This is a genomic window from Streptomyces sp. SAI-170, from assembly GCF_049739565.1.
Lineage (GTDB): Bacteria > Actinomycetota > Actinomycetes > Streptomycetales > Streptomycetaceae > Streptomyces.
On record NZ_JBMGQD010000001.1, the window covers coordinates 8,389,077 to 8,446,747 of the forward strand.

Sequence of the window (57,671 nt, forward strand, 5' to 3'; positions counted from 1 at the left end):
CGCCGGGCAGCGCAGGTCGGGAAATGCAGGGAAATGGAGCCAGTTCCTGTCCTGGCTGAGGAAGTGACCACTCCCCGTGCGGTCTGCGCGACGGCCTGCACGTCGTAACCTGCGACCCGACGCACGACCGTCGCCCCGGACACCCGCCCCGGTCCCCCTGGACCGCGCCCCCAGGAGCAAGTAAGCAGTCATGGACGCCAACACCCCCGATGCGGTGCCCCCGCCCGGATGCCCCGCCCACGCCGCCGGGCGGATACCCCTGTACGGGCCGGATTTCGCGGCCGACCCGCACGCGTACTACAACTACGCGCGGCGATACGGCCCCACCGCGCCCGTCGAACTCGCCCCGGGCGTCGAAGCCACCCTCGTCACCGACTACGCGACAGCACTGCGCCTGCTCCAGGACAACGGCGCCTTTCGTAAGGACGCGCGCCGCTGGCGCGCCTTCAACGAGGGGCTGATCCCGCCGGACAGCCCCGTCGTCCCGCTGCTGGCGTACCGCCCCAACGCCATGTTCAGCGACGGCGCCGAGCACCTGCGCCTGCGCCAGGCCATCACCGACACCATGGCGCGCGTAGACACCCGCCGGCTGTCCCGCAGCACCGAACAGATCTCGGCATACCTGATCTCCCAGTTCGGCTCACGCGGCTCCGCCGACCTGATGGCCGACTACGCCAGGCAGCTTCCGCTGTTCGTGTTCAACGAACTCTTCGGCTGCCCCGCCGACATCGGCGACCGCATCCTGTTCGGCATCTCCGGAATGTTCGACGGCATCAACGCCGAAAGGGCCGCCGAGGTGCTGTTCGGCGCCGTCGGTGAACTCGTTGCTCTCAAACGCAGCCGCCCCGGCGACGACGTCACCTCATGGCTGATGCAGCACGAGGCCGACCTCGCCGACGAGGAGATGGTCTACCAGCTCTCACTGCTCCTTGGGGCGGGCGCCGATCCGCTGCGCAACCTGATCGGCAACACCCTGCACCGCATCCTCACCCACGATGAGTACGCCCACCAGGGCGGACTGATCGATGAGGCGATGGAGGACACCCTGTGGGAGAACCCCCCGGTGCCCAACCTCGCGCCGCACTACCCCGCCACGGACATGGAGTTCGCCGGGCAGAAGTTCCAGGCCGGCGACCTGATCATGGTCAGCTTCGCCGCGGCCAACAACAGCCCTGCACTGACCGCCGCACGGCAGTCCGGCAGCAACCGGTCACACTTGGCATGGAGCGCGGGCCCACATGCCTGCCCCTCGAAGGACCCTGCCCGGCAGATCACCGTTGCTGCCGTCGAGAACCTCCTCAACAGGCTCCCTGACATCGAACTCGCCGTTCCCGAGAACAGCCTGACGTGGCGCCCTGGCCCCTTCACTCGCGGCCTCACAGCGCTCCCGGCCCGCTTCACCCCACTCGCGCCCGTCGGCCGGGTGCACGCTCCGGGCCAGGCACCCGCAGGCGAGCGCACCGAGCAGCCCAGCGCCGTGCGCAAGTCCGAGGCCACAGGCCGGTGGAGCCAGTTCCTGAACTGGCTCATGAGGTGACGCGCGCAAGAAGCCGCCTGCACCCGCTGCCCGAGTAGCGGACCGAACCCGCCGGCGCGGCTGCGGGAAACGGACCGCGCGGCGCCGCCCCAGCGCAACCAATGTCACCGGACGCAAAGCTGCCCGCCCCCAAAGGCGGGCAGCTTCCTGCAGCATTCGGAGGTACACAATGATCCGCCAGGAAACAGCCTGGGTCCTCTTCGCCGCCGGCCTCCTCTTCATGGCAGCAATGATGCTCGGGGTATGGAGATGGCAGCAGTCGATATCGTCCCCGGACGGAACGGCACACCGCTACGTCGACGTCGCGCACAACGCCGGACTGATGTACTCCTTCGCGACGTCGGCCGTCGTCGCACCACTCGTCCAGTTCTCCGGCTGGCCGTCCGCGGTGAACATCACCGCCGCCGCAGCGATCATCGGCATGTTCACGGTGACGATCTCGAACTACGTGCGGCTTGGGATCCAGGCCCGCACCGACAATCAGATGCGCGATCTGAGGCCCGGCCGCGGTGCACGCAATGCACTGATCATCACTGAGATCGGCGGCACCGCTGTTCTTCTGGCCGGGTTCGCTTCGGCCCAGCTATAGGCAAAGGACACGCCCCGTCGAGAAGCGCCGGCCCGCTGCAGACCGGTATGGCTCAGCAATCGGCCACCACGGCGCCGGACTCGCTCCATGGTCTCTCCGTGATCCCTGCACGGTAGGGTCGTGGGCCTGATGAGGCACGCGCGTTCGCCCGGGGTGGCTGAGAGATGATGAGGTCTCTGATCGATGGGGGAGGGGCTCGGTGGGTTACGAGTTGCAAGCGGTGATCGCGGGAGACGAGCTGCTACGTGCCGCGTCACACGACGTTCCTGGCGCCCGAGTGGCGCCCCTCCGGCAGGGCCTGGCGCTGATGCCGATGACAGATGAGGTCTTCGACGCCTTCACGGACGGCAGCACTTCAGGCGTTCTGGGCTTTTGGCGGCTGCCAGGAGGCTTCGAGAGGGTGCTCACCCAGTGGTCCACTGCAGGGCCCGTCGCCTATGTCGAGGCCGAGTACTTCGGTGGCGTCGGCGAGCAACGGGCCGCCGTCTGGACTGACGGGGCGCTGGCAGTGGGGCCCCTGGATGTGCCGGCGAAGCAGTGGCTCTCGCGAGCAGTCAGCCCGATCTCGCAGGCTCTTCGCCAACTCGGCGCGAGGAGCAGCCTTGGCGAGGATGAGTTCGAGGCCGTGGGACTGGACCGTCATCGGAAGAACGACGACTGGATCGCTTCTGCCTCTTGAGCCCGCGCCAGGGGTCGGCGAAGGCCAACGCAGTGGGCTTTGAGTTGGGCAGATCGTCACCCCGCGTGTGGCGGGGGTGCCCCTCAGCCGCGTCATCGACGATCCGGCCGTGTGGTCGCCGATTCATCGAATCGCCGGGATCTTGGACAAGGGGCCTCCCGGGTTGCTCGCGGCGGACCATGGCATGGCTGCGACCGGCCGCCCGCCCATCAGCTCTGACGGCTGCGTGGACCGCATGGTGAAGGCAACGCCAGATCGCTGCGGATGCCCCCACCCCGAGGCGTGGTGGGCCGACTTACCGCGTACAGGAGTGAACCAGCCGCCGACCGCTTCCGCCGTCGGTGCAGTTTCGCTACGAAGACTCCGACTTCGGTGGCTCTTCGAATTCAGCTAAGTCCGATGGCTTTGTGCCATTCGTCGGCAACTCGCCTCCAGCACGGTGGCGTCGCCGAGGGCGCCTCCTGAACATTCTGGAACAGCTGTCGAGCGGCATCACGCAGGCCCAGCCGATGAGCCCCCGCGGACGCAAGGGGAGGGCTGCGACGTCCAGGCGCCCGTCGGCGCGGCGGCGTACCCGCCGGCCGGTCCGCCGACAGCGCGCGGATGACCGGCTGATCGGCAGCAGCAGGCGCGGTGGGAAGCGGCACGGGCGCAGGGGCGGCGGTATGCGCTGACTCAGCTGGACGCCCGGCACCACTCCCGGTTCGAACACGCGGTGGGAACCTGATGCGCAGTGACGGCTACCAGGACGCGGTCCGCGTCGGCGGTGGCGGGCATCTGGGTGCCGACGGAAAGGCCACCGACCCCTACGGACGGCGATGGGTGATCCAGTGCAAACACAGGCGCAAAGGCCTCGCCGGGTCTGCGGTCGGCACTCCTGACCTCCAGGTCCTCAACGGCACCGCCCGCCAAGTCCACGGCGCCGACGTCGCGGTCATGGTGACCAATGGACGGGTCACCGCGCCGTTTCCTTCGCCAGGCAGACCGCAACACCCTCGCAGTGTGGGCATCCGGCTCACGGCCTCTGTGGGAGCTGCTGCGCGCCGTCCCTCCACCCCGGAGTCAGCGATGTGCAACGTCGTCCGAGCCTTACTGGGCAGTCCCTTTCCCGCCTGTGCCCACACATCGTTCGGCAGGCCGGTCACGGCTGTTCGCCATCTCGAGGTCCGCAGCCGACCGCACATCGACCATCTCGGCCCGTCGCTCGCGCTTCGAAGAACTCGGCGATCCTGGCCGCGGCGGCGGCAAAGCGAGCCGCGCCGGCCAGGGTCAGGATCTCGGCCTCGGCGCCTCCGCACCGATCCCGCCCACGGGTACGCACGAGCATCTGACGACTCAGCACACCAGTATCTCCACCGACGACTTCCAGATGGTGCGCGCTCGGTGATGTCGGGCATGATGACGGTGCGCTGAACTCCCTTCCAGGGGCAGGAGGTTGACCGATGCACGGACAGGGCGGTGGCCGGTCCGCACGAGCTTCGGCGGTCGTCATCGGCGAGATCGACTGCGATGTTGCGACCGCATCGATGCTCGAAGAGGCAGGTATCACCGGGTCGGTGCGTGAGGCGTCGCGCTTCCTCGCCGTCTCTGTCCCCGTCACCGTACGGTCCGTGCACGCGAAGTCCGGACTCGACCTGGTGGTGTCCGCGCGGCTCCGTGCGCCTCGTGGCTGCCCGACTCCGGTGGCCTGTGCGCCGTCACCGTCTGTGGAGTACGTGGACACCCAGGCGACGACCGGCGCGAACGTCTCGGTCACCCCGGGCATCGGCACGATCGGTGGCGGCGTGAATCGGACCACGAGCCGTCAGGAACTGGTCAGCAACGTCGTCGGAATCGGGACGGACCACCTGGAGTGGACAATTCCTGGCAGGCGCAGTGCAGTTGTCGGCAGTCGGGAGTTCCGGTTCTTCGTCCGTCAGGACGAAGTCAGGTACGGCTGGTTGGAATTGACGGCAGAGGTGGGCGCCTCCCGCGGCTTCTTGCGGCGCACGTCCTCGGAGCCCGCAGAGCAGCGCGTGTGGGTACCGCTGGTCGCCGAGAGCTCCCCGCAAGCGGGTGCCACTCTTGTGCTTCTTGAGGGACAGCGTGAGGGGCGTGGTGGCGAGGCGGCGCAGTTCTACCTCGGGCGTCCGCTGGACCTGCCGCTCTTCATGACAGCGGACGGACCGGCCGTGGGAAGGCCGGATGACGGTGGCACCGTGGTCGGGGCCTTCCGCTGGTTCGACAGCGTCGACGGGCGGCCCGGCTTCCAATGGGTCCAGAAGTCTTCGGAGTGTGTCGTGTCGGTCGTGTCGGACGAAGACCAGGGGGTGCGTATCCGCCCTGGCACGACCGTGTTCGTTCCGGACGGAAGTGTCCTACGTTTCCCTGACACGCGCTCTCTGCGCGTTCGTTACGACGGCGAGCTGTCGGCGGGCGGTCCCACCCTCCAGGAGGTCCTCGATGTGTCGGTGGTCGTGGACGACGCCGTGGTGGCCACGCACCGTACCGAATCGAATTACGTGACGATCGGGCGCAGCCTCAAGGACATCAACATCAGTCGGCCCGACATCAGCCGCACGCACGGGGCCCTCGAACTCTCCGACGACGGCTGGTCGTACACCCACCTGAGTGGCGCCGGCAATGCCGTGCTGCTCCGCGGGGACGAGACTGTCGATGTGCGCCGAGACGCGGTCGTCCTTGTGCAGAGACACGACACCGTCGTGCTCAACGCTCACGTGTCCCTCTCCATCGGCTGAAGCGATCTCGTTTTCCCCCAGACCTGACAGCGCGGAGGAGACGAGGACATGAGTACGAATACGTCCGCGGAGCCGTCGACCGGGTGGAACACCGGTGATGTGATCGACGGGCTCTACCAGTTGACCCGCCTCGTAGGGCATGGAGGGATGGGTGTCGTCCACCGGGTGCGGCACCTGGGATGGGGCATCGACCTGGCGGTCAAGTCGCCGCTGCCGCAGCACGTGGCGCGCGCCACCGACGTGGAACGCTTCGTGGCCGAAGCGCAGACCTGGGTTTCCCTGGGGCTGCACCCGAATGTCTGCAGTTGCTACTACGTGCGCGTCCTCAACGGGGTCCCGCGGCTGTTCGCCGAGTACGTTCGCGGCGGCAGCCTGCACGAGTCCATCCACACCGGCGCCCTGTACGCCGGAGACCCCGAGACGGTCGTCACGCGCATCGTGCGGATCAGCTGCCAGATGGCGCGCGGACTCGAATTCGCCCACGACAGCGGCGTATTGCATCGTGATGTGAAACCGGCCAACGTGCTGCTCGACAGCGGCGTCGACGGGGTTGCGAAGATCACGGACTTCGGCCTCGCCCAGGCATTGAGCACGGCCCCAGGGGGTCCGTCCGTGGGCGGTCTGACTCCCGCGTACGCGTCGCCGGAGCAGCTGCAGGGCAGGCCGCTGGGCAGGGCGTCCGACGTCTACAGCTTCGCGGTGACCGTGCGGGAGATGTTCAGCGCGGCCGCGTCGGCGCAGTCCTCCACCACCGTCGGACCGCTGACCCGCGTGACGTACGACAGCCCTCCGCCCGCCGACGCCCCGACACGGCAGATGCCGGAATCCCTCGCTCTCCTGCTGGACCGCTGCCTCACGGAGGACCCGAGGTCCCGGCCCGACTCGATGGCGGAGATCGCGAGCGAACTGGAGGCGATCCATGCCCAGTTGGCCCCTGGGACTCCGCTCCTCGTACCGCCCACGCAGGCCGAACTGAGAGCGGCCGAGTACAACAACCGCGCCCTGTCCCTGCTCGACCTCGGGCAACAGGACCAGGCCGACTGCCAGTTGCGCAAGGCACTCGAAGCGGACCCCCAGCACCTCGACGCAACGTACAACGCAGGACTGTTGCGGTGGCGGCGCGGCGAGATCAGTGACGCCGCCATGCTCTCCGCCTTGCGCGTCGCCGGCCGCCATGCCGAAGACGCCTGGCACGCACATCTGTTGACGGCACAAGCGCATCTTGAGCGCGGCGCCGTGGACAGCGCGCGAGCGGTCCTGGAACTGGTCGAGCGTGACCATGCCGATGAACCGGAGACGCGCTCCGCGCGGCAGGCTCTGGACTCCCCGGACCTCGGTCACTTCTCCGCCGCCGGGACCACGTCCGTGCCCTGGTACCCGGACCAGGACCTCCCGCCCTTCGGCCAGGCCGGATTCACGCGGGACGGAACACGTGTGATCAGCGGAGACGCGAGCGGCGCGACCCGTCTGTGGGACGCGTCCACGGGGGAGTGTCTCCACAGCTGCCAGAACAGCGGGGTCTGGTCCGCCGACGTCAGCAGCATCGACGGCACATTCGGCCTCACGCTCGCCCGCGGTGAGTGCATCCGCCTGTGGAACTTCGCGACAGGGCGCTCGCTCCGTATGTACACCCCGGTCGGCAACGAGACCGTCCATGCCTTGCGCCTCTCCCCTGACCAGGCCACAGCGTATGCCGTGACGGGGGACGGCGAACTGCTCGGCTGGAATCTCCGACAGGGAACGACGGCGCCACGCGGCGGGCTGGTTCTGCGTGCGCCCTTGGACAAGCGCGCGGCCTTCTCGATGGCGGAGGTGAGCCCCGACGGGGCCATGCTCCTCGTCTACCACGGGGACACTGAAGGCCGCCTGCATCTCGTGTGCCCCGGCTCGGCGGATCTCTCCCGTGTGCTCACGGAATCGTGCGCGCGGGTGTCGGCCATGGCATGGACCGCGGACGGCGCGCGGGTGGTCGTCGCGAGTGACGACGCGATGGTGCGTGTCTGGAATGTGCGGACCGGCGAGTGCGAGCGTCGCATGACGACGCTCCCCGGCATCACGGCGCTCGCTCTCGACGAGCAGACCCGCTGGGCGTTGACAGGGAACGAGGACGGCACCGTCTGCCTGTGGGATCTCACCGAACTGCGCTGCCTTCGTACGCTGGACGGGCACACGGCGGGGGTGTGCGCGGTCTGGCTCTCCCCGGACGGCCGCCACGCGCGGTCGGTCGCCGCGGACAACACCGTTCGCTCATGGGAACTGTGCGCTCCGGTCGGGTACACGGCCCCCCTGCGCGTGAGCCGCCCCCGTCCAGCGGTCGACCTGACCCACTTCGGCGACCGGGCGCGCGAGCTGACGGCCCGGGCCGAGGCGGCCATCGACGCCACCCACTACCGCACCGCCCACCAACTCCTCGGCGAGGCACGCGCGTTACCGGGCTACGAGCGTGACGTGCGGCTCCTCCGTGCCTGGCGCGAACTCGCGGATCGGTTCCCCCGAACCGGACTGCGTACGGCGTGGATCAGACGGACGATGTCCGTCCCCGGCACCTCACTGCGCAGGGTGGGGACGAGTCTCTCCGACGACGGTCGATACGCGACGTGCGGGACTTTCTTCGGGGCGAGCGTGTGGGATCTGCACAGCGGTGCGCCACTGTTCGACCTCGACGACGGGGCGCTGGCGACGAGGTTCGACGCCGAAGGCCGCAGGGTCGCCGGAGTGATGTCCTCGGGAACCATGCGTGTCTGGTCGACATCAGAGGGGGCGGAGGTCGCTTCGCTCGTCCCGGACGACCCGTACATCCTCACGTCCGCAGCCATCTCAGCCGACCTCAGCCGGGTGGTCGCGGCCGACACCGCCCACGTGCTCCATCTCTGGGACCTGGCCGGTGGACGGCGCCTGCGCACGCTCACCGGACATACCTCGCGCGTCAACGCCGTCTGGATCAGCGCGGACCGGCGCACCGCGGTCTCTGGGGCGGACGACTCCCTGCGGCTGTGGGACCTGGCCGACGGCACCTGCCTGCTCGACATCCCGGTCGAAGACGCCTACGCCCCGCGCGACGTACGCGTGTCGGACGACGGCCGGCTCATCGTCGCGTGCGGGGACGAAGCGCCGTACCTGCGCATGTGGACCGGCACCGGAGAGCGCGTGCACGCGTTCGCCGAGCAGTCGGACCGGCTGGTGTGCCTGGCGCTGAGCCAGGACAGCCGGTTCGTCTTCGCGGGCGATCTGGCGGGCACCGTGACGGTCTGGTCCGTCCGAACCGGTGTCGTGGTGCACACCCTTGAGACAGGGCAGAGCGGGGTGCTCGACCTGCAGGTGACGCCGGACGGGCGGTACCTGCTCGTCGGCGGGCTCGACGGCACGGCGAGCCTGTGGGAACTGGACTGGGACTTCAGCGTGCCGCACTCCTGAATCCGACCATGAAGAACCTGGGGGAACCTCATGCGCAACGAACTCAAGGTCGCCGACGCCATCCGCGCGGAGCTCGGCACCGAGACGGTGGACAGACTGCGGAACAACCTGGTGCCCGTGGACTGCCTGACCTGCGGCGAAGAGATCACCGACGCGGATGTGCTCAACCTCGCGATCGACGACGTGAACGTCGGACTCTTCGCCACCCTCCACCATCAGGAATGCCGCCCGTCGGCGTGGGTGCACCACACGCCTGAGCAGGCCCAGAACCTCAAGGTCAACCTGACGTGGCGGGCGTGCGTGGTGGACTGGCAAGGGGGGACGCCCGTGCTGCTCGTGAACCCGTCGTGCGAGGCAGCGGTGCTGATCCGGACGAACGCGTTGGCGAACATGTTCGGCAAGGCCTGGAGCATCGGAACGTTGAACAGGTGCGCGAGTGTCGGATTCGTCCCGCCCGGGCAGGCCTCGTCGGCCCGCAGCGTGGAAGGGCTCAAGGCGCGTCTCGAACCGACGCGGCTGACCGTGCTGGCGGAGAGCGGACCCCTGGAAGGCACTTCGTGGCATGCGGAGATCTCCGCGGCCGGATTCTCCAAAGTACAGACAGCAGGGAAGGTCCTGGTCGGGGTGACCACGGCGATCGACCCGAAGGACGACGCCGCCACCGAAGCACGCATCAAGGAACTCTCGCGCAATGATGAGGTGTTGTTCTCACTGGTCCCGGTCGAACGTCCTGAGCCCAAGCTCGACCCGGAGGCCCTGATGGCAGTCATGGAACTGGTCCGAAGGGGCATGGGTTCCGTGCCCAGCGAGGAGCACATCGCCACGACGTTGATGCTCTACCAGCTCGGCGCCATCCCCCGGGCCCTGCCTCGTCCGACGGGGCGCGACCTGCTGGTGGTGGTGTCGATGGTGGCCGGGCTGTGCTGGGGAAGCGGGCCCGTGCACGTGATGACCCATGACGACGGCACGGCTCGGAGCATCATGGACAACTGCCGCACTGTCTTCGGCCACGGCGGGTTCGCCGTCAGCCGCGTCGGCGAGCCGAGTTTCACGTCGGAACGACGCATCACCATCGGCACCTACCAGGAGATCGCCGCGGCACGAGCGCGCTTCGACAGCGGCCCCCGCCCGTCCGCCGGCCTCCTGCCGATCGCCCTGGCGGTCGACCCTGTGCCCGACAGCGAGCGCGATGCCGTCCGCAGTCGCTACAGGCGGCTCATCGAACTGTGAAGCCGGGGCGTCCGCCACGGTATCCGTCTGCGGCCGGGAGTCACGTGGAGGAGTCGGGGTTTGGGACCCAGGACGAGGCGACCGAGTACGCCGCGAGCGGAAGGCCGGGCAGCGGGATCCGGGGCCGGTCGTGGTGGTGCGTCTGGAGTCGCTGCTGAACGTCCGTCTGCTGCCGTTGCTGGGCAGGCGGCTTCATCCGGAAGATGGAACGCAACGGGGTGGGCCCGGCGGTGCCGGCGATCGCCTTCGACAGGCTGAAGTCGATCCTGCTGGACGCGCACCGGCTGGGGCTGTTCGACGACAACCCGGTGGCCGGGGTGAAGCCGCCGCAGTACGACCCCCAGCGGGTCGTGGTCCCCTCACCCGGGCAGTTGCGTGAGATACGCACTGCTGGCGACGACAGCTTCCTGCTGGTCGCCGATCTGATGAGCGGCTGCTGCACGCGCACCGGTGAGGCGTTCACTACCGGACTACGTGCGTAGTGCAATCATGTAGGCCTCCGGCTCTCCGAAGCAGTGCCGCTCCACCGACCTGATCGGCTGCAGCGTCATGGGCTTTCTGGCTACCCCACAGCGTGGCCGATGAGTTTGTGGCTCCCGGCCGGTCCAAACTCGTGACACCCCAGGAAAGGACACAGCCATGTCGGAGCTTCTCGTCGACTTCATCACCTCCCTCGACGGCTACGCATCGGGAGAGGGGTGGCCCGGGTTCTGGGGCCTCGAGGGCCCGGAGTACCTCGCATGGCTCGGCGAGCAGCCCGAGGCCACCTACCTGATGGGAGCGAACACCTACCGCCTGATGTCGGGCTTCGCCGCAGGCGAGGTCCCGAATGGCCAGGAGGAGTTCAGGCCCGAAGAAGAGGCGTCCGTCGACGAGCTCACGCAAGCGTCCAAGGTGGTGTTCTCCTCCTCACTCGAGGAGCCACTGACGTGGGCCAACTGCACGCTCGTCCGCGACGACGCCGTCGAGGCGGTCCGCGCAATGAAGTCGAGTGGCTCGGGGCTCCTCAGCACGATCGGCAGCCTCAGCCTGTGCCGCTCCCTGCTGCGAGCCGGACTCGTCGACCGCTTCCGGGTCGTGATGTTCCCGGTGATCACCGGGGCCACGGGCGAAGAACGCATCTACGACGGCTATCCGGACGTTGCCCTCGAGATGATCGACCACCGCACGTTCGACGGCCGCATCCAGCTGGTCGAGTACAAGCCCCGCGTGCTCGAGCACCCTCCGCTCGGCGTCCCTGCGTGACGTCCCCCCCCGCCCACCGGTCTGGACGGCCGCCAGGCCGGCGCCGACGGGCCCGGAGCCGTCCGGAACTGCCCGCACCGCGATCAGCCGACCATCGTCGCCCTGCCGGCCACTCCGGAAGCGGCCCGTCCCACCATCGCCAGCAGAGTTCCCGAGAACACCTCCCTGTGGCGGACGCCGTGAGCACCGCGGGCAACGCCTGGTGCTCTCCGCGCGAGCGGGGCTGCCAGAGGAGCAGCACCCAGCCCAGCGCCGCCTGCAGCGAGGCACGGCCGGCGATCTTCGGACGGCGGACGGCCCAGATCGACAGCAGCCAGGCCGCGATCGGGATCGGACCCCTCCACGACCACCAGCTGATCGTGTTGATCAGAAGGAAGCCTCCCCCAACGGCGACCGCGATCTGCGCGGGCGTGGACGGGCCGAGCGGGATCTTCCAGTCCGCGACCTTCCCAGCACCCAGGGATTGCGACGGACGGCGGTGTAGAAGCACCCCCCGGCCCGCCGCCACTGCGGCGCTCACAGCCAGCCTCCGACGCCAGTCGAGTGCTCTCGGACGACGGGGTCACAACCGTGCACGATGCCGGGGACAGCGGGCGCTCCCTTGGCAGGGTTCTTGACCTCGTCCGAACATGGCCGGCGTCCCGGGCCTCCAGCCGCGTACGTCAGGTCGGACGACACGGGCCGGGTGTGCCCCGGTGCTGGGCGGACTGCGAGACGGAGAGGCGCTCAACTCGCTCAGCGACGTCGCCGCGTGCGCGGGCGGCGCGGAGACCAGGCCGGCCAACGCGACGAGCGACGCCATGAACGCCGTGACCAGCGAACGAGTGCGGCGGCCGCGCGGCCCGTCGGGTGCGAGATCGTTTCTCATGACTGCAGGATGCGAAGCCCAACGAACCTATCAGCGGGGGGAGTGGTCGGGCTCGACGCTCCCGGTCGCAGTCGGCGAAGTGCGCTATGGCTGTGTCGTCCTCCCCGTGCCCTCGCGACCGTGGGCTCCAGGCGGGCGGCGCGCGGGAGGCCGAAGTTGTTGTCGTTGGCTGACAAGCGCCCATGGGGCCACAGCCGCTGTGCATACTGACCGCTGTGGCCACCTATGACGCACTCGGCGTGTCGTACGCCCGGACGCGACGTCCTGATCCGCGGATCGCCGCCCAGATCGACGCTGCGGTGGGGGATGCGAGAGATGTGGTCAACGTCGGAGCGGGCACGGGTTCGTACGAACCGGTGCGGACGGTCCTCGCCGTCGAACCCAGCCGGGTCATGATCAGGCAGCGCCCGGCGGGAGCGGCTCCCGCGGTGCAGGCCGTCGCCGAGCACCTGCCGCTGGGTGACAACGCCGCCGACGCCGTCATGGCGTTGCTGACCGTGCATCACTGGACCGACCTGACGGCCGGCATCAGGGAACTGCGCAGGGTGGCCCGCCGCCGCGTTGTCATCCTGACGTGGGACCAGCGCGTCTTCCGTGAGCGGTTCTGGCTCGTACGGGACTATCTCGCGCACGCGGCCGCGTTCGACGACAGCCGGGCCGTCCCCATAGACCAGCTGATCGACCTGCTCGGCGGGGGACGCACGGAACCGGTCCACGTCCCCTACGACTGCGTCGACGGCTTCGGCGCCGCGTACTGGCGTCGCCCGCACGCCTACCTCGACCCTCAGGTCCGTGCGGGGATCTCGATGCTCGCCCAGACCGGGGACGACGCGCTCGCGCCGGGGCTGGCCCGGCTCGCGGACGACCTGGCGGCCGGCCGCTGGCACACGCGCTACGCCGACCTTCTCACGCTCGACTCCATCGATGTCGGTTATCGGCTCGTTGTGGCCGATCACTGACGTTTCAAGGGCGAGGAGTCGTCGAGTGGCGGCTTCCTCGCTGTTACGGTCGCTGGATGGCGAACTGGGACGAGGACGGCGTCCGCGCGCGGATTCGGGAGATGGCCGCACGGGATCCGGAGCGGGAGCGTTTCGGGGCGCGCACGCATCGGTACGCGCTGGCGCCGCGGCTGCCGGAGACGGAGATCCGGGCGTTCGAGGAATCCCACGCCATCGCTCTACCGGCGGAGTACCGGTCCTTCGTCGCGGAGGTGGGCAACGGCCCGGCCGGGCCCGGGCACGGCATGATGCCATTGACGGTCCCCCGCCCCGAGGCCGACGAGGAGTGGGCCGTGGACGACGAGTGGGAGGAGGACCGGCAGTCCGGCCGCCTCGCCGGGCCGTTCCCACTCACCGAACCCCTGCCCGGCCCGATCGGGGCACCCGCCGGTCTGACCCGGGGCACGCTCATGCTGTCCGAAGAGGGCTGCGGCGTCTACACCCGGCTCATCCTGAACGGCCCCCACACAGGAGAGATCTGGCAGATCGATCCGGACTGGGGCGGCTTCGTACCGGTGAGCCCCGGCTTCCGATCCTGGTACACCGATTGGATGACGAGCCCATGAACGCGCGTCAGGCCGGAGAACAAACCAGCGGGGCACCCCGTCGACCATCCAGAATGCTGGGATGGTCACCCTTGAGACTCCCCGTTTGATCCTGCGTCGCTGGCGCGAGGAAGACGTTGCGCCCATGGCTGCCGTCCACGCCGACCCCGAGGTCATGCGGTGGATCCGTGACGGCAGCGTGCGTGACGAACAGCAGACCCGCGACGGGATCCAGGCATGGGAGAGCGAGTGGGAGTCGCGGGGCTTCGGCCTGTTCGCCGTGGAGCTGCGATCGACTGGCGAGCTGGCCGGGTTCACCGGCCTTTCGGTGCCCTACTTCCTGCCGGAGATAATGCCGGCGGTTGAGGTCGGGTGGCGGCTGGGACGTTCCCACTGGGGGCAGGGGTTGGCCACCGAGGCCGCTGAGGCCGCTGTCCGGTTCGGATTCGAAGAGCGAGGGCTGGAACGGATCGTCAGCATCGCTCAGGTGGGCAACGACGCCTCCGAACGGATCATGACCAAACTGGGGATGCGTCCGGTTCGTGAGACCGTCAATCCCACCTGCGGTCGGCGAGTGCGTGTGTTCGAGCTGTCGTCGGACGAGTACGTCACCTGTCGGTGAGTCAGGGCCGCGAGACGTTGAGCGGCAGGTCTCGGTGGCAGACGGCCACAGCCGGCCGGGGCCGTTGCAGTCGTCGACGATCTTCACGTGATGTTCCGCTGCTTCGGCGAACGCCGTGCACATTCGCGCGTCGGCCTGGACGCCGGGGCCTGGGACGCGCTGGGGACGCGGCTGCTCGTCGACGACCGCGTCGTCCATATCGACTCCTTCCCGGTCGGCGACGACACCGTCCTCGTCACCAGGGGCGATCAGGTCTACTTCCCCCTCCTCGTCATCCCGCCGCACGCGACGCCCGAGGCGGCACGCGCCGCGATGGCCGAAGCCGTCCGCGGACGTCGAGGCCGTGGGCAAGCTTGACGACCTGGCCGCGGCCAAGGGCATCCCCGTCTTGGCGCGGACCGCTCGCGCGGCCGTACCTACGTCACTACGGCCGGCGCGTACGTCCTCGGCTCGGTCCTCGGCGTCCTGGGCGAGGTAGCGGGAAGACTCGTCATCGAGGGCGTCGATGAGCCGGTGCAGCAGCGGCCCGCACACCAGCCGCCGTGCCCGGGGCCGTTCGGGCAGCCGGATGTCGAATGGCAGTCGGGCCTCTTCTTTGAATTCGCGCAGGTCGTAGTCACACCGGAGGCTGTCCTGCGTGTCGTCCCGTTGTGGCACCGTCTCACCGGCGGCGGAAACAGAGATCCCAGTCCGGCTCGGCGCCGACGACCAGCAGGGCGGCTTGAGCAGCCATGATTTCGCTCAATCCGTCGGTGTCCCGGTGACATGCGGCCAGTACGGCCGCGCGCATATGCGGCCGCTGGGCCGCTGCAATCCGCCGAAGATAGGTGCCCTGGTCGGGGTGGGGGCCGACCTGGAGCAGGATGTCCGCCCCCGCGGTGAGGGCCGCCTGAACAGCGTGGGAAAACTTCACAGGGTGCCGGATGTTGCCCCACCAGTACGCGGCGGTGAGAGCGCGGCCGTCCTGGCGTGCACCGGTGAACGAGGAGTAGAACGGAATCCGTGTCCGCCTCGGTGCCAGATCGTCGCCCACCGCGTCCATGAAGCGTCCGCGCAGTGGTTCCATGGCGGAGCTGTGAAATGCCGAATTGAGGGCGAGATCGCGATGAGCGACGCCTCGGCGTGCCAGACTCCTGCCCAATTCGTCCAAAGCAGCCGCGTCTCCAGCGACGGTGACGTGCTGGGGACTGTTGACCGCAGCCAGTTCAAGTCTTCCGAGGTACGCCTGGAGTACTTGCTCGGCATCCGTTTCCCCCAGCCCTACCGCCATCATCTTTCCGCTGCCTGCGGTTTGTGCCAGGAGGCGACTGGCAGCTGTCACGAGCAGTGCGGACTGAGCAGTGGTCAGCGCGCCCGCGGTGTGCGCGGCGGCCGCTTCGCCGAGGCTGCGCCCGAGCACTATTGCCGGGTGGAAGCCCCGGCCTCGTAACACCGCTACCAGGCCCACCTGAAAGGCGAAGGTCAGGGGCTGAGTGATCAGCGCGGTGTCGAGTTGCCACTCTTCCGGTGGCAAGGTGAGGTAGTCGCAGACCGACCAGCCCTGCCTGGGGGCCAGTTCGGCGTCCACCTCTTCGACAGCGGCCCGGAAGGCCTCCTCCCTGCGGAACAGGTCAGCGCCCATGCCGGCCCACTGGTTGCCGTCACCGTTGAAGATCAGGGCGATGTTCCCGTTGGACACCGCCGAGCCCCGGACTGCGCAAGAGGTGCCGCAGGCGCAGCCAACGCCGGGGGGTGCGGCAGTGGTGCGCCGCACCCCCGCATGCGCATCGTCGGTGACGAGCTTTGTCAGCTGCCACACCGCATCGTCGGCCGAGCAAGCGATCGCCACGACTCGGTGCGGGTGAGGCGTGCGGCGTACACAAGAGGCATAAGCGAATTCGTGGAAGTCGTCAGGAGGGGTGGTGCTCAATTGCGCGACCGTCCGCCAGATTTCCTCCGTCAGATCCCCGGCGGTCCTTCCCGTGACCATGAGCGGTACGGGAGCTACGGCAGTAGCGGGCTCCTGCCGCCCCGCACACCCCGTTTCGCTTTTCCGCTCCCGCAGGGACGCCGTATCGCTCATGCAGCTGCTCTCTGTTCTTCGTGCTTGATCAGCTCAAACACCGGGCGGCAGGTCCAGCTTCTCCAGATAAACGGGAATCTTCGTAACGAGCTTGGGCGGGACTGCTGTGCTCTGGACCGTGCCTCGCCTGTGATCGTGAATAATGAGTCGGCACTCCCCGTCGTCGAGAACCAGCTCCGCGGAGTAGAGTCTTTGAGCTGCCGGCCCGGCTTTTTCCGAGGTGCTTCGCTCGCTCGCGCTCTCTGGCGAGGCCCTTTCCTCTTGCGTGAGGCACCCGATGTCCTGAACGCGGCGCGCAGAAAACACACATCCACCTTTCCTGAGACTCAGCCCTTGGCTGCCTGGGGTACACCATTCGCTACCGTGGACTGCTTGGTTTTCTGCTTTTTGATCTCAGTCGCGAACATCTCTGCGGATGCTTCAGCCGCCAGATCCTGCAGCTCCTCACCAGCCTGGTGAGCAGCGTGCCGCACCTCTGCGACGATTCCGATCGAGGTCTTTACGATTCCTCGCATTACTGGCTTCGCCAGCTTCTTCATTACCGAAGCGGCGAGGAGGCCGGCAAGGAAAGGTGGAACGATAGGTGGCATGACTACCCTCTCTGTGACGCTCAATTCCACACGTGCGACCGACGCGAATACTTCGCGCCTGCAATCATCTCCAGTGGAGACAATAACGGCTCCCCGCAGACCCCTTCGCGAGTGGCGCGCGGATTTCACTCGTCCGTGCAGTCCGACGGTCGGTGAGCATTACTCAAGAACTTTGCCGGTGATATGAACACTCGATAGAGTGAATCAACTGGTCCGGGTGGCCCGCCGCCACTGCATAAGAACTCGCACGCCTTCATGAAATCCCGGATGATGGCTCCACGGTGGCGCCTCTGGAAACAAGCCCTCGGTTCCGGATGGCAGTCCAAAAACAAAAAGGAGACATCACATGCCCCCAATCCTGCTGCCCTTCATGCTGGGCGTAACGACGGCGCCGCTCACGAAGCGTGCGATGGCGTCAGTGGCGCGAGGCGCCATCAAGGGCTCCGTAAGGCTGGCCAAGGGTGTCCAGGACCTTTCTCAGCAGTCATGGAACGAGGTGCGCAGCACTGCCGCCGAGGCAAAAGCCGACAGTGGCGCTGTAGCGAGCTAGTGTTCCACCGGGTTCCTGGCGCACTCGGCGTGACCACACACCGCGGAAACTGTTCCGCGGTGTGTGGTCACGCGTGCCCGGAAATCAGCACGGCTCGCGGCAGGAATCGTCGTCACTCCTTCGACTGCCTGCCTGGAGATTCCACAGGGTCGCGTACGTGCCACCGCCGCTCAGCAGCTCTTCGTGTCTGCCCTGTTCGACCACTGTCCCTCCGGGGCCCAGGACGTAAATCCGGTGGGCGTCCCGCACGGTGGAAAGACGATGCGCGATGACCACCATGGTGCGGTTCACACTGAACGTCCGAAGCGCGCGCTGAATGGCAGCCTCGGTCTCGTTGTCCACGGCTGAGGTGGCCTCGTCGAGGATCACGACGGGGGGATCGCGCAGAATCGTGCGGGCCAAGGCGATGCGCTGCCGCTGGCCACCGGAGAGTGCCGCCCCGTGCTCGCCCACCATGCTGTGGTAACCGTCCGGGAGCGCGGCGATGAAGGAGTCGGCGCCCGCGGCGCGCGCTGCAGCCACCAGTTGCTCCTCACTGGCGTCGAAGGTCCCGTAACGGATGTTGTCCGCAATCGTGGCGTCGAACAGGAACGGCTCCTGGGAGACGTAGCCGATGGCGCTGCGCAGATCCGCCAGCGGAAGGTCGCTCACGTCGATGTCGTCGAGGAGCACGCGACCGCTGTCGGGATGACGGAATCGCAGCAGCAGTTTGGCGATGGTGGTCTTTCCCGCTCCGGTCGTGCCGACGATAGCGGTGACCTTGCGAGGGGCGATGAGTAGCGAACTCTTCCGGAGCGTCGCTGCCCGGCCGGGGTAGGCGAAGGTCACCTGCTGCAGGTCCATCTTGCCTTCGACCTGGTCGGTCTCCAGCCTCCTGGTCGGAGTGTCAGGTTCAGGGGGCAGATCCTGCAGGTACTGGACCCGCCCGACAGCCATCAAGGTCCGCTGATACTGGTCGATGATGACACTGAGCTGAGTAAGCTTCCACAATGCGTGAGCCGGCATCTCGGCCAGCGGCCCGAACACACTCATCGGTAGTTGCTCATTGAGTACGGCTCGACCACCCAGATACAGGGTGGCGACCATGCCCGCAATACCACCCATCCGTACGATCTGCGCTTGGGCCGCCGTGGCACGTCCCGCCTCAAGGCTTGCCGTCATGTAATCCCGGCTGAGTGCCGCCACGCGCTCACTTTCGTATTCCTCGGTACGTGAGGATTTCACCGTGGTGTACGCATGCAGGTTGTCGCTCATCCGGCTGTTCAGCAATTCCCGCTGCTTCGCGGAGACGGCGCGTCGCGCCATCGCGCGTTCGTGGATGCGGAAGCACAGCCAGGTGACGACTGGGATCGGCGCGAAGGCAACCCACGCAAGCTGCGGGGCCAGCAGAAGGTACAGCGGAACGAGGACGGCGAAACTGGTGGCCAGCTGCACGGCCTCGTGCAGGGATGAACTGACAAAGGTACTCAGTTGGTTGATGTCCTCGGTCAGCATCGAGGTGACGCGGCTGATGCGTTCATTCTCCAGATCCGCCTGTGCCAGGCGCTGCACATGGGAGTAGGTACGAGTCCGCCAGTCGTCCTCGACCGTCTGCCCGAGGCTGTGCCACGAGGTGACCGCGGCGTACTCCATCACCAGTCTGAAGGCGCAGACCAGTACTGCTGTGCCGACGAGCGTGGACAGTTGGGCGGCACTGGCGGCAGCGAAGCCCGAGGTCACACCTCGGGCCACCACGACCACGGCCATCGAGCCCAGTGCGAGCGCCGTGGTCTCCCCCAACTGGGACAGGACGGACAGCGAGGTCGCCGTGGCGAACTTCCTCTTGTGTCCGGCCATGACGCGTCGGAGCGGGTGCCGGTCCGACGGAGTCCCGGCTGTGCGTTTCTCACGGTCGGACTTGCGCCACGCCTGCCGCACCACAGCCGTCGTCGCGCCCGCGGCAAGTCCCAGACTGACCAGTGGACGAGACAGGAGACCGATGAGGAACGGTCCGCCGCCCAGAGCAGTGGTGGCGAGAATTCCCCCGGCCGCGAGCACCATCAGCACCTGGCGCCCAGGGTTCCCCTCGGCTTCAACGGCGGGCTGTAGCGACCGTGTTCCTGGGGCCGTGCGGAGCTGGTGGGCCCCGGGCGCATGCGCCTCGGGCAGCCTCGGGTCACGGGGACCGGACGGGGGGAGGGCCAGGGACGTACGCAGGTCCGTGAGGGCTCTCCTGACAGCAACGCCCAGCAACCGTGCGGCCTGTCGCGGGCTCTTGGCCCTGTCGTGCCGGAACAGCACCCGCCCCGTGACGGGGTTGGCCCGCACATGCTCGATGCCCGGAGTCCGTCCGAGTTCGGTCTCGACGAGCCGCGCGAGAGCGGGCCTTCCGCGCACGGCGCCCACAGCCCAGCGTTGCCGGCCGGGAACCACGGAGAGCGGACGCAGGAAGTCAGGGTGCCGCTGCGTAATTCCGACGGCTCCCGGCTCCATGAGCAACGGCATTTCTTACAACCACCAGTCGAGGTCGGGACTCTTGTCAGGCGCAGCAGGGGAGGATTCCACGGGAGAGAGGAAGTCGCCTTGCTCCGGTTCGGTGAAGTCCTGAAGGAGCGGAAGGGAGGGAGAGACGGCGCTCTCCTCATTTCCCCAGCTGGTAGAGGTGTCTGCCGCAGAGCCTTTCGTTCACTCTCGACGAGCGCCAGCCGACACGCCGCCCCACACTGCGGACGCGAGCGCCGAGGGACCGCAGATGTGATTGTCGATGAGCGCCAAGGGCCGCCGCACACCTGGAAATTGGTTCTTCATGTTATCGAAGAAACCGCTCACCTCCGCAGGGATTTCACCTCTGACGGGGCGTGACATTTTGCGTCCTTTATGTTTCATTGCATGGCATGCCGGTGTGACCTGTAAAGGGGGTTTCTTTGGTGCTTTCTGCTCGGGATTCGACTGTCGCTGGACGCGCCCCGTCAAGGGTGAACCCGGCGGGCGGCCCCTCTGCGGTTCTCACCGGTCTCGGCACTTGTCTGCCCGACACTGTGGTCACCAACCACGAGCTCGCCTCTGCCCTGGACACCTCCGACACCTGGATCCGCAGCCGCACGGGCATCCATCGCAGACACCTCGTGGATCCGGGGACAGCCACCAGTGACCTCGCCGTCGAGGCCGGCGCGCGTGCACTGAAGTCCAGTGGCCGATCAAGCGTGGACTGTGTCGTGCTGGCCACCACCACACCGGACCACCCATGCCCGGCCACCGCACCCCAGGTTGCCGCCCGCCTCGGCCTGTCCGGCGTCCCCGCCTTCGACGTGTCCGCGGTGTGCACAGGCTTCCTGTACGGCATGGCCGCGGCCCAAGGGCTCATCGCGGCGGGCACAGCCGAGCGGGTGCTGCTGATTGCCTCCGAGACGTTCTCCCGCCTCATCGACCCCACCGACCGCACCACCGCCCCCATCTTCGGGGACGGTGCGGGCGCGGTGGTCCTGCGTGCAGGGACCCCTGACGAAGCCGGTGCGGTCGGCACGACCGTCCTGGGCAGCGACGGTGACCGAGCAGACCTGATCGTCGTCGACGCAGGAGGATCGCGCCAACGCACTTCCCGCCGCAGGGCCGACCACTTCCTGCGCATGGACGGACCACAGCTGTTCCGTCAGGCCGTCGAACGGATGGCACAGGCGACGTCCGAGGCGCTGCACCTGGCGAACTGGCAGATCCGCGACCTCGACCGCCTGCTCACCCATCAGGCCAACGCCCGCATCACGGCAGCTGTTGCCGAGCGATTGCACCTCCCCGCGGACCGCTGCCCCTCGAACATCGCCCAGATCGGCAATACGGCCGGCGCCTCCTTGCCTCTCCTGCTGGCCCATGCCGTACGGACAGGACAGCTCCACCCCGGCCATCGCGTCGCTCTCGCCGCCTTCGGCGCCGGCCTCACCTGGGGATCCACCACCCTGTGCTGGCCCGAACTGACCGTCCTCGAAGACATGCAACCCCAGCCCTGACGCCGCACTCATCCGCCGGTGTCCGAGCTGCCCCCCCACCCACGGCAACCACCTTTCGAAAGGACCAACTCTCCATGGACGACGGGCTGTTCTGCCGACTGCGCGAGATCCTTTCCCAGAAGCTCAACATTCCTGCCGAGGAGATCACGCCAACCGCTTCCTTCGGCGAGATGGACCTCGACTCGCTGGCCGTCGTCGAGTTCTCGCTCGCTCTGGAGACCGAGTTCGGTGTCAAGGTCAGTGACAGCGAACTCCTGGCGGATCCCACCATGCCCGGTGTCGCCGAGCTCCTGCAGCGCCGGGGCGCCACCGTCTGATGCCCAGCCGCGACGTAGCCGTCACTGGGCTGGGTCTCGTCACCCCTGCAGGGATCGGCGTGGAGAGCACGTGGTCGACCGTCCTCTCCGGGCGGTCGACCACGACTCTTGACCCTGTCCTGGCCGGAAATCCCGTACAAATCTCCTGCCGGGTACCGGGCTTCGACCCGGCCGCCCATCTCGGCGCCCGCCGGGCGCACCGGCTCGACCCCTTCGTCCAGTACGCGATCGTGGCAACACGCGAAGCCTTGACGGATGCTCGGCTGTCCCCCGGCGAATGGGAATCCGCCCGCGTCGGCGTCGTCCTCGGTTGCGCCCTGGGCGGCACGGCCACCTTCGAGAAGGAGCACCGCAGCCATCTGGACCACGGGCCCGAGCGAGTCTCACCGCTCGTGTTGCCGATGCACCTGTCGAACATGCTCTCCGGACAGATCGGCATCGAGTTCGGTGCCCGGGGTCCCAACCTCGTGGTCTCCACGGCATGTGCGTCGGCAACCACCGCCATCGGGCTGGCGCGCGACCTCCTCCTGCTCGACCGGTGCGACGTCGTCATCACCGGCGGCAGCGAGGCATGTCTCACCCCCCTGGTCATGGCGGGCTTTGCGCAGATGGGAGCCCTGTCCCGGCGCAATCACGACCCGGCTTCGGCATCCCGGCCGTTCGACGAGGACCGCGACGGGTTCGTGGGCGGAGAGGGCGCTGGGATCCTTGTTCTGGAAAGGACTCGGGACGCAGCGGCCCGTCGCGTTCCCGTCCGCGCGCGCGTTGTCGGCTACGGCGCCAGTGCCGACGCCCACCACATGACCGCCTCGCATCCCGAGGGCCGTGGCATTCGCGCCGCTCTTGGCTCGGCACTGGCAGACGCGGATGCGGCTCCGCGCGAGATCGACCACGTCAATGCGCACGGCACCTCGACGCCGATGAACGACGCCATCGAAGCGGCAGCCCTCAGCAGCATGCTGCCGCACCGCCCTTGGGTCACTTCCACGAAAGGAGTCACTGGCCATCTGTTCGGCGCGGCCGGCGGGGTCGAAGCCGCACTCACGATCCTGACCATGGTGCACGGGGAGGTGCCACCGACCGCGAACCTCGCTCGCCTCGACCCCGCAGTCGACCTGGCCGTCCCCCAGAAGGCCACACCGGCACAGGTCCGACTGGCCGTCAGTACGTCGGTCGGCTTCGGCGGGCAGAACGCCGCGCTGGTCCTGGCGTCCGGCTGAACGCCAACGGCGACAGCAACCGTGCTCAGAGCGGCGGCTGCATGAGATCGACATTTCTGCTCATCGCCACCCGTGAGGGTGACCGCCACTGCAAGCTCCCGCCGCATCAGCGTGTTCTCGTCGCCCTGATCCACCTTCACCGGCACGACACGCTCACGCAGATCGCCGCCGGCTTCGGCACGTCCGTCGGCACCGCCCTGTCCCGGCGGGCACCCGGCCTGCTGCGGGTTCTGCGGGAGACCGATCCAGATCACGTCCTCTCGTGGATTCCGCGGGCAGGCTGCTGTGGATCTCGCCCGCACTGCCCGGCCGCACCCACTGACCTGACCGCGGCCCGCACTCACCGCATCATCAGGGTCTGCGAACGCCAGGGCATCCCCATCCTCGCCGACCGCGCCTACACCGGCGTCGGCTCCTAGGCGACTACGCCGATCAGAAGACTCCCACGCCAGGAGCTCACCGCGACCCAGCGGACGATCGACCGGGCACGAGCACCGGTCGAAGGAAGCATCGCGATGCTGAAGTCCTGGCGCATCTTCCGACGAGCTCGCTGCAGCCCCAACCGCATGACCGTCATCGCCGCCGCCGTCCTCACCGGCGACTCTCAAAGCGCTCAGTGACTCACATCGACCGCCAGGACGAGCCGCCGTCGGCTGCCTCGGGCCGACGGAGCACCACCAACGCCCGCCTCAGGAGGCCGACAGGGGCAACGCTTGGGGGAATCCGGAGCACGTCCTCGAACGCGTACGATCAGGCGACACGGAGGGTAACTTATTGACGCGATCAAACTACTCTCAGTAATGTTCCAGGCGTCGCAGGTTCTCTGCCGGCACTAGCGCGATACCGGTTCTCCACGTCCGTCGCGCAGGCACCCCCCTCTCTGCTCGTGATCGAGGTCCCGTGAAGAAACACCTGTGGGCCGCCCTGGGCCCGGCCGCCCTGCTCGCTTTGGCGGCATCCACCCCCGCGGCAGCCGCTCAACCAACCAGCGATGCTCCCACCAACCCCATTCTGTTCGTGCACGGTTGGGGCGGCACCGGCGCCAGGTGGGACACGATGGTCGATTGGTTCAAGGGCGACGGCTGGCCCGATGCCTACCTCCACCAGTGGACGTACGACTACCACCAGACCAACCTGACGACGGCGAAGGGCATTGCCGCCGAGGTGGACAAACTGCTCGCGGCCACCGGAGCGAGCCAGGTCGACATCGTCAGCCACTCCATGGGCGGAGTGTCCTCGCGGTGGTACCTCAAGTACCTCGGCGGCTCCAGCAAGGTCGAATCCTGGGTGTCCCTGGGCGGCCCCAACCACGGTACGGAGAATGCCGATAAGTGCTCCGATGTCTCGTGCTCCGAGATCCGCATCGGCTCGGATTTCCTGACCGCACTCAACTCCGGCGACGAGACCCCGGGAACCCCCCGCTACGCCACCTGGTGGTCGGCCTGCGACACCGTCGTAAACCCGCGGACCAGCGTCCTACTCGCCGGTGCCCACAACACCCAGGCCGGCTGCCTCGACCACCTCGGGCTGCTCTCGGACTGGACGGTCTACGAACAGACCAGGGACTGGATCGAGCCCTGGCGTAACCCTGCTCGCGCGCGCGTCAACAACGCCGCATGAACCCTCACGGCAGCCGGCCCGCGCCAGGTCCATGTGGTGGTGGCCTCTGGGGGAGTTCATACATGTTCAGCGCCACGCTGATGGCGTGGTGCACGTAGCTGCCGAGAAGGTCAGATTGTCGCTGTCGTACACAGGAGGACTGCCGTACTCCGCGATGCGGTCGGCTGCGGCGCGGGCAGCGGTCTTCGCTTCCGCGCGGCGGCCCGTGCGGGCGGAAGAGACCTGTCGGCTCTCGCGGCAGCGGGGGTGTATCTCGTGCCAGGGGCGAACCGAGACGTGAGCCTGGGCGGCATGGAGCCAGTGGACGCCGTCTGGACCACGAGCTCCGTGCTGGTCCGAAGGGGTGTCCCTCACTGAGGGGCGCCCCTTCCGCACGGCGCCTGTCTCACGTCGATTCGGCTGTGTCGAGTTGGGGATCATTGCGTGTGGGCCAGGCGTGGACCAGATTCCCGCCGGCGAGATGTGGTGTGACCAGTGCCTTTACTGGACTGCGCGCAGGCTGCCACGGTTTCCCGTCGGTCTGCCGGCCGGGCGGCGCTGAAACAGCGGGGGCTCATAGTGGATGAGCGAGAACCTGGATGTTGTCCCGGGTGGTCAGCAACGCCCCGCCAACGTCCGTGCAGCGCGCAGAGCAGATCCGTACGCTCAAAGTCGCCCGCGCCGCATCGGCCCGCCATCTGCCGGCCGTTCTCAAAGCCGCCGCGGAGACCGCCCCACGAGCCGCAGTCAACCCGCAATGCCTTCAACGCCACTGTGACCTCAAAGCACAAGTGGAGACAGTCCGCGCGCGCCTCGCCCAAGACAGGCCGCGAGCGGCGGCAGCAGCGACCGCCCGCAAGGAGGCTGCCCTCGAAGTCGAGAACCGCATGCTCCTGGAACAGAACGCCGCCCTGCAAAAGACCCTTCACGAAGTCCAGAACAGGCTGCGCGCGCTGCGCGCCCACGAACTGGACGCCCGCTCGCTGCGCGACACGCAGCCGGTGTTCGGGCCGGTCACTGGCCGCGTGTCACTGCGGTGATCGCCGCCGCGGCGGTCGCCTGGAGCTGCTGGGCGTCCGCTCCGGCGCGAGAGCGAAGGTTTACGCCGTGGGCGACGAGAGCCAGGATGTCGGCCGCGGAGCCGGGGTCGACGCCTTCGGCGAGTTGCTGCCGGCGCTGGGCCGAGCGGAGCGCGGAGTGCAGGGCGTCGCGCAGCCGCTGGTGCTGGCGGTCGAGGAGGGCCCGTACCTGGAGGTCGTTGTTCTCGGTGCCGGCGTGCGCGTTGGAGACCATGCAGCCCCACTGGGCGTACTCGCCGGTGCAGCGCATCTCGATCAGGGCGGTGAAGAAGTCGTTGATGGCGGGCAGTCCGCGGTCGTCCTCTTCGAGGCGGTTGAGCGTCGGCCGTGAGCGGTTCTGGACGTAGCGTTCAAGGGCGGCACGGTACAGCTCCTGTTTGCCGCCGTAGGTCGCGTACAGGCTTGAGCGGTTGAGCCCGGTGGCGTTGACGATGTCCTGGATCCCTGTGCTGGCGACGCCCTGACGCCAGAACAGGCGCACCACCGTGTCCAGGGTCGCGTCCGGGTCGAAGTGCTTGACGTCCGGCATGCCGCATCATCCCGTCATCTTGAACTGATGATTCCAAGATACCGCTTCGCCCATTGACGTGGAGTGCACTTCAATCGCTATCTTGAAACGAACGTTCCAAGATGATCTCGCGAGGAGACCCATGAGTGTCAACGCCGAACTGCGCGCCTTCTTCGACAGCCGTCAGGAGCAGATCCCCGCCGACGTCCGTGCCGTCATGCAGCGCGCAGCACGGGAGCTCGCAGAGTCCGGCCAGGCGGACGAGGCTCTGACCGTGGGCGGCAAGGCGCCGTCCTTCACGCTCCTCTCGGCCACCGGGCGGACCGTCGTACTCGACGATCTGCTCGCGGACGGCCCGGTGGTGCTGACCTTCTACCGCGGAGCCTGGTGCCCCTACTGCAACATCGCCCTGCGCTCCCTGCAGCAGCACCACGACGCCATCACCGCCCGCGGCGCGCGCCTGGTCGCCGTCTCGCCACAGGTCCCCGACGAGTCGCTGTCGCACGCGGAGAAGAACGAGCTGGCCTTCGATGTGCTCAGCGACCTGGGCTGCGAGACCGCCAAGCAGTTCGGCCTCGCCTTCGACCTGCCCGACGACCTCGCGGCCGTCTACGCCGACCTCGGCATCGACCTCCACCGCTCCAACGGCGGCCACGCACGCACCCTGCCGATCCCTGCGACCTACGTCATCGACCGGTACGGCACTATCCGCTGGGCCTTCGTCAACTCCGACTACACCGCTCGCGCCGAACCGGCCGACATCCTCGCCGCACTCGACAACCTCGACTGAGAGCCCATCAGTTGCCGGTCAAGCAGGCGGGCGCTCCGGGAGGAGCCCGCCCGCCCCGCTTCACGGCCTCGAACCGCCAGAGGAGCGGCAGGCGCAGCTCGACGCTGCCGACCATTACGCCCTGCGGCTGCGGGCATTGCCTCTCTAGGTCAGGTGTCCTAGAGTTTCGACATCCGCCTAGGACGCTCGTCCTAGGCGTGGGCGAGCGTCATGAGGTGGATGCTGGTGGGCACGCGCGAGCAGATCGTGGACGCCGCGAATCGACTGTTCTATGAGCAGGGGTTCGAGCGGACGTCGTTCGCGGCGATCGGCGAGGCGGTCGGGATCTCCCGCGGGAACTTCTACTACCATTTCAAGACCAAGGACGAGATCCTCGAAGCGGTGATCCAGGCCCGTCTGGCCAGCACGCGGCAGATGCTGGCCGAGTGGAGCGACGGTGCAACCGGCCCGCTGGAGCGGGTGCGGCGGTTCGTCGAGATCGTCATCACCAACCAGGGCGACATCGAGAACTACGGTTGCCCGGTCGGGACGCTCACCAACGAGCTGGCCAAGCTGGGTCACCCCTCCCGCGGGCACGCGGTCGGCGTGTTCGAGGTCTTCCGCAGCTGGCTGCGCGAGCAATTCGAAGAACTCGGGCGAGCGGCGGACGCCGACGACCTCGCCCTGCATGTCCTGACCTTCAGCCAGGGCGTTGCCACCCTGTCGAACGCCTTCCACGACCGCGCCTTCGTGCAACGCGAGGTCGACCGGCTCAACACCTGGCTGACCGGGCAGTTCACCACCCCCTGATCAGGCGCCTTTCGCGCCGAACCGTTCACTTCACCGACATCCGACAAGGAGATCGACGTGTACGTCGTCCTGCTTCGCTTCTCCGCCAACAAGGCACAGGCGTCCGAGCACATGGCCGCACATCAGGACTGGATCCGCCGCGGTATGGACGACGGTGTCTTCCTCCTGGTGGGCAGCATTCGTCCCGGGCAGGGCGGCGCTATCCTCTCGACCGGTCCCACCCCCGACGAGCTTCATGCCCGTGTCGCCGAGGACCCTTTCGTCGCTCACGATGTCGTTACCGCGGAGGTCATCGAGATCGATCCGAACCTGACCGACCCTCGTCTGTCCTTCCTGGTCAACTGAACCGACCGGCACACCACCCGTAGGCTTCGTCCTCACCTCCGCTGAACGCCGGCCCGGCTGCGGCCGGGCGACCCCGCGGACCGTGAAGTTGCTCCCGAACGGCACGGTGTTCAACGGGAAAGGGTCACAGCCGCGGCCAGGCGGGCTTCGGGGGCCTCTGTCCGGTCGTGCCACCTCTCGTGAGAGCCACGTGATGGTCGGCGGGTGTGTGGGCCCGGGTGGTCTCGGCAACGGCGCGGACCATGGCGTCACGCTGTGTGGTGAGCCTGGTGGCCAGGGCGGATCGGACGCTGCGGTCGGGGTCGGCGGCCGTCGCCAGAACATAGACGGCGTCGATGCGGATGGTGCGGTCGGTGTCGTCGAGGGGCGCCAGGAGTGCGGGGGTGCCGGCGGTGATCGCGGACCGGGCGGCGGCCACCGACCAGCCGGCCGCGGAGCCGCTCCATTCGACACCGTAGTCGTCGTACTCGGGGGAGTTGCGCCGAGGATCGCTGCGGTGGAGAAGGAGTTCCTCGCGGGAGGCGACGCCGAAGTACCTGGCGCGGGCCGGGTGGGAGAGCACGTCGAGCGCCGCTGCACGGTTCGGGTGGTGGGCATCGGTGGCGATGGGGATCAGGAACGGTACGGCGAGGGCGGCGGCGGCCCGATTGTCGTTGGCACACAGGCCCCGCAGCACGTCCGTCGCGCGGGGAGCGCGACCGTCGTCGGTGCGCAGCAGGTGAACGGCCTGCCGGGCTCGGTCCCCGTGGGGGAAGTTCCCCCCACGGGACAGCGTCGAGGGGCAGCCCGCGCCGGCTGCCGGGCAGGATGCCGGCCACCGCCGCGCGCACGTGGAACTCGCCCCCGCGAACAAGGCCTTGGGCCACCCGGAACGCTCACGGGCCATCCATCCCGCTCAGTCACAGCAACTGTGACTGAGCGCTTCAGTTGGCGGGTCGGTTTGCGGAAACCAGCCACCGCCAGCGTTGACGCTCCATGACGAGGGTGGCGGCGGCCAACAGGGTCACGGGGACCGCTGCCCAGGCGGGCCAGGCCAGCCATGAGGAGACCACGGCCGCGGCGAGTTGGAGCAGCACCAGCAGGATCGTCACCCAGCCCGGCACCGCGATGATCACGTTGGTCTTGTCCCCCGGAGTGGAGAACAACGTCGGAAGGCCGATCAGGGCCACCACGGACAGAGCGGCGAGCAGCCATGAGTGGCCGGCCAGGGCCCAGGGGGTGGCCACCCAGGCGACGAGTTCCGTCGCAAAGCGCAGGGCGGACCCGATGCGGTTGTCTGGTCGTCTCAAGGTCGTTGCCCCACCAGCAGCGTCGGTCACCTGCGGACGATCTCACGGCGCGCGGCCGACTGCCAGGGGTTTGGGCCGCCGTCGCTGCCATGGCTTCCCATATGTCCCGTACGACTCGGGACGCACAGACACTGAGTGCTTCAGTTGGCGACGCCCGGCAGCTGAAGCGCTCAGTCACAGCTGTGACTGTGCACCGTAGATGGCCAGAGTTTTCGCGCTACTTGGCCAACAGGCCGGCAACTCGTTGACCAGGACGAAGAGGCGGGGCCGCGGTACGGCTTCGCCGAGCGGTAGCACCGCAGCTGCTCCGGGAGCGTGGCACGCCGGGTGCTGGCCGAGTGGGGTGCTCAGTGAGCCTGGACACGACAGTTGGAACCGGTTCGGCGGGGTGAGCTGGTGGTTTCCGGTCGATGGGACACGGTTGTTGATACCGAGTGGTTGACAGTCTCCTTGGCACCAGGTCCGGAGATCCGATGTTCTTGCCAGTGGCGAAGCGGTGGCAGACGGGGAGCGAACAGCCCCGTTCTGGACGAGGGGATTGTCGCGGGACGGGGGCCGTTGCTGCTGGTTCTAGAGTGTGGCGAGTTGGTCGGCCAGGTCGTCGAGGCCGAGCGAGCCTTGGGCGAGTGCCTTCATGTGCCAGGTCTTGAGGTCGAACGCGGAGCCCTGGCGGCGCCGGGCGGCTTCACGCCCCCGCAGCCAGGCGCGTTCGCCGAGCTTGTAGCCGATGGCCTGGCCGGGCCAGCCGAGGTAGCGAACGATCTCGCTGTCGCGCAGTTCGGCGGGGCTGCCGTTGTACGTGGCCATGAACTCCGTGGCGAGCTCCGGAGTCCAGCGCTCGCCGGGGTGGAAGCCTGCGTCGGCGGGGATGGCCAGGCCCAGGTGCATGCCGATGTCGATGATCACCCGGATGGTGCGCAGCATCTGCTCGTCGAGGAAGCCGAGGCGGTGGGCGGGGTCGGTGAGGAAGCCCAGGTCGTCCATGAGACGTTCGGCGTACAGGGCCCAGCCCTCGGTGTTGGCGCTGACCATGCCCAGCGTGGTCTGGTAGCGGCTGAGCCGGTCGGCGAGGCTGACCCACTGGGCGAGTTGCAGGTGATGACCGGGTACGCCTTCGTGATACCAGACGCTGACGAGCTGCCAGGTCGGGAACGTGTCGCGTCCGAGGGTAGGCAGGTAGGTGCGGCCCGGTCGGCTGAAGTCCAGGCTGGGACCGGAGTAGTACGGCGATGCGGCGCTGCCGGCCGGCGCGATCCGGGACTCCACCCGGCGTAGAGGGCCGGAGATGTCGAAGTGGGTGCCGTCGAGGGCAGTGATCGCCTGGTCCATGAGCTGCTGCAGCCAGTCGCGGATCGCTTCCTCGCCCTCGATCGCGTGGCCGTGCCGTTCCAGGTGATCCATGGTCTCCAAGACTCCCGCCCCGGGCAGCGCACGTTCGGCCTCAGTGCGCATCTCGGCCGCCGTGCGGTGGAACTCGCTCCAGGCCCACGCGTGGGCCTCGTCCAGGTCGAGATCGGCGCCGGTGTGGTGGCGCACGGCGAGCTGGTAGCGCTCCCGCCCGACGGCGTCGGGGGTGCCGACGGTGGCCGGCGCATAGGCGTCACGCAGCCAGTCGCGGAACCCGGCTACGGCAGCGGTGGCGCGCAAGGCGGCGCCGTCGAGTTCGCTACGCAGCCGCTCGGGGCCGGGGGCAACGAAGTCGGCGAATCACCCCGGGCTCCCGGCGTCTTCGCCGGTCCAGGCGGTGAGCTGGTCGATGACCGCGGCTGCCTGGCGGGGCGCGGCGAGCAGCCGGCGGGATATTCCCTCAGTGAGCGTCGCTTGGTACCCGTCGAGCGCGGCTGGCAGGTTGCGCAGCCGCCCGGCCACCGCGGCCCAGTCGTCGTTGGTGGTGGTCGGCATGAAGGTGAAGATGTCCCGCACGTGGTGAACGTGCGCGCCGATGTTGCGCAGCTGGCGGAAGTTCTCGCCGGAGTCGTGCATGGCCAGCTCGGCGGTGAGGCGTTCGCGGAGCAGCCGCGCGCACGACCGGTCGGTGGGATCCTCGCTGGTGGGAACGGCGGCGAGCGCGGTCAGGGTGCGTCGGGCGATGCCAGCGAGCGCTTCGAACCCCTCCGGGGAGAGGTCCGGCTGCCGGTCGTCGCCCGGGTGCAAGCCCAGCCAGGCGGCCTCCAACGGGTCGTGCGCGGCCACCTGGTCGAGGTGGCGGTCGGCGATGGTACGAGCGGTGATCGTTTCGTCTGCCATGCCGCCATCCTGGCGTAGCTACCTTCGGCCGCCCGACGTACCCGGCTGGCACTTCCTTGCGTGATCAGGTTCGAACTACCACGTGACGGCTCACCCAGACTGGCCAGGTAGCGTGGAAATGTTGGCCATCAACCCTGCAGAGTGGCCATCTATCGTGCAGAGTCACAACAGCAACCAGGTTGGCTGACGCACGGTGGCCGAGACGCGCATGTTCGATCTTTCGTTCGGTGTAGTCGGGAGGGTGGCCGCACCAACTAGTGGTGATTTAGAGGCTTTTAGTCGGGAGGTCGCGTTGCGCGTGGGTGGGTGTCACACCTGCATGTAACGAGTGGGTTTTCGGCCTGCATCGGTGCCTTGCACCCGCATGATCTCGTGGCCCGGGCCGCCGAGCGGGGGTTCGGGACTCTCGCGCTGACCGACCGCGACATGGTCACCGGCACCGTCCGCTTCGCGACGGCCGTAGCTGATGCCGGTGTGAAGCCGGTGTTCGGCGTGGACCTCGGTGTTGCCGCACGCACCGCCAGGGCCGCGGGGGCGCCGCCGCACCTCGGTACGCGGCGGCGCGCACGTCGCGCAGGCCGACTTCCGTGCCACGTTCCTGGCGCAGGATGCGGCCGGGTGGGGCCGGCTGTGCCGGATGGTGTCCCTCCGCGCACGCCGCGGCCTTCCGTGCCGGCACCCCCGTCGCGGCATCGTGGGAGATGCTCACCGAACGCGCGGGCGGGGGCCCGGTGGCCCCGCTCGGCCCGGCGTCGGAGCCGCTGCGGGCACTCACCGCCGGCCGTGCGGGACCTTGCCCGTGCAGCTGCTCGGACCGTGCGACAGGCGGTCGGCGACGGCTAGCGGCTGGAGGTCGCGTGCTGGGGCCTGCCTGGCGCCGGCCCCGGTTCCGTCCGCCTGGCCGCCCCTCTCCAGCTCGGCCGGCGACCGGCAACACGGGATGGAGCCGTCCGAAGCGGGCCCGACCGTGACCCCGTCCCGCCCCCGACCTCCGCCGCGACCGCCGTGCCGGTGCCCACGCACCACCCCGAGAGCGGGACGGCGTACTGGTCTGCCACCTTCCTCGGCCGGCCGCATGCTCCGTACTTGCACCTATAGTCGTTATTCGGCCACCGATATACGAACTCCGTTGCTGTAAAAGGCCCTTCCATAATCGGCCGCGTACATGACATCTTGCGTCCATCACTTGTTTCGTACGACCCGGCCTGACCACCGGGTCTTCGGAGGACGCATTGATACCCCACAGATCCAGCCGACGTCGACGTACCCTCGTGCTGGCCGCCACGCTCGGCGCGACGCTCGCCTTGGGAGCCCCGGCCGCGCTCGCCGACACCGACCCCGTCTCCCCCTTGGGCACCGCCGCCTCCGCCCCCGCGGCAGCGCCCCGGGCCGCGACCCCCGCCTCCTCGAGTGCGACCTGGGTCGCCGGTACCCGCGCCTACCTCGTGATCACTGCCCCGGGTGACACTACGGCGGTCCGCAACGCCGTGACCGCCAACGGCGGAACGGTCTTCCAGTACTACGACGCGATCGGGGTGATCACCGCCCACTCCGCGTCCGCGTCCTTCGCCACCGCGATGCGCGCTGTGAGCGGGGTCCAGCAGGTCGGCGCCACCCGCACCTCCGACGTGCCGGCGGACGCCTACAACCCGGCGCTTCCCCCCAACCCGGCGCAGTCCACGACCCCTTCGGGCGAGCCGGTCCGTGCCGACATGACCCAGATCAAGGCCGACTAGGCCTGGGCCGTCACCACGGGTTCCGCCTCCGTCAAGGTCGGCATCCTGGACACCGGTGTGGACGATCAGCACCAGGACCTGGCGCCGAACTTCGACGCCGCTGACTCTGTGTCCTGCGCGTACGGCAAGCCGGACACGCGTACGGGCGCCTGGCGCGATGTCGGCACCCACGGCACGCACGTGGCCGGCACGGTCGCGGCCGCCAAGAACGGCAAGGGCGTCATCGGTGTGGCCCCGGGCGTGAAGATCGCCTCGGTGCGCATCGCCGAGCCCGGCAGCTCGCTCTTCTTCGCCGAGAACACCGTCTGCGGCTTCATGTGGGCCGGTGACCACGGCTTCAAGGTCACCAACAACAGCTACTACACCGACCCGTGGCAGTTCAACTGCCCGGACAACGCCGACCAGGCCGCGATCATCGAGGGCGTCAGGCGCGCCCAGGAGTACGCGGAAGGCAAGGGCTCGCTCCAGGTCGCGGCGGCCGGCAACTCCAACATCGACCTGGCCAACAAGACGACCGACACCGAGAGCCCGAACGACTCGACGCCGGTCACCCGCACCATCACCAACGCCTGCCTGGACATCCCGACCGAGCTGCCAGGCGTCGTCACGGTCTCGGCGATGGGTACCACAGCGAAGGCCTCGTACTCCAACTACGGCCTGAACGTCATCGACGTCACGGCCCCGGGCGGAGACACCACCGGCATCTACAGCACCCTGCCGGGCGGCAAGTACGGCTCCAAGAGCGGCACTTCGATGGCCTCGCCGCACGTCGCCGGTGTGGCGGCGCTGCTGGCCAGCACCAACCCCGGCATCACCCCGGCGCAGCTGCGCGACAAGCTGGCCACTCAGGCAAACGATGTCGCCTGCCCGTCGGACAGCCGCTGCAAGGGCACCACGGCCAAGAACGGCTTCTTCGGCGAGGGGCAGGTCGACGCCCTCAAGGCCGTCGGCAGCACCCCTCCGCCCGGCAAGTACTTCGAGAACACCGCGGACTTCGCCATCGGTGACAACACCACCGTGGAGAGCCCCATCACAGTCAGCGGGGTGACCGGCAACGCCTCGGCCACCCTCAAGGTCGGTGTGAACATCGTGCACACCTACATCGGCGACCTGAAGGTCGACCTGATCGCCCCGGACGGCACCGTCTACACGGTGCACAACCGCTCGGGCGGCAGCGCCGACAACATCAGCCAGGTCTACACCGTCAACGCCTCCTCCGAGGTTGCGGACGGCACCTGGAAGCTCCGGGTCAACGACAACGCCGGCGGCGACACCGGCAGGATCGACTCCTGGAACGTCACCTTCTAAGGGCGCACACCGCAGCATTCAGCGCTGGAGATCGCCGACTAGCCAGTCGAAGACGACAGTTCTGCTGAGAGGCCATCGGGGGAGCAGAGCCACTGCACCCCGATGGCCTTCGTCAGTTGAACGGACTTGCGCGACCACCACCTGGATGCTCCGCTGACGTTGTGCCTGTGGACGACCGATCCGGCCGTGGCGTGGGGGTGGCCGGAGTGACGGCGGCCGGGCTGGAGGGGCTGTGCTTCAAGGCCGTCGCCGCGCTGCCGGCAGTCGCGGAAGATCTTGTAGTTCTTCATGCGGGAGAACGTGTGCTCGACGCGGGACCTGCGATGCTGTGCGTTGTCCTCTTCCTCACCCCTCAGTAGCGGCCATCCGGGGCGTTTGCGGTGCGGGACGATCAGCCCGGTGTTGATGTACGCGCTGTCGCCGAGGACCGTAACGTCCCGACACCGCCCCTCCACTCCAACTACGCACCTGTCCGCGCAGGTTGGAAAACGCTCACGGTGGGGGCTGCGTTTCGCGCAGCGGCCCCAGCCCTGCCCCGGGATGCCTTCGACGCGGGGACGTCCGGGTCAGAACCATTCGGGTCGGCAGTCCGCCGCCGTGCGGTCGAGGCTGTCGAGGAGATCGAACTGGGGCCCGGTACGGGGCAGTTCGGTGTGGAAGAAGTAGCGGGCCGCCTGCCGCTTGCCCTCGTGGAAGGCGTCCGTGCCGTCGCCCAGCGCGAGGAACTGCTCCAGCCAGATCCAGGACAGCACCACGTGGCCGACGGCTTCCAGGTAGACGGAGGCGTTGGCCAGCGCGGTCCCGGGGTCCCCGGTCGACCACAGCCGGGCGGTGGTCCGCTCGACACGGGCCATGGCCTGTTCCAACCGCGCGGCCAGTTCGGCCGCTTCGCCGCCGGCTGCCGAGGCGCGGGCGGTGGTGGCTCCGAGAGTGTCGAGGAGGAGCCGCAGACCCGTGCCGCCGTTCATGACGACCTTGCGCCCGAGCAGGTCCAGTCCGTGGATGCCGTGGGTTCCCTCGTGGATGGGGTTGAGCCGGTTGTCCCGGTAGAACTGCTCGACGTTGTACTCCCGGGTGTAGCCGTAGCCGCCGTGCACCTGGATGGCGAGGTCGTTGGCGGCCAGGCACCACTGCGACGGCCAGCTCTTGGCGATGGGCGTGAGGACGTCCAGCAGCAGCCGGGCGCGGGCACGCTCGGGCTCCTGCTCGGCGGTGCGCTCCTCGTCGAGCAGACGGCTGCAGTACAGGACGAGCGCGAGGGCGCCCTCGACGTAGCTCTTCTGAGCCAGCAGCATCCTGCGTACGTCGGCGTGTTCGATGATGGGGACCTGCGGGGCGTTCGCGTCCTTGCCGGTCAGCGGGCGGCCCTGCGGGCGGGTGCGGGCGTAGTCGCGGGCGTGCAGGTAGCCGGTGTAGCCGAGCGCCATGGCGCCCTGGCCGACGCCGATGCGGGCCTCGTTCATCATGTGGAACATGTACGCGAGCCCATGATGGGCCTCACCGACGAGGTAGCCCACCGCACCCGGGGCGCCGCCCGGCGTGTGCCGGCCCTCGCCGAAGTTGAGCAGCGTGTTGGTGGTGCCGCGGTAGCCCATCTTGTGGTTCAGACCGGCCAGCACCACGTCGTTGCGCTCACCGAGAGTGCCGTCCGGCTCGACCAGGAACTTGGGCACGATGAACAGTGAGGTGCCCTTCACTCCCGCGGGACCGCCAGGGATCTTGGCCAGGACCAGGTGGACGATGTTCTCGCTGAGCTCGTGGTCACCGCCGGAGATCCACATCTTGGTCCCGGTGATCCGGTACGTCCCGTCGTCCTGCGGCACTGCCCGGGTCGTGATGTCGGCCAGCGAGGAGCCTGCCTGGGGCTCGGACAGGCACATGGTGCCGAAGAAGCGGCCCTCGACCATGGGTCGTGCGTAGGTGTCGATCTGCTCCTTGCTGCCGTGCGCCTGGAGCAGATTGGCGTTGCCGACAGTGAGGAACGGATACGCGGACGTGCCGACGTTGGCGGCCTGGAACCACGCCATGCAGGCGCCCGCGACCACCATGGGCAGCTGCTGTCCGCCGATCTCGTAGTCCATGGCCGCGCCGGTCAGGCCGGCCTCGGCGAAGACCCGCAGCGCCTCCTTCACCTCCGGGATGATGTGCACCCGCTCACCGTCGAAGCGGGGCTCCTCGGCGTCGCTCTTCTTGTTGTGCGGGGCGAAGTGCCGGGTGGCGATGGCCTCGCTGAGGTCCAGAACCGCGTCGAAGGTGTCCCGATCGTGGTCGGCGTAGCGGGCGCGGCTGGTCAGCGACGTGACGTCCAGCCAGTCGTGGAGCAGGAAGTCGAGGTCGCGACGCGAGAGCAGCAAGGAGTCCATGGTCATGTATCCGATCGGAAGGGCGGCAGAGCGGGATACTAAGCGGTCGCTCAGGTCCCGTCAATGGTGACGGCGGGGGAGGGTGGGGGCCTTGGAACGCCGACCGCTTCTCCTCCGCTGTCCTGGCTGGCTGGTGTGCCACGCTGGCCGTCGAGGAGGCGTGATGCGGTATGTGGGGCTGGGGGCGCTCATCGCGGTTGCTCTGGCTGTAGCGGTGAGTGGTGTGGTCGAGCTTCTCACTGGGTGGATCCATCCATGGGAGCGAGCTCGGGTCCTACGTCTTGTGCCTCATGGAATAGGTCAGGTGCTGACGGGGAGCGGCCTGTGCTGTTTCTTCAGTCTGATCGCCTTCGTCCCGTCAGGGAACGCCTTCCTTTCGCTCATGGCAGCGGGCGCTGGGCTCTTCCTCGCTGGAACCGTCCTGGTCGGCGTGTCCCGGTTTCCGTGACCGCTGACGCCGTTCAGGACCGGAGCCAGATGGCGGTGGCTGCGGCAGTGACTGTGCCGAGAAACACGTATCGCCGGGCGCCCTTTACTGGTCTCGATCGTGGTGAGTGTAGGGAAGCCGGGGTGGGCGGGGCACCAGGTTCTCCCTGCTGCGCTTGCGTCTCGACGTCGGACAACAAGGCCCCGGTCGAGGACTTCGGCGGAGGTCGACATTTAGTCCGGTACGTCCTCATCCGTTTCGGTCACGCCGAGCAGGGCGAGGCAGATGTGCAGCACGGTGTCCTCGAGGCCGGGGACCTCGTCGATGCTGCCTCGGCGTAGACAGCGGCAGACGGCTTCGTGTGTGGCGTCGGCGGCGGCGATGTAATGCGCATCGGGGACGCCGGGGTGACCGGGAAGTCTGGCGCGCCAGGCGCGCATCGACTCGGCGAACCAGGAACGGCACGCGTCCTGGTGCTCCTGTGCCCGGCCGCCGGCCGTCGCTGTCTCCAGGAGGAAGGCCTTGGCGAATTCCGGCTCTTCGGCGATCAGCCCGAGGTAGGCGCGGATCGAGGCGCGGAGCGTGGCGACAGGGGAGAGTGATTGCGCCGACGAATGTGCGAACGACGTTCGAAGCCACCTGATCATGAGCTCACGGCTTGTGTCGGCCGCGGCGATGAAGCACTCTTCCTTGTCCGCGAACAGATCGTAGAAAGTCTTGCGGGACACGCCCGCCCGTGAGATGACGTCGGCCACGGTCGTCGCGATGTAGCCCTTTTCGGCCACGACGACCGTCACCGCGTAGAGGAGCCGACGGCGCTGAGAGCCCGTCACGAACTCCTGTGTCAGCCCGTGTGGGCCCCTCGGAAGCTCCGTCTGATGCGGCTTCAGGAGGGGCCGGATCGAATCTGCCATAGCTGAGATGCATTCTGATACATGTGATGTACGCAAATGTTTCTCACTGCCCGGCACGACGAGACCTATGCGAGCCAAGACAGCCGCAGGAGGCACCCTCCATGAACAGAGCGTCAAAGCTTTCGTCACTGACCGCCTTACTGGCGGCCGTCGCGGGAACCCTGGCCGCGGCGCCGGCCCCCGCGCAGGCCGACGCCCAGCCCGCCACCATCACCGTCGACTCCACCGAGGACGCCATCGACGCCGACGCGTCCGACGGCCTCTGCCGCACCAGCGCGGGAACCTGCACGCTGCGCGCCGCGGTCATGACCGCGAACACCCGGCCCGGCAGCACGATCGAGCTGGCCGCCGGCCGCTACCGGCTGAGCATCCCTCCTGATCCCCGCTACCTGAACACCCGCACCGCCGACCCCACGACAGGTGATCTGAACGTCACGGCGCCGACCACGTTCCGCGGGGCAGGGGCGCGCGAGACCGTCATCGACGCCGACCACGTCGACCGGGTCTTCCGTATGGGGGCCGACACCTCACTGTCCGACCTCACCGTCACCGGAGGCGAGGCCAAGCAACGGGAAGTACGCTTCACCGACCCAGGTGGAGGCGGCATCGCCAACGGCAAGAACATGACCCTGCGCCGGGTCACGGTGACGGGCAACACCGCCGGCTACGGAGGGGGCATCTTCAACATCCCGGACTCCCATCTGACGCTGATCGAGAGCACCGTCAGCGACAACACGGCCGGTGAAGCCGGAGGCATCCGGTTCGACGACTCCGGTACCGTGCTCAACTCGACGATCGCGGACAACCATGTGACCGACGACTGGGACCGGCCGGGCAGCCTGTCCGGGTACGGAGGCGGCATCGACATACGCGGTACCGGCCTGGTGGACATCCGCAACTCCACGATCACCGGGAACACTTCCACCGACGGCGGCGGCGGGATCAACATCGCCCCGGCCTATCTGGACAGCCTGCCTTCATCGGTCACCGATGTGGTCGACGTGCCGCTCGGTCACCTCGTCCTGCAGAACAGCATCATCGCCGCGAACACAGTCGGCCGGGCCTCCGGCGACTGCAAGAAGGCCTTCGCCGCCATCGAGTCCCTGGGCGGCAACCTCGACAGCGGCGACAGCTGCGGCTTGACGGCCGCAGGCGACCTGCCCCGCCGTGCCCCCCGCCTCGGCCCGCTCGCCGACCACGGCGGTCCCACGGACACCGTGGCCCTGCTGCCCGACAGCCCCGCCCGCGACGCCGCGTCCGACTGCCCTTCGACCGATCAGCGTGGAGTCGCGCGGCCGCAGGGGCCGGCCTGCGACATCGGAGCCTTCGAATACCAGCCCTGAACCACCGGTCGAGGGCGCCGATGCCGACAGGTGCCGATGTGGCCTCGCTGAGGGGACAACGTTCGAAACGCTCGCGCGTCGTGCCGGAGTGACGCGCGAGCGCCGACGTGAGAGCAACCCGGCGCCAGGCCGGTCAGGTCAGGGGAGTGCGGTGCAGGTTGACCAGCAGACGCCAGACTCGCTGCGCGATCTCGCTCGGGGTGGCCTCGATGAGGCCGTGGAGCCAGTCGGCGACGACTCCGGCGAAGGTCGCGGCCACCGCTGAGGCGACGAGGTCGGGCTCCGGCGCGCCGGACAAGGCGCGCTCGTCGCGGCTGCGGTCACGCAGTTCCTGGTGGAGCACATGGCCGAGCGGACCGCTGCCGCCGGGGCTCAGCAGTTCGCGGTAGAGCCCGGCGTGTGGTGCGAGACGGCCGAAGAAGTCGAGCAGGGCAGGTGGCGGAACCTTGGGATCGGGCTGCCCGCGCCATGCGTGCAGGGCGTCGACGGCCTCGCGGACGATATCGGCGCACGCATCGACGGCGAGCGCCTCCAGGTCGGCGTAGTGCAGATAGAACGTTGCGCGGCCGACCTCCGCTCTGCGGACCAGTGCGGCGACGCTGACCTCGGCCAGCGGTCGGTCGGCGCACTCGTCCAGCAGCGCACGGCGAAGTCTGGCCCGGGTCCGAGCCGCGCGAGGGTCTCCCTGCTCCGCTCTCACCGGGTCAAGAGTACGGCGGCGAGTGCCAGCGCCCCCGGCAGGGCCTGGGCGGCGAAGATGCGCCGGTTGGCGGTGAACCCGCCGTACAGCCCGGCGACGAGCACGCAGACAAGGAAGAAGACCTGGACCCGGAACCCGGTCGGGTCCGCCGCGATCAGCCCCCACACCAGCCCTGCGGCGAGGAACCCGTTGTAGAGCCCCTGATTCGCGGCGAGTGCCGCGGTGGCACGCGCCATGTCCGCGTCGAAGCCGGAGAGTGCGCGCCCCGGCTTCCGTTCCCAGAGGAACATCTCCAGAACCAGGATGTACGCGTGCAGCGCCGCCACCAGTCCGACCAGCACGTTCGCGGTTGTCGCCATGATTGTCCCGCCCTAAAGTTCCTAGACAGGTGTCCAGGATACATGGACAGTAGTCCAGCAGGTCCAGGACGTCCCTGAGGCGGGCTGAGGGGCCACGTCGTACATGTCCCGTCGAGCTCGGCCTGGGCGGCGATGGTGAGGGTGACGTGCTGGTGCGTGATCCCCTCCGCCGGCTCGTCGTCACACCGGTCCGCAGACGACGTAGTCGACCAGCCAGCCGCGGAGCGCCGCTGATGGGAGGCACCGTGTACGTCCACGGCTGATCCCTCGCGCGCTATCCGGCCAGATCCGAAGGCTTTGTGCCATTCGTCGGCAACCTGCCTCCAGCAGCACGAAGACGCGGCTACACAAGAAGGCCGGCGGCAACATCCAGCCGTCCGTGGGGGGGGGAGGGGAAGGCCGATCCCGGTCACAGGCCGGCCGATGAGCCTCCGCACACGCACGGGCAGGACAGCGCCCCTCGCCGCGCACTGCGGGGCACGGGGCTGGGGAGCGGGGAGTGATGGCAGCACGTCGACGGCGCTGGCGCTTGAAGAAGCGGACACGTAGGCAGCTGCAGGGCTGGGGCGCGGTGGCGGTGGTGATCGCCGTGGTATGGGTGGCCGGGAACTGGTCGGTGGTGTGGCCCGTCCTGGTAGCCGTGCTTGCCGCGGCCGCCGTGGGCGGGGCCGGATGGGCGCTGTTGCGGGCGCACCGTCGTGCGGTCGGCCAGGACCGGGCGTGGCGGGCGCGGGAGGAGGCCAGGGCGCGGGAGTTGTCGATGGCCGAGGTCGACGCGTTGTCGTGGCAGGAGTTCGAGGAGTACGTCGCCGCTCTGTGCCGGCGGGACGGCTGCACGAAGGTCGTCGTCAGCGGCAGGAGCGGCGACCTGGGCGCGGACGTCGTCGGCTACTTGGCCGATGGCCGCAAGCTGGTCGTCCAGTGCAAGAAATATGCGCCCCACCGGAGCGTTTCCTCGCAGGACATGCAGAAGTTCGTCGGCACCGCCCGTCTCGAACACGGCGCGGATGTCGCGTTGTTCGTCACCACTTGCCGCACGTTCACGAAGGCCGCGCTGGGCCTGGCACTGCGCCAGGACATCGTGGCCGTGCACCGCGACCTGCTGGGTGCCTGGGTCAAGGGCGCTCATCTGGAGACCTTGATCCCGCTGAACGGTAGCGGCGACGGCATCAGGCGGCGCCCCTCTGCCTGACGGGGAGGGGAGGTGGATCTCACTGCTGAAGCCGCCGCGCGAACGTCGGGCGGACGGGCGTCGGCGTCGGCTGATGCGGCGCTTGACCCTCGCACAGCGACCGGTCCCGGCGGCGGCCGACGGCCACGCGGGTCTGTACGCCGCGCTCGGCACGCTCGGTGAACTGGACCGAGGTCATGCAACTGTGCGCCGCACCACACGTCGGCGGTGAGCCGGCCGCGATGCCGAGGCCGTCCCCGCCGACCCGGGCGGCGAAGGGCCTCCGGCAGGCCAGGCGCACCGGAGCGGAGGCAAGGCCGTCGGAGACCTCCTGGGGGAAGCCGTCGACGCGCTCGTCCCGTTCGCGCTCCGGCGTACGGCGCGGGCGACGACGTCAGCGGCGGTCCTCCGTAGTCGAGGCGAGGTCGTCGTGGTGGAGCCGGTCCGCCTGACGGGCGGGTTCTGTGGGGCAGGCAGGGTCACCTTCCGTGTAAGGGGCAGCCGCGCCGGCGGGGCGAGGGTGTCCAGGGGGAGTGGCGGCCGGCGCGGACGGCCGAACAATGCGGTGAGGGTCGGATCGTCAGCGCACCAGGCGGGACAGGCTCGCCCGAACCTGCTCCGCGGCCCGCTCACCCGACGACGCCGCGTCGGCGAGTGACGGCATGTCGAGCTGATAGTCGCCGGCCAGATGCACGGGGCCGAGATGCCGGCGCAGCGTCGGCAGCGAGGCACGTCCGCCGGGCGCCCAGAACGGCACGACCCGGTGATGACGTCGGACGATCCCCTCGTCGAGCTTCCCCGCGAGCTCGGGGTAGAGCGAGAGGAGGTCTGTGGTGAATCGCGAGACGATCTCTTCGTCGGTGAGCTCGAACAGGCCGTCGGCCACCGCCCCGCCCGCGAAGCAGGCCAGCGCGCCGCCCGGCGTTCGTGGGCCAGGACCGCGCATGGCCGCGGCGTGGTTGAACATCGCCTGGAACGACAGCTGCGGCGTCGACACAGCGATGTAGTCGTCCCATCGCTGCGGGCCCTCTTCGTGGGTGAAGTAGCCCACCACCACGTACCGGCCGTAGTGGATGTCGTCGAACGCCGCCCGGTACTCATGGGGGAGGCCGGGCATGATTTTCACGGCCACGTCGCTGGGTACGGCCACGATCGCACGACGGGCGCGTATCCGTGCCGGCCCGTTCTCGTCCTCGTGGTCCACGACGACGCCGTCCTCGGTCCATTCCACCGACCTCACCGGCGAGTTCAGCCGCAGCCGGTCACCGAGGTCGGCCGCCAGGACGTCGGTGAGGGTCTGGTTCCCTCCCGCCGGCAGGGAGAAGTTGGGAACCTTCGCCGGGTCCGTCAGGAGTATCCCCATCGAGATCACGAACTGGGTCGCCGCCGTCTCGTCCGGCTCGCACCCCATCCATTGCCCGGACCAGGCCCGGACCATCGCCCGCGCGACTTCGGAGCGGACCCCGCGCAGCACGTACGACGCGGAGCGGGCGTCGAGTGCCGCGCGGACCCGCTGCGCCAGGGAACGGCCGGGGTCCAACTCCAGGAACGGTACGGCCGCCAGGATGCGAGCGCCGACAGTCGCCAGCCCGGCCCGGTCCATGAGGCTCATGCGGGAGCGAAACATCAGGCCGAACGGATTCGAGGTGTCGACCTGCTTTCCGTTGAGCGCGAGGGCCACCTTCTTGCCCGCCAGCGACCCCATCGGGATCCGGTGGCGTTCGAGGGCCTGGATCAGGGAGCCGGTTCCCTCGGTGAACTGGGTTCCCAGGTTGATCCAGTAGTCGCCCTGGCACACCGACTCCACGCGCCCCCCGGCCCGGCCGGCTGCTTCGAGCACGACGACGTCCCGGTCGGAGAGGGTGGTCGCGGCCATCAGCCCCGCCATGCCGGCACCGACCACGACGATCTCGCACGTCTCTTCGCGCACATCGCTCGATGTGTTCATAGCTGCATCAACTTCCGTTCGTGAGTGTGCCGACGGGGACGACACCCGTCCCTCGGGCGCGAGTGGCGACGATGGGCTCCGCCAGCACCTCGGCTCGGCCGCTGTCGTCCAGGGACCGGCAGATGACGCGCAGCTCGAACTCGACGGTCCGGCTCCGTCTGCCTCTGGCGGCGAGACGCGCCTCGACCTCGATGACGTCTCCGCCGCGGACCGGGGCGAGGAACTCGACCGAGGAGTATCCGGCGAAGAGACCCTCGTGGCCGTCGACGGTGATCGCCAGGTGTGTTCCCGCGTCACCGAACAGCTTGAGGCTGAACGCGCCGTCGACGAGGTTGCCGGCGTAGTGGGCGTCGGAGTGGGCGACGTACCGCTGGTGGACGACCTTCACGCGATCTCCTCGTCGATGCGGCCGATCCCGGGAGCGACGGCCTCTCCGCCGATCGTGACGCCGGGGTAGCCGCGCTTGGCTATCTCGGCGCACATGCGGCGGTACTTGCCGACGCCGCCGACGTAGCCGAGGAAGGTGGCCGGCTTGCCGGTGACGTTGGAGCCGCGGTACCAGGAGTCGGTCGTCGCGTAGAGCGTCTGGCCGACCGTGGTCTCGGTGATGGTCACCCAGTCGTCCTGGGCCTCGGGGGTGGTTTCGATGAGATCGCTGCCCTGGGCCTTGGCATGGCTGATCAGGTCGGTGATCCAGTCGACCGCCTGCTCGATCGTGACGACGACGTTGCTCGCGAGGGCGGGGCTCTGCGGGCCGGCGATCATGAAGAAGTTGGGGAATCCGGCGGTCATGATGCCCAGGAAGGTGCGCACGCCGTCGCTCCACGCGTCCTGGAGCCTGCCTGCCTGCGGCGTGGTGACGCCGAGCGCGTACAGGGGCCCGGTGAAGGCGTCGAAACCGATCGCGAGGACGATGACGTCGACGTCGTAGGAGCCGCGCTCGGTGACGATGCTGTCGGAGGTCATGGTCGCGATCGGCTCGTCGCGCAGCGACACGAGCGAGACGTTCGGACGGTTGAAGGTCTCGTAGAAGTCGGTACCGAAGCAGCTGCGCTTGGCGCCCAGCGGGTGGAACCGAGGCTCGAGCAGGGACGCGGTCCGCGGGTCGTGGACGATCTGACGGATCTTCTGGCGTACGAACTCCGCCGCGGTCTCGTTGGCCGCCGGGTCGGTGAGGAGGTCGGCGAACTCCGCGCCGACGCCGAGGAACCCGCTGCGCTCGTAGGCCCGTTCGTAGCGCTCCTGACGCTCCTCGTCGGAGACGTCGAAGGCGCGGTCGGTCACCGGGCGGTCCGGAATGCCGCCGGGGGACTGCCGGCACTCCTCGCGGATGGCGGGGTAGTCGCCCTTGATCTCGGCGACTGTCTGCGCGGGCAGTGGGGCGTTGCGGGCGGGGAAGACGTAGTTGGGGGTCCGCTGGAACACGGTCAGGTGGTCGGCCACCTCGGCGATGAGCGGGATGCACTGCACGCCCGACGAGCCCGTGCCGATGACGGCGACCCGCTTGCCGGCGAGGTCGTCGAGCGAGACCGTCCAGCGGCTCGTCGACACCGTCAGGCCGGTGAAGTTCTCCAGGCCGGGCACGTCGAAGTCCTTGGGTGTCGACAGTCCGCCCGACCCGGCCAGCAGATAGCGGCCACGGCGGGTGTCGCCGGAGTCGAGGGTCAGCTCCCAGAGGTGCTCGTCCGCAAGCCAGTTCGCCGCGACGACCTTGGTGTTGAACAGGAAGTGCCGGCGAAGGTCGAAGCGGTCGGCGACGTGGTTGATGTAACGCAGGATCTCCGCCTGCGGGGCGAAGCGCTCGCTCCAGGTCCACTCCTGCTGGAGCTCCTCGCTGAACGAGTAGGAGTAGTAGACGCTTTCGACGTCGCATCGCGCGCCGGGATAGGTGTTCCAGAACCAGGTGCCGCCCACGTCGGGGGCGGTCTCGAACCCGGCGACGGTCCAGCCCTGCTCGGTCGCCTTGTAGGCGGCGTACAGGCCGGAGAACCCGGCGCCGACGCACAGGACGTCGACGATCGGGGCGGTAGGGGAGGTGTCAGTCATTCTGCCTTCTCGTGGTCCAAGGGGCCGACAGGCGGCACGGCGAGATAGTCAGTTGTCTAGGTCGGATGACCAAGAATGTAGCCACGGTCGGTGACCGTCGTCAATGCCCGGCGGTCGTCAAGAAGCCGACGCGGCGCGGTCGGCGGCGATGCCGCGCAGATGCCGGACCACGTCGTCGATCGCCTCGTCGGTCTTGGCGAAGACGCCGACCTCGGTGAAGAAGCCGTGGAACACGCCCGAGTGGCGAACGGACGTGACGGGCACGCCGTCGTTGCGCAGCCGGTCGGCGTACGCCTCGGCGTCGTCGCGCAGCGGGTCGACCTCGGCGGTCAGGACCAGGGCGGGCGGCAGTCCGCGTGAAGATGTCGCCTTCATGGGGGCTGCGTACTGATCGACGTCCGGTCGGCCACCGACGTACTGCTCCCAGAGCCAGCGCGCATCGGCCGTGGTCAGCAGGGGGGCGTCGGCGAACTGGGTCCACGACGGCGTCGAGAAGCGGTCGTCGACGGCGGGATAGACGAGGATCTGCGACGCGGGGAGCGGGAGTCCGTGGTCCCGGAGGCGGAGGCAGAGCGCGGCGGCGAGGTTGCCGCCCGCGGAGTCGCCGCCGACGGCGATCGTGTCGGGGTCGATGCCCGCATCGCGGGCTGACGCGCGGAGCCAGGCCAGTGTGTCGAGCGCGTCCTCCAGGGCCGCCGGGTAGGGGTGCTCCGGGGCGAGGCGGTACTCCGGGGAGAGCACGGCCCACCCGGACCGGGCGGCGAGGGCGCGGCAGACCTCGTCGACTCCGTCGAGAGTCCCGAGGACGAATCCGCCGCCGTGGAGATACAGCAGGGCCGGCCGCGGGTCCTCGGACGGCGGGCCCGGCGGGTGGTAGAGGCGGGCGCGGACTGATCCGGAACGGGTCGGGATGGCCGTCTCCTCGACCCGGTCCAGAGGTGTCAGTGGGCGGTCGGACGGCGGGCTCGCCAGGAGCTGCCGCGCCGCCTGCGCTCCCAGCTCGCGGACGGGTGTGGTCAGGACGGCGGAGATCGCCTGGGCGACGAGCAGCGCGTCGGGGTCGAGGCGCTTCCAGCTCGGGGGGACCGGCTCGGTCATGCGCGGGGGCCTTTCCGGCGAGGGGGCGACGAGGTGTTGACACGGTGCGATGCGTGCCCCACCATCCTAGTCACCTGTTTCAGTCAGATGACTAAGAAACCTCGGAGAGACCGTGCGGCGCCCCTTTGTGTCGCGTGGCTCGCGAACTCGAAAGGACCGAAGGATGGCCGAAACCATGACGGCCCCCACGTCGACCTCGGCGGGTGCCGCAGAGGTCGACGTCCGGATCGAGGACGATGCGAGTCCCCTCGTGCGATTGATCGGCCGCGCGCTGCGCGACTCCGCCCGGGCCGGGCATGCCGCCGACACCCTGACCAGGTCGACCGGCACCGTCGCGATCCACTCCCACGACACGCCCCAGGCCGCGACGATCAGCTTCGGCGACACCGGCATCGACGTCTCCGGCGGCGTGCAGGCCGAGCCGGACGCCACCGTCACGGTCGACCTGAACGCGCGTTTCGCGCCGACGGCGGATCCCGCCGGTGACGCCGACCTGGCCGGGGGCGTCATCGAGGCGCTCACCCCGCCGCTGCCCGGGTGGCGTGATGCCGCTCAGCGGTTCTGGGACGCGACACGTGCACTGCCGGGCATCCCCGACGTGCTGATCGCGGTCACCGAAGGACCCGACGGCCTGGAGCAGGCCGTGCTCGGCGACGGCCCCACGCAGTACCTGATCGCCGGAGCCCCCGACACGCTCGCCGGCGTGTTCTCAGGCGCCGACGACCTCGTCGCCGTCCTGTCCTCGGGTGCCCTCGGCATCCAGGGCACCATGTCCCAGCTGTCCGTGATGGTCGGCGCCTCCTGGAAGGTTCGTTACGATGTCTGAACTCAGCACCACCGCCACGAGCGCGCCGCTTCACGTCTCCGGCACGCGAGCCGTCCGGCTGGAGGCGACGAACCCCGAAGGATGCTTCCTCGGCAAGAACGTCTCGCCCAGGAAGTTCGCCGCGGGCAAGGACTCGGGCTTCCCCTTCGCGGATCTCCTGTTCGGCCTCGACCTCGGCAACCTGCCCACCTTCGGCGCCGCCTACCCCGCCTGGCGTGGCCATCTCGACGACGTCTACCTCCGCCCCGACCTGTCGACCCTGGTCGAGTGGCGACCGGGCCTGGACTCCGTCATCGGCGACTACTGGCTCAAGGACGGCACTCCGGTCCCGCTCTGTCCGCGCAACCTCGTACGCAAGATGGTCGAGCGACTGGCCGGCCACGGATTCACCGCGACCGTCGCCGTCGAGATCGAGGCGACCGTCTTCGAGGAGTCGATCCACGAGGCGCGCGCCCGCGGGTACCGCGAGCTGAGCCCCCTGGGCGGCAGCGCCGGAACGGCGTACCACCTCGCCAAGTCCCAGGACTGGACCGCCTACATGAACGCCGTGGCCGGCCGCCTCGACGAGGTCGGCATCGAATGGGAGGCCTTCAGCGACGAGGACGCCGCCGGCCAGATCGAACTCAACCTCGCACCGGGCGACCCGGTCACGGTCGGCGACGCCTGGGCACGGACCCGCCAGATCATGCGCGAGGTCGCCTTCGAGCGCGGGCACAGCGTGACCTTCATGGCCAAGCCCACCGCCGGTTACGGCCAGGCGTCCCACATCAACCTCTCCCTGCAGCGCGACGGCGACAACGCCTTCTACGCCGAGGACGGCCCGTCGGTCACGATGCTGCACGCCATCGGCGGGCTGCTGGCGACGATGCCGGGCAACACCTCGATCGTGCTTCCGCAGATCACGTCGTACCGGCGGCTGGTCGACCTCAGCGGGCCGCCCGTGACGGTCAGTTGGGGGATCAGCAACAAGACCGCCGCGGTGCGCGCCGTCTGCGGGCATCCCAAGTACTCTCGTCTGGAGTACCGCCTCCCGGGCGCGGACGCGAACCTCTACCTCGCGCTCGCGGGCGTGCTGGCCGGCGTCATCGCCGGTGTCGAGCGGAAGATCGAACCGCCCGAGCAGGTCACCGACATGGCATGGTGCCTGCCGCCCGGCCTGGGCGTCGACCGGATCCCCGACACCATCACCAAGGCCGCGGCGGCCCTGGACGCCGACCCGGTCCTGCGCGAGCTCCTCGGCGACGAGTTCGTCGACTACTGGATCGCGTCGCGCAAGTGGGAGTGGATGCAGTTCCACACCGCCGGCGGCGACCCCTTCGCCGAGCTCTCGCAGTGGGAGTCGGTCCGCTACTTCGAGCTGCCGTGACCGCGCGCGAGGACGCCGCGACGGTGCGCCCGCTGATCGGCATCACCGGGCGTCGCTACCGGCTCGATCTCCTCAAGGGAGCCGACGAGCGGTACGGCGACCGTTGCATCGACAGTTACGTGTCCGACTTCGCCGGCCGGATCGCGCAGGCCGGCGGACTCCCCGTCCACCTGTCGTACGACACCGACGCGACGGACGTCTGCCGGTGGATGTCCGGCGTGGTGATCACCGGCGGACAGGACCTCCACCCGGCGTGCTGGGGCGGCGACACGTCAGTGGTCCGCGACATCGATCCACGGACGGATCCGATGGTCCACGACGTGGCCCGGGACGAGTACGAGATCCGGCTCGTTCGAGCCGCGCTCGAGCGAGGAATTCCCGTGCTGGGCGTGTGCCGCGGCCTGCAGGTGCTCAACGTCGCCCTCGGCGGCACCCTCATCGCCCACCTTCCGCCCGGTTCCGTGAGCCATCTGTCCACCGAGGCCGCGCCGACCGACGGCACCGCCGATCACCTCGTGACCTTCGAGAAGGGCTCGCTCGCAGCCGACCTGTTCGGCGAGCGCGCGATGACCAACTCCTGGCACCACCAGGCCATCGACCGCTGCGGGTCCGGGCTGGTGGTGACCGGATGCACGAGCGACGGCGTGATCGAGGCGGTCGAACTCCCAGGCGCTCCGGTGCTGGCGGTCCAGTGGCACCCGGAGTGGATGAAGAGCGCGGACCCGGCGCTGACATGGATCGTCCGGGCCGCGGCAGAGCAGCTCGCGGCCCACCGCGCAGAACACACGCACAGGAGCTCGCGATGACGGACAACGTGGCGGCGGAGCAAGCCGGTCACACCCCCCTGCCGGTGGTGCAGCCCGGCCGGATCGGCGACGACCCCGCCGTTCCGACCCTGACCGAGCTGCTGTCGCGGCGCGCACAGGACTCACCGCAGCGGGAGTTCCTGCGCTTCGGTGAACGGTCATGGAGCTACGCCGACATCGACGCATGGACCTCGCGACTGGCGCACCGGCTGATCGAGCGTGACGGCGTCCAGCCGGGCGACCGTGTCGCGATCATGCTCCCGAACGTCGTGCACTGGCCGGTCGTCTGGCTCGCCGCGCTCAAGGCCGGCGCGGTCGCCGTTCCGGTCAACTCCTCCTACCGGCGAGGCGACCTCGCCTTCGTCCTGCGGGACTCGGGTGCGCGCGTCGCCTTCACCGACTCCGAGCGGTCAGGGCTGATCGCCGACGTCCTGGCGACCGAGGAGGGCCTCGCCGGCGTGCGGGTCGTCGACGTCGCCGACGACGGGTCCGAGCCCTATCCGCGGACGGCGCCGGCGGTGCCGGTCGATGCCGGGACGCTGGCGAACCTGCAGTACACCTCCGGCACGACCGGCTTTCCCAAGGCGTGCATGCTCACCCATGACTACTGGGTCCGATTGGGCTGGATCTGTGCGGCGGTGACCGGACTGGGCGCCGAGGACGTGCTTCTGACGGCACAGCCGTTCTCCTACATGGATCCGCAGTGGAACACGGCGCTCGCTCTCACGATCGGGGCCCCGCTGGTCGTGCTGCCCAAGTTCTCCGCGTCGACGTTCATGGCGGACGTCCGCCGGCACCGCGCGACCTTCTTCTACGTCCTCGGCTCGATGCCCACGCTGCTGTTCAAGCAGCCGCCCGTGCCCGAGGACCGCGACAACTCCATACGCCGTGTGCTCTGTTCGGGCATTCCCGTCGGTCTGCACGCGCAGCTGGAGGAGCGATGGGGCGCGCCGTGGCGGGAGATCTACGGGATGACCGAGTCCGGCGTCGACCTGTTCAGCCCGTTCACCGACACCGGTGCCGTCGGCAGCGGGAGCCTGGGCCGGCCCGTGCCGACCAAGGAGGTGCGCGTCGTCGACCCCGACGGCATCGAGGTGCCGGTGGGCACGCCCGGTGAACTGGTCGTCTCCGGCAAGCCCCTGATGAGCGGTTACTGGAACCGCCCGCAGGACACGGCCAGGGTGTTGCGCGACGGCCGGCTCCACACCGGTGACGTCGTCGTCCGACGGCCCGACGACGGCATCCAACTGGTCGGAAGGATCAAGGACATGGTGCGCCGCGGCGGCGAGAACGTCGCGAGCGCCGAGGTCGAGGCCGCCCTCGAGCGGGACGACATGGTCGTCGCGGCCGCCGTCGTCGCCGAACCCGACGAGACCCTCGGTGAGGAGGTCAAGGCCTTCGTCCAGCTGGCGGCCGGTGTGCCGGGCGATCGTGCGACGGCCGAGGAGATCGTCGAGCGGGCCGGCAAGGAGCTCGCCCGGTTCAAGGTGCCGCGTTACGTGGAGTTCGTCGCCGACTTCCCGCGCACACCGTCCGAACGCATCTCCAAGCCGGCCCTCAAGGCCCGCGCGCTGGACGAGCCGGGCGTGACGCACGACCTCGGCGCACGACGGAACACCACGGGCGCACGGCCCGCATCAGGCGGAGGGTTCCTGGACGTCGACATCGTGCGGGACGTCGCTCTGCTGACGCTCCGTCGTCCCGAGAAGCTCAACGCCATGGACGTCGCCACCCGGCTGCGGCTGGCTTCGGCGATCCGCGAGTTCGGGACGGGCGAACGCGTACGCGGGATCGTGCTCACCGGCGAAGGGCGGGCCTTCTCCGCGGGAGAGGACCTCAGCAGTGCGCCGACCACGGACGCCGAGGTCCGTGAGGCGTTCGCGAGCTTCCACGACATCACCCGGGCCATCCTCCAGACGCGGGTGCCCGTGGTCGCGGCCGTCAACGGACTCGCGGTCGGAGGAGCCTCGGAGATCACCCTGTGCTGCGACGCTCGCATCGGAACCCGGGCGACGGAGTACTACCAGCCGGAGAACGGCCGGGGCCTGACGATCTCCAACGCGTCCAGCGTGCTGCTGAGGCGCCTCGTCGGGAGACACGCGATGCGGATGGTGCTCGGATCGCCGCGGATCGGCGCCGAGGAGGCCCTGCGCATCGGGCTCCTGGACGAGATCGTCGAGCCCGACGCCCTGATCGGCCGGGCCGTCGACACCGTCGTCGAGTGGACGCCCGAGGGCAACACGACCGCACTCCACCTGGCTCTCCTGCGCCCTACGGCGGAGGAGGTCGAAGCGGCCTTCGCCCGTGAGGACCTCGCCGCGAGGAAGGCGTGGGAGAGCGGCGTCCTCAGCGCGGGGATCGAGGGCTTCCTGTCCGCCAGGGCCACCGGCGCGTGAGCCCCGCCCCGGGGCTCGCCATCACCTAGACCAACAGAAACCGACAGAGGGGACGTCGACATGATCGACACCCGGGCCGCGGTACTCACCGCGGTCGACGAACCGCTCGAACTGACCGACATCCAGGTGGACGACCCGGAGCCGCACGAGGTGCGGGTCGCGGTCACGAACGTGGGTCTGTGCCACAGCGACCTGCACTACATGACAGGGACGGTTCCGACCGACGTACCCGTCGTGCTCGGGCACGAGGTGGCCGGCGTGGTCGAGGCGGTAGGGACGCAGGTGTCCGGCCTGCGCCCCGGCGACCGGGTGGTCGGCGCGCTGACCCCGTCCTGCGGCCGCTGTATCAACTGCGAGGCAGGACGGTCGACCCAGTGCCGGCGTGTCGAGGAGGTACGCCACCGTCCACGCCCTGCGTTCCAGACCAGCGGCGGCCTGCCCATCGAGCGGCTCGGCGGCATCGGAGCGTTCTCGCGGCACATCCTCATGCGCGAGAACGCCCTGGTGCAGCTCCCCGACGACGTGCCGCTCCACGTCGGGTGCCTCCTGGCCTGCTGCGTCGTCACCGGCGTAGGCGCCGTCTTCCGCGGCGCCCAGGTGAGGCCCGGCAGCACGGTGGCGGTCATCGGCTGCGGCGGTGTCGGATCGGCCATCATCCAGGGGGCCCGGCTCAGCGGAGCGTCGGCGATCGTCGCGATCGACCTGGACGACGCACGGCTCAAGGCCGCCCGCGGCTACGGCGCGACCCACGTCATCAACGGCAAGGACAGCGACGTCGTAGCGGAACTTCACCGCCAGTTGGGCGACGGAGTGGACTACTCCTTCGAGGCGGTCGGCTCGGCCTGGACCGCGGCGACGGCCGTGTCCCTCCTGCGCCCGACGGGTACCGCCTGCCTGGTCGGGATCGCGCCCGCAGGCACCGAAGTCAGCATCCCCGCCTCGGACTTCTTCTTCGAGGAGAAGCGGCTCATCGGCTCCTACATGGGCTCGGGTCAGGCGCGGCAGGACATCCTCCAGCTCGCCCGCCTGTACCAGCAGGGACGCCTGCTGCTCGACGAGATGGTGACGCGGGTCATCCCGTTCGCAGAGATCAACGAGGGCTTCGAGGCGATGAAGTCCGGTGACGTGACCCGCATCGTCGTCGACCTGCAGTCCTGACCGGCGAGTGAACGCAGAGGTGAGCTCCATGGCGAGCAACAAGATCAAGATTCCCCAGCCGGTGAACTACATAGCCGACGACTGGAGGGAGTGCCCGACGGTCGGCGACGCCTGGAACGTCGACCCCAACACGCGCGAGCCCGTCCACCGCCTCGTCACGACAGCACCCGACGACCTCGACCGGGCGCTGCGGCACGCGGAGCGCGGGTACGACATCGGCGGCCTCTGGGACGAGGACGCCCGGCGTGAGCGTGCCGGCATCCTGGAGCGCGTCGCCGGCATCATCGAGAGCCGTGCCGAGGACATCGCCCGGACGGACTCGCTGACCAGCGGCACGCCCATCAGTGTCACCCGCAAGGTGGCGGCCTTCCTGCCCGCGCGGATCCGGGCGGCGGCGGCGGACCTGGTGAACATCCCGCGCGTCACCCGGCTGGATGCCGGCGGCCGCGATGTGCGCCTGCACAAGGTGCCGTGGGGGCCGGCGGCGATCCTCACGCCGTGGAACGGTCCGAGCTTCATTCCCGCGGCCAAGATCGCCAGCGCGATGGCGGCGGGCTGCCCCGTCATCCTCAAGCCCTCGGAGCACGCGCCCGGCAGCGCGCAGATCGTCGTCGAGTGCTTCGTCGAGGCGGGCCTGCCCAGCGGTGCGTTGCAGCTGGTGCACGGCGCCGGCGACGTCGGCGCCAGGCTGACCGCCGACCCGCGCGTCAAGATCGTCTCCTTCACCGGCGGACCCGGTGCGGGCCGCGCCATCGCGCGTGCCGCCGCGGAGGACTTCAAGGTCCTGCAACTGGAGCTCGGCGGCAACAATCCGGTGCTCGTACTGGACGACGCCGACCTCGACGTCACCGCCGACGGCATCCTCGACGGCATGACCAAGCTCAACGGTCAGTGGTGTGAGGGCCCGGGCAAGATCCTCGCTCACCGCAGCCTGCTCGGCCCTCTCGTGGAGGCGTTGCGGGAGCGGATCTCCAAGCTCGCCGTCGGTCACTCCCTCGACGAGGACGTCGAGATCGGCCCGATCTCCAACGCGCCGCATTTCAAGACCCTCCAGAGCAGAGTCGAGGGCCTGCGTGACCTCGGGGCGAGCATCCACCGGCCCGCCCGGCTGCCCGAGCTCGACGGCTTCTTCATGTCGCCGACCATCGCCGCCGGCGCCGACCCTGCTCGGGCCACCGCCGAGCTGTTCGGTCCGGTCGTCTCCCTGCACGCGGTGGACTCCGACGAACAGGCGCTGCGCATCGCCAACGCCCATCCCTCCGGCCTCGACGCCTATGTGTTCGGCGCCGACACCGACCGCGCGATCGATGTGGGCTCCCGCATTACGGCCGGTGAGGTGCGCGTCAACGGCGCCAAGATCGCCGACCTCGGTGAGGAGTCGGCGCAGAGCTTCTGGGGCCCGGCCGGCATCGGCGGCCACGGACCGGCGGAGTCGGTGCGGGTCTTCTGCGGCGACCGGGTCGTCGGCGTCGACTCACCTGACCTGCCTTTGTGACAACACCCTTTGGGGGAGGCCCTATGCGGGCCTCCCGCCGTGCACACCCGGGCGAGCGCGGCCGCACCAGGCTGTCGGCCCCCCCTGATGTGAGTCGACCGGGCAGCGCCGCCCGGGCGGTCACGGTGCTACAGGCGTAGATCCCAGCCGAGCGGCGAGCCAGCTGTCGAGCACGGAGACGGTGATCTCCATCTGCTCCGTCGCGGCGGAACGGTCCCCGTACGTGTACCAGTTGATGGCGAAACCGTCGGCCAGGGTGGCGATCACATAGGCGATCTGATCGATGGTCTCCGGTTCGACCGGGTGGTCCGTGGGGGCGCCGCGCAGCACGGTGCGCATGGTTTCGAGGGCTTGGTCGTACACCGCCTTGCCCCGCTCCCCGTGCTGTCGCCGTGCCCAGCTGATCAGTTCCAGTGTCGCCGCGGTGAAGCTGGGCGACTCCAGGTAGCACTTCATGCCGGCGCGCAGGAGCTGGCGAGCCGTGTCCGCCAGGTCGGCGTGCGGATCGCCGGCTTGGAGGACGTCCCGGAACCTGCCGGACACGAACTCGTAGACGTCGGCGAAGAGGTCTTCCTTGGAGTTGTAGCAGTAGTGCAGCAGAGCCAGGTTCGCCTGTGCCTGCTCGGCGATCCGTCGGGTCGTCGCGCCGTCGATGCCATGGATCGCGATGACTTCCACGGCGGCGTTGATGAAGTCGCTGCGCCGTTGGGCGGCGGAAATCCGTGGCACGAAAACCCTCCCGTTGCGGAGCATCCACGCAGTTGGACGCTTGATTAAGTCACTGAGGCCCAGCCTAGCAGCCACGTCTGCGGCCGGCCGTAAATTACTTAGTCGTACGTCTTGAACGTCTGACTAACTCTGCCCTAGCGTACGAGTCGGATCGCAAGGCCGGCCCGGCGCCCCCTCCCGTGCGGCAGACGCCGGGCCGGCCCCGCGGCACCCGCGGCGCGGTCCCTTTCCGAGAACGGACCTGTCATGACGACAAGCGAACTCGCGCGTCTCGCTCCCGACGTCACCGCGGACGCCGCGGTCGAGGTGATCAGGCGAGACGGCGGGGTGATCATCGAAGGACTCTTCGACACGACCACCGTCGAAGGCCTCAAGAAGGACCTGGACCCCGTGCTGGACGCGGTCGAGACGGGACACGACGAGGTGTTCGCCGGCAACCGGACCAAGCGTGCGGGCGCCCTGTTCGCCCGCACCCGGCACATGACGACGATCGCGCTGAACCCGCTGTACCGAGGCATCGCCCGGCGCATCCTCGACCAGCCGATCGACGTCTTCTGCGGTGAGCAGCCGGTGTCCCACCCCGCGGGCATGCACATCGGCGCCACGATGGCCATCAAGATCGGCCCGGGACAGGGCCCGCAGCCGCTCCACCGCGACGACTCGGTCTGGCTGTGGCGCCACCCCACCCATCAGCGCGAAGCGCGGGTGCAGATCATGGTCGCGGTCAGCGACTTCACCGCCGACAACGGCGGCACCCACGTGATTCCGGGCTCCCACCTGTGGGACGACGAGCGGGCGCCGCGACGACAGGAAGCGGTCCCGACGCAGATGAAGGCCGGCTCGGCCCTCATCTGGCTCGGCTCCACCTACCACGGCGGTGGCGAGAACACCACCGCGCACGACCACCGCTTCGGCCTGTCGATGGCCTACGACCTCGCTTTCCTGCGCCCCGAGGAGAACCCCTTCCTCACCTACACGCTCGCGCAGATCCGCTCCCTCCCGGAGGAGATCCAGCGCGCCCTCGACTGGTCCATGGAGCACTGCCTCGGCTGGGTCGAGATCGGTGGACAGATGTCCGACCCCATGGACCTGCTCCGCTGCGACGACTTCACCGCCATCGGCGCCGGGCTCCCGGGCCACGACTGACCAGGAACGGAGAGCACCATGACAGAGATCCACCAGCCGGCCGGACTCGCCGGCCAGACCCCTTCCCGCCCCCCGGCGAACAGAAGGGTGCTCATCGGCACGGGCGCGCTCCTGGTCACCCTGACCAACGCCGTCATCTTCGTCCTGCCGCCCCTCCTGCCGATCATCCAGGCGCAGTACGCTCTCGCCACAGTCGCCGAGACGACCTGGCTCTACACGGCGCTGACCCTCGGCGGGGGAGCGGGCTTCATCCTGTTGCCGCGCCTCGCCGATGTGCACGGCGACCGCAACGCCTCCGTGGCGGCATCCGCGTTCCTCACGCTCGGCGCGCTCATACCTGCTGTCGGCGACTCGTATCCGACCCTGCTGGCCGGCTGCACCCTGATGGGATTCGGCGGCGCGGCACAACTCCTTCCGCTCGGCTTCCTGCGTCGCAATCTCGGCGAGAGCGGCATCACGGTGGGGGTCGCGGTCCAGGTCATCGCCACCGGCGCCGGCATCGTCGT

At 68.9% G+C, this 57,671-nt stretch carries 47 protein-coding genes and 7 pseudogenes (2 of these 54 cut by a window edge); 35 read left to right on the forward strand and 19 right to left on the reverse strand.

Going from position 1 to position 57,671, the window contains the following annotated elements; genetic code table 11:
* The 10 genes and pseudogenes from RKD23_RS37645 to RKD23_RS37690 form a co-directional block, all read left to right on the forward strand.
* Positions 1–67 carry the final stretch of a cytochrome P450 gene (locus RKD23_RS37645; protein WP_424857844.1) on the forward strand. Its footprint begins 1,268 nt before the window's first position, so the window shows 67 of its 1,335 coding nt (coding positions 1,269–1,335); its start codon lies beyond the left edge, outside the window; its stop codon occupies positions 65–67.
* Positions 68–190: 123 nt separating this feature from the next.
* The gene (locus RKD23_RS37650; RefSeq protein WP_424857845.1) at positions 191–1,537 is read left to right on the forward strand and encodes a cytochrome P450; all 1,347 of its coding nucleotides are present in this window, start codon (positions 191–193) and stop codon (positions 1,535–1,537) included.
* A 169-nt stretch (positions 1,538–1,706) separates the two neighbouring features.
* Positions 1,707–2,126 (forward strand): hypothetical protein, encoded by a 420-nt coding sequence (locus RKD23_RS37655; protein WP_424857846.1) that lies wholly within the window; start codon positions 1,707–1,709, stop codon positions 2,124–2,126.
* Between the two features lie 199 nt (positions 2,127–2,325).
* Positions 2,326–2,805 carry a hypothetical protein gene (locus tag RKD23_RS37660; RefSeq protein WP_424857847.1) on the forward strand — a complete coding sequence of 160 codons (480 nt, stop codon included), beginning with the start codon at positions 2,326–2,328 and terminating at the stop codon, positions 2,803–2,805.
* A gap of 616 nt (positions 2,806–3,421) precedes the next feature.
* A pseudogene (locus tag RKD23_RS37665) lies at positions 3,422–3,865 on the forward strand (restriction endonuclease); the annotation flags it as partial.
* Between the two features lie 382 nt (positions 3,866–4,247).
* Entirely contained in the window at positions 4,248–5,543 is a 1,296-nt protein-coding gene (locus RKD23_RS37670) for a hypothetical protein (protein WP_424857848.1), read from the forward strand.
* A 48-nt stretch (positions 5,544–5,591) separates the two neighbouring features.
* Positions 5,592–8,957, forward strand: coding sequence for a protein kinase domain-containing protein (locus tag RKD23_RS37675; RefSeq protein ID WP_424857849.1), 3,366 nt, complete (start codon positions 5,592–5,594; stop codon positions 8,955–8,957).
* Positions 8,958–8,987: 30 nt separating this feature from the next.
* On the forward strand, positions 8,988–10,187 hold the full coding sequence (locus RKD23_RS37680) for a hypothetical protein (RefSeq protein WP_424857850.1): 1,200 nt from the start codon (positions 8,988–8,990) through the stop codon (positions 10,185–10,187).
* A gap of 203 nt (positions 10,188–10,390) precedes the next feature.
* Entirely contained in the window at positions 10,391–10,669 is a 279-nt protein-coding gene (locus RKD23_RS37685) for a hypothetical protein (protein ID WP_424857851.1), read from the forward strand.
* A 157-nt stretch (positions 10,670–10,826) separates the two neighbouring features.
* Entirely contained in the window at positions 10,827–11,432 is a 606-nt protein-coding gene (locus RKD23_RS37690; protein WP_424857852.1) for a dihydrofolate reductase family protein, read from the forward strand.
* A gap of 217 nt (positions 11,433–11,649) precedes the next feature.
* Here RKD23_RS37690 and RKD23_RS37695 read toward each other — a convergent pair.
* Positions 11,650–11,952: pseudogene (locus RKD23_RS37695) on the reverse strand (hypothetical protein); the annotation flags it as partial.
* Positions 11,953–12,515: 563 nt separating this feature from the next.
* Between RKD23_RS37695 and RKD23_RS37700 the strand changes: the two are divergent.
* The 4 genes and pseudogenes from RKD23_RS37700 to RKD23_RS37715 form a co-directional block, all read left to right on the forward strand.
* Positions 12,516–13,259: a methyltransferase domain-containing protein gene (locus RKD23_RS37700; protein WP_424857853.1), complete on the forward strand. Its 744-nt coding sequence runs from the start codon at positions 12,516–12,518 to the stop codon at positions 13,257–13,259.
* A 56-nt stretch (positions 13,260–13,315) separates the two neighbouring features.
* The gene (locus RKD23_RS37705) at positions 13,316–13,864 is read left to right on the forward strand and encodes an SMI1/KNR4 family protein (protein WP_424857854.1); all 549 of its coding nucleotides are present in this window, start codon (positions 13,316–13,318) and stop codon (positions 13,862–13,864) included.
* A gap of 61 nt (positions 13,865–13,925) precedes the next feature.
* Complete coding sequence (locus RKD23_RS37710) at positions 13,926–14,465, forward strand: GNAT family N-acetyltransferase (RefSeq protein ID WP_424857855.1); 540 nt, start codon at positions 13,926–13,928, stop codon at positions 14,463–14,465.
* Between the two features lie 123 nt (positions 14,466–14,588).
* Positions 14,589–14,795, forward strand: a pseudogene (locus RKD23_RS37715) (DUF5994 family protein); the annotation flags it as partial.
* Positions 14,796–15,126: 331 nt separating this feature from the next.
* On the opposite strand, the gene RKD23_RS37720 reads toward RKD23_RS37715, so the two are convergent.
* The 3 genes from RKD23_RS37720 to RKD23_RS37730 all read right to left on the reverse strand — a co-directional run bounded on the left by RKD23_RS37720 (position 15,127) and on the right by RKD23_RS37730 (position 19,707).
* Positions 15,127–16,434 carry an acyltransferase domain-containing protein gene (locus RKD23_RS37720; protein ID WP_424857856.1) on the reverse strand — a complete coding sequence of 436 codons (1,308 nt, stop codon included), beginning with the start codon at positions 16,432–16,434 and terminating at the stop codon, positions 15,127–15,129.
* A 419-nt stretch (positions 16,435–16,853) separates the two neighbouring features.
* Positions 16,854–17,066, reverse strand: coding sequence for a DUF5132 domain-containing protein (locus tag RKD23_RS37725; RefSeq protein WP_424857857.1), 213 nt, complete (start codon positions 17,064–17,066; stop codon positions 16,854–16,856).
* A 685-nt stretch (positions 17,067–17,751) separates the two neighbouring features.
* Positions 17,752–19,707, reverse strand: coding sequence for an ABC transporter ATP-binding protein (locus tag RKD23_RS37730; RefSeq protein ID WP_424858427.1), 1,956 nt, complete (start codon positions 19,705–19,707; stop codon positions 17,752–17,754).
* A 914-nt stretch (positions 19,708–20,621) separates the two neighbouring features.
* Between RKD23_RS37730 and RKD23_RS37735 the strand changes: the two genes are divergently transcribed.
* From RKD23_RS37735 to RKD23_RS37760, 6 genes and pseudogenes are all read left to right on the forward strand, one after another.
* A complete protein-coding gene (locus RKD23_RS37735) occupies positions 20,622–21,647 on the forward strand; it encodes a beta-ketoacyl-ACP synthase III (protein WP_424857858.1) in 1,026 nt (341 codons plus the stop codon).
* A 74-nt stretch (positions 21,648–21,721) separates the two neighbouring features.
* Positions 21,722–21,964 (forward strand): acyl carrier protein, encoded by a 243-nt coding sequence (locus RKD23_RS37740; RefSeq protein ID WP_424857859.1) that lies wholly within the window; start codon positions 21,722–21,724, stop codon positions 21,962–21,964.
* Positions 21,964–23,184, forward strand: coding sequence for a beta-ketoacyl-[acyl-carrier-protein] synthase family protein (locus tag RKD23_RS37745; RefSeq protein ID WP_424857860.1), 1,221 nt, complete (start codon positions 21,964–21,966; stop codon positions 23,182–23,184). The genes RKD23_RS37740 and RKD23_RS37745 overlap by 1 nt, the downstream gene beginning before the upstream one ends.
* Positions 23,185–23,225: 41 nt before the next feature.
* Positions 23,226–23,804 (forward strand): annotated as a pseudogene (locus RKD23_RS37750) (transposase family protein).
* 280 nt (positions 23,805–24,084) lie between these two features.
* On the forward strand, positions 24,085–24,804 hold the full coding sequence (locus RKD23_RS37755) for an esterase/lipase family protein (protein ID WP_424857861.1): 720 nt from the start codon (positions 24,085–24,087) through the stop codon (positions 24,802–24,804).
* Positions 24,805–25,394: 590 nt separating this feature from the next.
* A complete protein-coding gene (locus tag RKD23_RS37760; protein WP_424857862.1) occupies positions 25,395–25,823 on the forward strand; it encodes a hypothetical protein in 429 nt (142 codons plus the stop codon).
* Here RKD23_RS37760 and RKD23_RS37765 read toward each other — a convergent pair.
* On the reverse strand, positions 25,798–26,391 hold the full coding sequence (locus tag RKD23_RS37765) for a TetR/AcrR family transcriptional regulator (RefSeq protein WP_424857863.1): 594 nt from the start codon (positions 26,389–26,391) through the stop codon (positions 25,798–25,800). The genes RKD23_RS37760 and RKD23_RS37765 overlap by 26 nt on opposite strands.
* A gap of 121 nt (positions 26,392–26,512) precedes the next feature.
* Between RKD23_RS37765 and RKD23_RS37770 the strand changes: the two genes are divergently transcribed.
* The 3 genes from RKD23_RS37770 (at position 26,513) to RKD23_RS37780 (ending at position 28,294) form a co-directional block, all read left to right on the forward strand.
* The gene (locus RKD23_RS37770; RefSeq protein ID WP_424857864.1) at positions 26,513–27,160 is read left to right on the forward strand and encodes a peroxiredoxin-like family protein; all 648 of its coding nucleotides are present in this window, start codon (positions 26,513–26,515) and stop codon (positions 27,158–27,160) included.
* A 225-nt stretch (positions 27,161–27,385) separates the two neighbouring features.
* On the forward strand, positions 27,386–27,949 hold the full coding sequence (locus RKD23_RS37775; protein ID WP_424857865.1) for a TetR/AcrR family transcriptional regulator: 564 nt from the start codon (positions 27,386–27,388) through the stop codon (positions 27,947–27,949).
* A 57-nt stretch (positions 27,950–28,006) separates the two neighbouring features.
* Positions 28,007–28,294 (forward strand): YciI family protein, encoded by a 288-nt coding sequence (locus RKD23_RS37780; protein ID WP_424857866.1) that lies wholly within the window; start codon positions 28,007–28,009, stop codon positions 28,292–28,294.
* Positions 28,295–28,418: 124 nt separating this feature from the next.
* Here RKD23_RS37780 and RKD23_RS37785 read toward each other — a convergent pair whose 3' ends face one another.
* From RKD23_RS37785 to RKD23_RS37795, 3 genes and pseudogenes are all read right to left on the reverse strand, one after another.
* Positions 28,419–28,970, reverse strand: coding sequence for a hypothetical protein (locus RKD23_RS37785; protein WP_424857867.1), 552 nt, complete (start codon positions 28,968–28,970; stop codon positions 28,419–28,421).
* 247 nt (positions 28,971–29,217) lie between these two features.
* Positions 29,218–29,583 (reverse strand): hypothetical protein, encoded by a 366-nt coding sequence (locus tag RKD23_RS37790; protein ID WP_424857868.1) that lies wholly within the window; start codon positions 29,581–29,583, stop codon positions 29,218–29,220.
* 570 nt (positions 29,584–30,153) lie between these two features.
* A pseudogene (locus RKD23_RS37795) lies at positions 30,154–31,830 on the reverse strand (DUF885 domain-containing protein).
* 372 nt (positions 31,831–32,202) lie between these two features.
* Here RKD23_RS37795 and RKD23_RS37800 point away from each other — a divergent pair.
* Positions 32,203–32,673: a PHP domain-containing protein gene (locus RKD23_RS37800; protein ID WP_424857869.1), complete on the forward strand. Its 471-nt coding sequence runs from the start codon at positions 32,203–32,205 to the stop codon at positions 32,671–32,673.
* A gap of 428 nt (positions 32,674–33,101) precedes the next feature.
* A pseudogene (locus RKD23_RS37805) lies at positions 33,102–34,874 on the forward strand (S8 family serine peptidase).
* A gap of 152 nt (positions 34,875–35,026) precedes the next feature.
* Here the strand turns inward: RKD23_RS37805 and RKD23_RS37810 are convergent.
* From RKD23_RS37810 to RKD23_RS37820, 3 genes and pseudogenes are all read right to left on the reverse strand, one after another.
* A pseudogene (locus RKD23_RS37810) lies at positions 35,027–35,332 on the reverse strand (transposase family protein); the annotation flags it as partial.
* Positions 35,333–35,440: 108 nt separating this feature from the next.
* A complete protein-coding gene (locus RKD23_RS37815; RefSeq protein ID WP_424858428.1) occupies positions 35,441–37,237 on the reverse strand; it encodes an acyl-CoA dehydrogenase in 1,797 nt (598 codons plus the stop codon).
* Positions 37,238–37,897: 660 nt separating this feature from the next.
* Positions 37,898–38,497: a TetR/AcrR family transcriptional regulator gene (locus tag RKD23_RS37820; protein WP_424857870.1), complete on the reverse strand. Its 600-nt coding sequence runs from the start codon at positions 38,495–38,497 to the stop codon at positions 37,898–37,900.
* Between the two features lie 182 nt (positions 38,498–38,679).
* On the opposite strand from RKD23_RS37820, the gene RKD23_RS37825 reads away from it, so the two are divergent.
* Positions 38,680–39,921 (forward strand): choice-of-anchor Q domain-containing protein, encoded by a 1,242-nt coding sequence (locus tag RKD23_RS37825; RefSeq protein ID WP_424857871.1) that lies wholly within the window; start codon positions 38,680–38,682, stop codon positions 39,919–39,921.
* A gap of 133 nt (positions 39,922–40,054) precedes the next feature.
* Here RKD23_RS37825 and RKD23_RS37830 read toward each other — a convergent pair whose 3' ends face one another.
* The gene (locus RKD23_RS37830; RefSeq protein WP_424857872.1) at positions 40,055–40,621 is read right to left on the reverse strand and encodes a TetR/AcrR family transcriptional regulator; all 567 of its coding nucleotides are present in this window, start codon (positions 40,619–40,621) and stop codon (positions 40,055–40,057) included.
* On the reverse strand, positions 40,618–40,980 hold the full coding sequence (locus tag RKD23_RS37835) for a DUF1304 domain-containing protein (protein ID WP_424857873.1): 363 nt from the start codon (positions 40,978–40,980) through the stop codon (positions 40,618–40,620). Before RKD23_RS37835 ends, RKD23_RS37830 begins: the two co-directional genes overlap by 4 nt.
* A gap of 502 nt (positions 40,981–41,482) precedes the next feature.
* Between RKD23_RS37835 and RKD23_RS37840 the strand changes: the two genes are divergently transcribed.
* On the forward strand, positions 41,483–42,172 hold the full coding sequence (locus tag RKD23_RS37840; RefSeq protein ID WP_424857874.1) for a restriction endonuclease: 690 nt from the start codon (positions 41,483–41,485) through the stop codon (positions 42,170–42,172).
* Positions 42,173–42,191: 19 nt separating this feature from the next.
* On the opposite strand, the gene RKD23_RS37845 is transcribed toward RKD23_RS37840, so the two are convergent.
* The 5 genes from RKD23_RS37845 to RKD23_RS37865 all read right to left on the reverse strand — a co-directional run bounded on the left by RKD23_RS37845 (position 42,192) and on the right by RKD23_RS37865 (position 47,243).
* Positions 42,192–42,350 carry a hypothetical protein gene (locus RKD23_RS37845; RefSeq protein ID WP_424857875.1) on the reverse strand — a complete coding sequence of 53 codons (159 nt, stop codon included), beginning with the start codon at positions 42,348–42,350 and terminating at the stop codon, positions 42,192–42,194.
* 381 nt (positions 42,351–42,731) lie between these two features.
* Positions 42,732–44,099, reverse strand: coding sequence for a flavin monoamine oxidase family protein (locus tag RKD23_RS37850; protein WP_424857876.1), 1,368 nt, complete (start codon positions 44,097–44,099; stop codon positions 42,732–42,734).
* 7 nt (positions 44,100–44,106) lie between these two features.
* On the reverse strand, positions 44,107–44,487 hold the full coding sequence (locus tag RKD23_RS37855; RefSeq protein ID WP_424857877.1) for a hotdog domain-containing protein: 381 nt from the start codon (positions 44,485–44,487) through the stop codon (positions 44,107–44,109).
* Positions 44,484–46,145: a flavin-containing monooxygenase gene (locus RKD23_RS37860; protein WP_424857878.1), complete on the reverse strand. Its 1,662-nt coding sequence runs from the start codon at positions 46,143–46,145 to the stop codon at positions 44,484–44,486. Before RKD23_RS37860 ends, RKD23_RS37855 begins: the two co-directional genes overlap by 4 nt.
* Positions 46,146–46,262: 117 nt before the next feature.
* Positions 46,263–47,243 (reverse strand): alpha/beta hydrolase, encoded by a 981-nt coding sequence (locus RKD23_RS37865; protein WP_424857879.1) that lies wholly within the window; start codon positions 47,241–47,243, stop codon positions 46,263–46,265.
* A gap of 175 nt (positions 47,244–47,418) precedes the next feature.
* Between RKD23_RS37865 and RKD23_RS37870 the strand changes: the two genes are divergently transcribed.
* The 6 genes from RKD23_RS37870 to RKD23_RS37895 are packed head-to-tail and all read left to right on the forward strand — an operon-like array spanning position 47,419 to position 55,290.
* The gene (locus RKD23_RS37870) at positions 47,419–48,069 is read left to right on the forward strand and encodes a hypothetical protein (protein WP_424857880.1); all 651 of its coding nucleotides are present in this window, start codon (positions 47,419–47,421) and stop codon (positions 48,067–48,069) included.
* Positions 48,062–49,435: a glutamine synthetase family protein gene (locus RKD23_RS37875; protein WP_424857881.1), complete on the forward strand. Its 1,374-nt coding sequence runs from the start codon at positions 48,062–48,064 to the stop codon at positions 49,433–49,435. Before RKD23_RS37870 ends, RKD23_RS37875 begins: the two co-directional genes overlap by 8 nt.
* A complete protein-coding gene (locus RKD23_RS37880; protein WP_424857882.1) occupies positions 49,432–50,241 on the forward strand; it encodes a gamma-glutamyl-gamma-aminobutyrate hydrolase family protein in 810 nt (269 codons plus the stop codon). The genes RKD23_RS37875 and RKD23_RS37880 overlap by 4 nt, the downstream gene beginning before the upstream one ends.
* Positions 50,238–52,637, forward strand: coding sequence for an AMP-binding protein (locus RKD23_RS37885; RefSeq protein ID WP_424857883.1), 2,400 nt, complete (start codon positions 50,238–50,240; stop codon positions 52,635–52,637). Before RKD23_RS37880 ends, RKD23_RS37885 begins: the two co-directional genes overlap by 4 nt.
* A 60-nt stretch (positions 52,638–52,697) precedes the next feature.
* Positions 52,698–53,795 carry a Zn-dependent alcohol dehydrogenase gene (locus RKD23_RS37890; protein WP_424857884.1) on the forward strand — a complete coding sequence of 366 codons (1,098 nt, stop codon included), beginning with the start codon at positions 52,698–52,700 and terminating at the stop codon, positions 53,793–53,795.
* Positions 53,796–53,823: 28 nt separating this feature from the next.
* Positions 53,824–55,290: an aldehyde dehydrogenase family protein gene (locus tag RKD23_RS37895; RefSeq protein WP_424857885.1), complete on the forward strand. Its 1,467-nt coding sequence runs from the start codon at positions 53,824–53,826 to the stop codon at positions 55,288–55,290.
* A 120-nt stretch (positions 55,291–55,410) separates the two neighbouring features.
* On the opposite strand, the gene RKD23_RS37900 is transcribed toward RKD23_RS37895, so the two are convergent.
* Positions 55,411–56,019: a TetR/AcrR family transcriptional regulator gene (locus RKD23_RS37900; RefSeq protein WP_424857886.1), complete on the reverse strand. Its 609-nt coding sequence runs from the start codon at positions 56,017–56,019 to the stop codon at positions 55,411–55,413.
* 246 nt (positions 56,020–56,265) lie between these two features.
* On the opposite strand from RKD23_RS37900, the gene RKD23_RS37905 reads away from it, so the two are divergent.
* Together RKD23_RS37905 and RKD23_RS37910 are read left to right on the forward strand one after the other, a co-directional pair.
* Complete coding sequence (locus RKD23_RS37905) at positions 56,266–57,165, forward strand: phytanoyl-CoA dioxygenase family protein (protein ID WP_424857887.1); 900 nt, start codon at positions 56,266–56,268, stop codon at positions 57,163–57,165.
* Between the two features lie 18 nt (positions 57,166–57,183).
* Positions 57,184–57,671, forward strand: partial view of an MFS transporter gene (locus RKD23_RS37910; protein ID WP_424857888.1) — the 5' end (the start) only. The gene runs 982 nt beyond the window's last position; the window shows 488 of its 1,470 coding nt (coding positions 1–488); its start codon is at positions 57,184–57,186; its stop codon lies off the right edge, out of view.

What these genes read in the sequence shown, in the direction of transcription:
- RKD23_RS37650 (WP_424857845.1), top strand. Translation starts at nt 191, where the DNA reads ATGGACGCCAACACCCCCGATGCGGTGCCCCCGCCCGGATGCCCCGCC.
- RKD23_RS37655 (WP_424857846.1), top strand. Translation starts at nt 1,707, where the DNA reads ATGATCCGCCAGGAAACAGCCTGGGTCCTCTTCGCCGCCGGCCTCCTC.
- RKD23_RS37670 (WP_424857848.1), top strand. Translation starts at nt 4,248, where the DNA reads ATGCACGGACAGGGCGGTGGCCGGTCCGCACGAGCTTCGGCGGTCGTC.
- RKD23_RS37675 (WP_424857849.1), top strand. Translation starts at nt 5,592, where the DNA reads ATGAGTACGAATACGTCCGCGGAGCCGTCGACCGGGTGGAACACCGGT.
- RKD23_RS37680 (WP_424857850.1), top strand. Translation starts at nt 8,988, where the DNA reads ATGCGCAACGAACTCAAGGTCGCCGACGCCATCCGCGCGGAGCTCGGC.
- RKD23_RS37685 (WP_424857851.1), top strand. Translation starts at nt 10,391, where the DNA reads ATGGAACGCAACGGGGTGGGCCCGGCGGTGCCGGCGATCGCCTTCGAC.
- RKD23_RS37690 (WP_424857852.1), top strand. Translation starts at nt 10,827, where the DNA reads ATGTCGGAGCTTCTCGTCGACTTCATCACCTCCCTCGACGGCTACGCA.
- RKD23_RS37705 (WP_424857854.1), top strand. Translation starts at nt 13,316, where the DNA reads ATGGCGAACTGGGACGAGGACGGCGTCCGCGCGCGGATTCGGGAGATG.
- RKD23_RS37710 (WP_424857855.1), top strand. Translation starts at nt 13,926, where the DNA reads ATGGTCACCCTTGAGACTCCCCGTTTGATCCTGCGTCGCTGGCGCGAG.
- RKD23_RS37720 (WP_424857856.1), bottom strand. Translation starts at nt 16,434, where the DNA reads ATGGTCACGGGAAGGACCGCCGGGGATCTGACGGAGGAAATCTGGCGG.
- RKD23_RS37725 (WP_424857857.1), bottom strand. Translation starts at nt 17,066, where the DNA reads ATGAAGAAGCTGGCGAAGCCAGTAATGCGAGGAATCGTAAAGACCTCG.
- RKD23_RS37730 (WP_424858427.1), bottom strand. Translation starts at nt 19,707, where the DNA reads ATGGTGCTCGCGGCCGGGGGAATTCTCGCCACCACTGCTCTGGGCGGC.
- RKD23_RS37740 (WP_424857859.1), top strand. Translation starts at nt 21,722, where the DNA reads ATGGACGACGGGCTGTTCTGCCGACTGCGCGAGATCCTTTCCCAGAAG.
- RKD23_RS37745 (WP_424857860.1), top strand. Translation starts at nt 21,964, where the DNA reads ATGCCCAGCCGCGACGTAGCCGTCACTGGGCTGGGTCTCGTCACCCCT.
- RKD23_RS37765 (WP_424857863.1), bottom strand. Translation starts at nt 26,391, where the DNA reads ATGCCGGACGTCAAGCACTTCGACCCGGACGCGACCCTGGACACGGTG.
- RKD23_RS37770 (WP_424857864.1), top strand. Translation starts at nt 26,513, where the DNA reads ATGAGTGTCAACGCCGAACTGCGCGCCTTCTTCGACAGCCGTCAGGAG.
- RKD23_RS37815 (WP_424858428.1), bottom strand. Translation starts at nt 37,237, where the DNA reads ATGGACTCCTTGCTGCTCTCGCGTCGCGACCTCGACTTCCTGCTCCAC.
- RKD23_RS37825 (WP_424857871.1), top strand. Translation starts at nt 38,680, where the DNA reads ATGAACAGAGCGTCAAAGCTTTCGTCACTGACCGCCTTACTGGCGGCC.
- RKD23_RS37835 (WP_424857873.1), bottom strand. Translation starts at nt 40,980, where the DNA reads ATGGCGACAACCGCGAACGTGCTGGTCGGACTGGTGGCGGCGCTGCAC.
- RKD23_RS37840 (WP_424857874.1), top strand. Translation starts at nt 41,483, where the DNA reads ATGGCAGCACGTCGACGGCGCTGGCGCTTGAAGAAGCGGACACGTAGG.
- RKD23_RS37845 (WP_424857875.1), bottom strand. Translation starts at nt 42,350, where the DNA reads ATGACCTCGGTCCAGTTCACCGAGCGTGCCGAGCGCGGCGTACAGACC.
- RKD23_RS37850 (WP_424857876.1), bottom strand. Translation starts at nt 44,099, where the DNA reads ATGAACACATCGAGCGATGTGCGCGAAGAGACGTGCGAGATCGTCGTG.
- RKD23_RS37860 (WP_424857878.1), bottom strand. Translation starts at nt 46,145, where the DNA reads ATGACTGACACCTCCCCTACCGCCCCGATCGTCGACGTCCTGTGCGTC.
- RKD23_RS37865 (WP_424857879.1), bottom strand. Translation starts at nt 47,243, where the DNA reads ATGACCGAGCCGGTCCCCCCGAGCTGGAAGCGCCTCGACCCCGACGCG.
- RKD23_RS37870 (WP_424857880.1), top strand. Translation starts at nt 47,419, where the DNA reads ATGACGGCCCCCACGTCGACCTCGGCGGGTGCCGCAGAGGTCGACGTC.
- RKD23_RS37875 (WP_424857881.1), top strand. Translation starts at nt 48,062, where the DNA reads ATGTCTGAACTCAGCACCACCGCCACGAGCGCGCCGCTTCACGTCTCC.
- RKD23_RS37885 (WP_424857883.1), top strand. Translation starts at nt 50,238, where the DNA reads ATGACGGACAACGTGGCGGCGGAGCAAGCCGGTCACACCCCCCTGCCG.
- RKD23_RS37890 (WP_424857884.1), top strand. Translation starts at nt 52,698, where the DNA reads ATGATCGACACCCGGGCCGCGGTACTCACCGCGGTCGACGAACCGCTC.
- RKD23_RS37895 (WP_424857885.1), top strand. Translation starts at nt 53,824, where the DNA reads ATGGCGAGCAACAAGATCAAGATTCCCCAGCCGGTGAACTACATAGCC.
- RKD23_RS37905 (WP_424857887.1), top strand. Translation starts at nt 56,266, where the DNA reads ATGACGACAAGCGAACTCGCGCGTCTCGCTCCCGACGTCACCGCGGAC.